This window comes from Geodermatophilus sp. SYSU D00742 (assembly GCF_054049935.1).
Map to the genome: position 1 here is coordinate 112264 of NZ_JBJGYJ010000005.1, position 56754 is coordinate 169017.

Consider the following 56754-nt stretch of genomic DNA (forward strand, 5'->3'; position numbering starts at 1 on the left):
CCGTGCGCCCGTCCGCCGTCACGTCGAGCGAGCTGACAGCCTCGCCGTCCTCGAGGGGCAGCCGCGCACGGGACTGCCCGGTCAGGCGGTCCCAGACCTGGACGTCCTCGGCTCCGGCCACCACGACGACGCTGCCGTCCTCGGAGATGGCCGCCGACGCGGAGGGACCCCGCTGCCCACGCAGCGCGAGCGAGACCGGTGACGAGGCGGCCCGGTACAGGACGTCCCGGGCGTACTCCGGGAGGTCGGCGGCCGGGTACGTCGCGGCGCCCTCGGCCGCCAGGGCCCCCGCGAGGCCCTCATCGACGCCGACGTTCCGCTGCGCGTCCAGGAGCAGCCGGGTGGCCACCTCCTGCTCCTCGGCCCGGTCCCGCTCCTGCTGCGCCCGGTTCTGCGCACTGCGCGACTGGACGAGGAACAGCACCGCCGCGATGGCCAACAGGGTGACCAGGGCGACGGCGACCCTCAGCCTCCGCGCGGAGCGCCGCAGCGCAGCGGCGGTCTCCACGTCCCTGCGTGCCTGCTCGTCCGCCCGTCGGGACGCCTCGAGGAACTCCCGCTGCCGGGGAGTGAGCGCGCCCGTCCGGACGGCCTCGTCCTGCTCCGCCGCCGCAAGGTCCGCGCCCAGCAGCAGCAGGCGGTCCGGCCTGCCCTCCTGCTCCCACAGCACGACTGCGCGCTCGAAGGAGGACAGGTGCTGGGCCCGCCAGGCCGCGTTGTCCCGCCGGACGGGCTCGATCAGCCGGTCGTGTGCCAGCTCGTACCACGTGGCCTGCCTGCGGGTCTCGGCACGGACCAGGTGGGCGTCGAGGAGCTCGTCGAGCAGGTGGTGCCCAGCCGCCGCGGTGGACTCCGGTCCGGTCAGCACCTGACTGCGCAGCCCCTGCGGGGTGATCAGGCGCTCCTCGAACCAGTCCCGGATCACCCGCTCGGGCACCCCCGTCCGCTCCGCGGCGGTACCGACGCGCTCGGCGTAGTAGTCGCCCAGCGCCTGGTCCACCCGCCCCAGGGCCTCGACGTCGGCAGGGGTGATCTCCGTGGCGCCGGGGGGCAGCATCGACCACAGCACGTGGCAGGCGACCTGCAGCTGGACCGGCTCCACGTAGGAGCCGAGCACCTCGGTGATCCCGTTCGGCCGCTGCACGCGGACGGTCCGCAGGTCGTCCACCAGCTGCTGGGCGGCCTCCTCCGTGAAGTCCACACCCATCCGCTGGGCCGGCCGGCGGATCGCCTCGAGTGCCTCCGACACGGACAGCAGGTCGAGCCTGAAGGTGGTCCGGAAGCGCGTGGGGACGTACTTGAGGTAGGGGTCCAGCGCCGCGAGGAAGTCCTCCCGCATGGAGAACAGTGCCCAGTGGCCCCGGTCCCGCAGGGTCTGGCCGAGTTCTCTGAAGAAGGCGTGCTTGACCGGCTCGTCGGTGGGATCGGCGGTCAGCACCTCCTCGAACTGATCGAAGACCAACACCTCGTTGCCCGGCCGGCCGTCCCGGTCGGCGTGGGCCTCCAGGTACTCGCGCAGCGTCAGGGTCGCCAGCTCGGCGACGGGCCGCTGCTTGCCCGGCTCCACTCCCTCCTCGAGGGAGAGCAGCACGCTCATCACATAGCGGTTGCGCGGCGTGGGTATGTCGTGATCCGGTGCGAGCGCGTGGGTGACCCGAATGGTCGGCAGCACCTCGAAGGAGGTCTCGCGCAGCGCCGGCACCAGCGCTGCCTCGATCAGCGACGTCTTCCCCGCCCCCGACGGGGAGTAGAGCAGCACGATCCGCTCGGCGATCAGGAGGTCGAGCAGGTCCTCCCGCTCCCGGTCCCGCCCGTACAGCGGGTCGCCGGGGCCGAAGGACACCGGGCCGACATAGGGATTGCCGAGCCGCGGCGGTGCTGCGGCGGTCATGACCGCCGCCGCTCCCACTCCCGTCGCAGCTCCTTGACGAAGTGCTCGGTGGTGCCCCAGTACACCGACACACGGGCGTCCCGGAAGTACTCCTCCAGGTAGCTCCGCGCGCGCCCGGCGTCGATGGTCGCGTCTTCCTCGGGATCGATCTGGACGGCGACGTGGGTGTAGCTCTTGCGCCGGTTGCCGCCCTCGGAACTCATGAGACTGCGGTACAGGACCCGGAAGTCCCACTCGTCCAGACGGAACCCCACGAACATCAGTGCCGAATCCGACAGCCGTCGGCGCACCGTCGTCGGGACGAGATCCTGGTTGCGGGTCACGCCGATGAGGAAGTCGAAGTAGTCGTCCTCGGTCAGCACGAGAGACTCCGGCTGGTCCAGCGTGCCGAGCAGGTGGTAGATCAGCGGGCGCTCGGGCGTCGGCCGGTACCCGGGCTCCCGGTCGAACACCGACTCCGACCAGTCATCGTCCCCGTACCAGCGGCAGAGCTCCACCTCCGGCTTGCGCCCGGCGTCGGCCAGGGCTCGAGCCAGGAGGCGCGAGGGCTGAGTCGTGACGTACACCGGCGCCGGCAGCAGGGCCAGGACCGAGTACGGGTCGACCGCTTCGCGTCGGTGTCGCGCCTCCCACGCGCCGGCGATGAGGTCTTCCAGTGAGGCGTGCTCCCGGAGCAGGTCCGCCGGGAGTTCGTCCCCGTATCGCTCCACGAGGGTCCGACGCAGGTAACGCTCGAGTTCCGCGCGCAGGAACGGCCGGTCCTGGTGGATCGACAGGTACTGCGCGACCTGCGGAAGGCTCTCCCTGTCGTGCGGCGCCATGGGGAAGCCGTAGCTCCTCGCCCAGTCCCCTGCGATCTCCTGCCGGGTCCCCAGCAGGGCGTCGCTGATCCCCGGACCGATGATCGGCGTGCACATGGAGCGGCTGAGCGACGTGATCAACGACGGCCACTTGTCGAACGGCTCGCCGCCGGGTGCGATCCCTGGCTGGTACCACAGCCGCCCGCTCCTCAGCCGCATGAACAGCGCCGGGACCCACCAGTCGGGCCGATCCCGCACGGCCGCCCTCGCGACCGCCGTCGCACGGTCCACGAGCCCGTCCGCATCCAGGCTCCTGAAGAAGGCCTTCGTGAAAGCGGCAGCCGTGGTCATGGAGACGTTGCCCTGCATCGCCACCACGGCGGGCACGCCCACCTCTGCCAACCGCGGCCCCAACGCGGCCAACACGCCGGCGTCCTCGCTGCGCCGGTCCGCGCCCGCCCCCGCACTCTGGCAGGACGCCAGGAAGACCAGCCGTGGCAGCCGGGACAGGTCCCTCAGCTGGCTGATCAGGTCACTGCCGAGGAGCGGGGCAGCACGATCCTCCTCGTCGACGAGCAGGAGCACCGGCTCGTCGTTCGCGACGTAGCCGTGGCAGACCAGGTAGAGCACGTCGAACCCGCGACGCACCTGATCCAGGATGTTCGCCGCCGTGGGTGCGGCCGCTCCGGGCAGCGTCGTCAGCCTCAGGGTGGCCAGCCCCTCGCGGGCGCGAGCGAGCTCCTCGTCGACGCGCACGGGTGCCAGGGGGCGCCCGGCGTCGATGGAATCGAGGCCGACGGGTCCGGCGACCACCGCGAGAGCTCTCAGTTCATCGCGCGCCCGGACCCCCACGGGGCGCCAGTCCTGGCTGCTGAGGTACCGCGAGAACAGCACGTTCTCGTTCGTCAGCAGCGTCGAGCCGTCCACGGGGTTGCGCAGCGTCTCCCACCGCAGCCCGTGCAGCGCGGCGGCGTTCCTCCCCATCACCAGGCGCACGCGAAGGGGCAGGCGCTGGCTCTGGGACGTCGCGACCGCCGTCTGGTACGCCGCCCCGACCCCGTGGTCGAACAGCCCGTGCCCCAGCGCCAGGCCGTACTCCTCATCGTCGACGAGGGCATCGAGCCGGCGTGGGTCGATGTCCGCGAGCAACGGCCCAGGAGTGTCCAACTGCACCTCACCATCGCTCCGCGGCAGGGAGAAGCGCAGTTCGACGCTCAAGGAGACCGCGTCACGGCGGTGCAGGCCGATCTCGAGGTCGGCGTACTCGTCCACCGCACCGTGCGAACCCGAAACGGCGGCCATACGCACCTGCCGGGATACGAGAACGAGCAGAGCAGCGTCCGCGGCCAGCATGCTCCCCGGCCACCGGCCGGGGAAGGGGTCGGCCGATGAGGCGTGACCATCGGTAGAACCCGGACGCCCCGGGCTCGCCACAGCCACCCGGCCACCCGGCCACCCGGCCACCCGGCCACCCGGTTCCAGCGTCAACCAGACAGTGCCTCCAGCGCCATCGCCGCGTACAGGGCCGCGCCGTCGGGCAGCACGTCCTCGTCGAACACGACGAGGTTGGAGTGGTTGCCGGCGGCCGTCGCCGGGTCCTGCCCCGGCGGGCAGGCACCGAGGAAGGCCATCGCCCCGGGCACCCGCTGCAGCACGTAGGCGAAGTCCTCCGCCCCCATCAGCGGCTCGCGCGCGGTGACGCTGCGCTGGGGGCCGAGCAGCGCCGCCGCGGTGGTCCGCACCGCCTCGGCCACCCCCGCGTCGTTGACGGTCACCGGGTAGCCCTCGCGGTGGTCGAACTCCACCTGCAGCTCGTGCGCCGCGGCCACGTGCCGAGCCACCCGCTCCACCCCGGCCACCATGTCGGCCCGCCGCTGCGCCGACAGCGTGCGGATCGTGCCCTCGAGGAACGCGGTGTCGGGGATGACGTTGTCGGTGGAGCCCGCGGTGAGGTGCGCGACGGTCAGCACGGCTGGGTCGAAGACCGGCGCCCGGCGGGTCACCATCGACTGCAGCGCCAGCACGATCTCGGCGGCGACGGGTACCGGGTCGGCCGCCGCGTGCGGCATCGAGGCGTGCCCGCCCCGGCCGTGCACGGTCACCATCCAGTGGTCGGCGGCGGCCATCATCGGCCCCGGGCGCACGCTCACCACGCCGCTGGGCTGCGTGGAGAACACGTGCAGCGCGAACGCCCCGCTCACCGGAGCCTCCGGGACGACGTCGAGCAGCCCCTCCTCCAGCATGTAGCGGGCGCCGTGGAAGCCCTCCTCCCCCGGCTGCAGCATGAGCACGACCTGCCCGGCCAGCTCGTCGCGGCGCTCGGCCAGCAGCCGGGCGGCGCCGAACAGCATCGCCACGTGCAGGTCGTGCCCGCAGGCGTGCATCGCACCGGGGACCTCGGAGGCGAAGGACAGCCCGGTGTCCTCGTGCACCGGCAGGCCGTCCATGTCCGCCCGCAGCAGGTACGTCGGGCCGGGCCGGGCGCCGCGGAGGACACCGACGACCGCGCTCGTCGACTTCCCGGTCGTCACCTCGACCGGCAGACCGGCGAGCTCCTCCAGCACGGTGGCCTGGGTGCGGGGCAGGTGCAGCCCGATCTCGGGGTGGCGGTGCAACCGGCGGCGCAGGTCCACGGTCCGGTCGGCGTCGGCTCGAGCCGCGGCGAGCAGGGAGGGGACCCCCTCGCCCCCCACCGCCCGCGAGCTCGCGGCGGGGTCCTGCGAGGGAGCCGGTTCCATGCTCACCACTCTGCCCAGGCGGGGCGGGCGGCGTCCACCTGCCAGACCAGCACGGTGCCGGGCCCGGTCACCCGCCCGCCGTCCTGGCGCTCGACCCGCACGCCGTCCGGGCCGGCCAGCACGAGCAGGCCGGCCGGCACCGCCACGTCGCCGTCCGCCGGTGCCCGGCCCACCCACAGCCGCGCGTCGGGCCGGTCCAGGTCCACCCAGCCCTGCGACGCCGGGTGGACCTCGTGCCCGGGCGCGGCGTCGGGGCGGGCGCTGCGCAGGTAGGTCTGCACCACCCGGGCCCCGGCCTCCTCCGCGACCTCGTCGTGCTCGAGTCCGGTGCCCGCGCGCAGCACGGCGACGTCGCCGGCCCTCATCAGCGCCCCGTCCCCCCAGCCGTGGCGCAGCGACCCGTCGAGGACCACCGCCACGACGTCGACGGCGCGGTGGTGGTGCCGGCCGTACCCGGCGCCCGGCTCCAGGCGGTCGGCGGCGATCCGCAGGAGCGGGCCCAGCGAGGCGTCGTCCGGCTCGAGGAGCACCTGCGACCGCAGCCCCGTCACGGTGCCCTCCTGGTCGCTGCCGTCGGCGGAGCCGGCACGGGTACGGAGCTGCTCACGTCGCCTCCCGGGGCGGCAGGGCGGCCCGTCCACCGGGCAGCGCGTCGAACACCAGGGCGACCGCGAGGGTCCACGCCACCCCCAGCGCCAGCCCGCCGACCACGTCGGAGAGGAAGTGCACGCCCAGCCACATCCGGGTCAGCCCGACCAGCAGCGCGAGGGCGGCCCCCGCAGCCAGGGCGGGACGGCGCCATCCCGGCGCCAGCCGCGGCCAGGCCAGCACCAGGGCCAGGGTCACCAGCGTGGCGATGCCCGACGAGTGCCCGCTGGGGAAGCTCAGCCCCTCGTAGCTCGCCCCGCCGTTCTCGAAGGCCGGACGCACCCGGCCGACGAACTCCTTGAGCGCGACGGTCAGGGGGCTGACGGCGACGTTCGCGGAGACCACCCAGGCCGCCGTCCGCCAGGCCCGGCGGGTGCCCAGCCAGAACAGCACCGGCAGGGACACCAGCACCCGGAACCAGACGACCCCCGGCGTGGTGAGCACCTCAAGGAGCAGGTCGAGGGCGGGTGAACGGTCGTCGCCGGCGTACAGCGCCCGGCTCACCGCCTCGTCGAGACGCACCTGGGGCGCGAAGCCGACCAGCACCCCCAGGCCCAGCAGGCCGAACACGCCGAGCCCGGCCCCGGCCGCGGCGAGGGCGCGCCGGCGCCGCGTCGCCGTCCCGTCCCGCCGGAGCACGTCCACGGCCCCACTCTCCCCGACACGGCGGCCGGGGACGACGCGGGACCCGGCGTCCCCGCATGACAGGGTGGGGCCGTGCCGGACCGGGGAAGCCACCGCCCGCCCTCCGACGCCACGCTGCGTCGGCTGGAGCGCGCGTCGGGGTCCCTGGCCACGCGCGCGGTGGCCCGCATGGACGACGTCCTGCCGTGGTTCCGCACCATGCCCGCCGACCAGCGCTCCTGGGTGATGCTCGTGGCCCAGGCCGGCATCGCCTCGTTGGTGGAGTGGTGCCGCACCCCCACCCGGCCCCCTCGGCTCACCGGTGAGGTCTTCGGTGCCGCGCCCCGTGAGCTGGCGCGGGTGGTACCGCTCAAGCACACGGTCGACCTCATCAAGGTGACCGTCGAGGTGATGGACGACTTCGTCGAGTCCGTCGCCGAGCCCGGCGACGCGGACGCGCTGCGCCTGGCGGTGCTGCAGTTCAGCCGCGAGGTCGCCTTCGCCACCGCGCACGTCTACGCCAGCTTCGCCGAGAGCCGCGGCGCCTGGGACGCCCGCCTGGAGGCCCTCGTGGTCGACGCGCTGGTGCGCGGGGAACGCACCGAGGAGCTGTCCGGCCGGGCGTCGGCGCTGGGGTGGGCGGCGATGAGCCCGGTCACGGTGCTGGTCGGCGCCGCACCGGCGGCCGGTGACGCGCACGCCGCCGCCCGCCGCGCGGCCCGTCAGCTGCGCAGCGAGGTGCTCGTCGGTGTGCACGCCGACCAGCTGGTCGTCGTGCTGGGTGGCACCGAGCGGCTGGAGGAGGTGGCCGAGCGGGTCAGCGACGAGTTCGGCCCCGGCCCGGTGGTGATGGGGCCGGTCGTCGACTCGCTGAGCCGCGCCGGCGACTCCGCGGCCGCCGCCCTCGCCGGCCTGCGGGCGGCCGCGGCGTGGCCCGGGTCGCCACGGCCGGTGCCGGCCGACGCGCTCCTGCCCGAACGGGCCCTGGACGGCGACCCGGTCGCGCGGGCCACGTTGCAGGAGCGGGTCGCGCTGCCGCTGCAGGGCGCCGGCGGCGAGGTGCTGGAGACGGTGCGCGCGGTGCTCGCCAGCGGCGGCAACCTGGAGGCCAGCGCCCGGGCCCTGTTCGTCCACCCCAACACCGTGCGGTACCGGCTCAAGCGGGCGACCGAGCTGACCGGGCTGTCGGCGACCGACGCACGTGGTGGCTGGACGTTGCAGGTGGCCCTCGCCCTGGCCGCCCTCGACCAGGACCGTTCCCTCTGGCACTGAGGCGGGCCCCCCGCCTCGCGGACCGGCCACGGGCCCCGCACACGGCCGGCGCCGGACAGTGTGGTTCCCACCACCGGCACTCGGTGGATGCGCCGGAGATGGCGCATCTTTTGTGGGGACCCTCCAAAGAGCACCGGTGTGCTTTCGTGCCGCTCCCCACCACGCGGAGCCGCGATCTCTGACACGGTGTGGAGGTGCTGGCCGTCCTCGCCCCCGGACAGGGTGCGCAGAAACCCGGGATGCTGACCGACTGGCTCGGGCTCCCCGGCGCAGAGTCCTTCTTCCGCTGGGCCGGCGCGATCGCCGACGCCGACCTCCTCGAGCTGGGCACGACCGGCGACGCCGAGGCCATCAAGGACACCGCGGTCACCCAGCCGCTGGTCGTCGCGATGAGCCTGTTCATCGCCCGCGAGCTCGGCGGGCTGCCCGGCCCGGTGGCGCACACGCCGCAGGCCGGCCGGGACGTCGTCATCACCGGGCACAGCGTCGGCGAGCTGACCGCGGCCGCCCTCGCCGGCGTGCTGAGCGTGGAGGCGGCGATCGCGCTGACCGCCGTCCGCGGCCGGGCCATGGCCGCCGCGTGCGCGCAGACCCCCACCGGGATGTCCGCGGTCCTCGGCGGGGACCCCGACGAGGTCGCCGCGAAGCTCGCCGAGCACGGCCTCGTGGCGGCCAACATGAACGGCGGCGGCCAGGTCGTGGCCGCCGGCCCGCTCGACGGGCTGGCCGCGCTCAGGGCCGACCCGCCGGCGAAGGCGCGGATCATGCCGCTGTCGGTGGCCGGCGCGTTCCACACCGAGTACATGGCCTCCGCCCGCGCCGAGCTCGAGGGCCTCGTCGGCGGGCTGCGCCCGGCCGACCCGAGCCGGCTGCTGCTCTCCAACGCCGACGGCGCCGCGGTGTCCTCCGGCGCCGAGGCACTCGCCCGGCTGGTCAGCCAGGTCACCAGCCCGGTCCGCTTCGACGCGTGCCTGGCGACCATGCGCGAGCTGGGGGTGACCGCGGCCATCGAGCTGCCGCCGGCCGGGGCGCTGGCGGGCCTGGCGAAGCGGCAGTGGAAGGGCGCCGACGTCGAGATCCTCGCGGTCAGCGGCCCGGCCGACCTCGACCGCGCCCGCGAGCTCATCGCCGCCGAGCGCGGCCGGGCGGAGGCCGAGCACCTGCCCGACTGGCGGGTGGTCGTCTCCCCGGTGCGCGGCACGGTCAGCCCGGCGGAGGTGGCCGAGGGCTCGCGCCTGCCGGCCGGCACCCCGCTGGGCGTCATCCGCAGCCGCCGCGAGGACGTGAACGTCTCAGCCGGGTACGACGGGGTACTGGCCGAGTGGCTCGTGCAGGACGGCGACCTGGTCGATGCAGGGGACCCGATCGCCCGGCTCTACCCGGAAGGTGCGGAATGACCACGCTGCAGCTGCCCGCCGGTGCGCCCGGCGCGCGCATCCTCGGTCTCGGGAGCTACCGCCCCCGCCGCCGGGTCACCAACGACGAGCTCGCCCAGGTGATGGACACCAACGACGAGTGGATCCAGGCGCGGGTCGGCATCGCCGAACGCCGCTGGGCCGAGCCGGACGAGACGCTGGCGGAGATGAGCGTCGCCGCCGGGGGCAAGGCCCTCGCGGCCAGCGGCCTGGACGCTGCCGAGGTCGACCTCGTGCTGCTGGCGACCGCCAGTCCGCCGAGCTCGATCCCGGGGCTGGCGCCGCAGATCGCGCACCGGCTGGGGATCCCCCGGCCCGGCGCGTTCGACGTGAACGCCGGGTGTGCGGGGTGGTGCTACGCGCTGAGCGCCGCGGCCGACGCCATCCGCTCCGGTTCGGCCCGCAACGCGCTCGTGGTCGGCGGCGAACGGCTCACCGACTACACCGACCTGACCGACCGGTCGACCGCGGTGATCTTCGCCGACGGCGCCGGGGCCGCGGTCCTCGGCCCCTCGGACAGCCCCGCCGTGGGGCCCGTCGTCTGGGGCAGTGACGGCGACCAGTTCACCGCCATCGCCATCCCCGAGGGCGAGAAGGTCATGAGCATGGCCGGTCAGGCCGTGTACCGCTGGGCCACCACCCGGCTCACCGACACGCTGGCCGAGGCGATGCGCCGCGCCGGCGTGGGGCCCGAGGACATCGACGTCTTCGCGCCGCACCAGGCGAACCTGCGGATCATCGAGCTCATGGCCAAGCGCCTCGGCCTGCCCGAGCGCACGGTCATCGCCCGCGACATCGTCCGCTCGGGCAACACCTCCTCCGCCTCCGTCCCGCTGGCCCTGTCGGCACTGCTGGAGACCGGTGAGGCCAAGAGCGGTGACACCGCGCTGCTGCTCGGCTACGGCGCGGGCCTGACGTTCGCCGGTCAGGTCGTCGTCCTGCCCTGACCGTGCTGACATGAGCACGCACCACGAACCCCCGGGCTCCCCGGGAACCACGGCGGGTCCCCCCGCCCCATCCGAGAGAGAGAGGACCCCGCGTGAGCGAGGACATCCAGACCGGTCTGGCCGAGATCCTGGAGGAGGTCGCCGGCGTCGCCCCTGCCGACGCCACCCCCGAGAAGTCGTTCACGGAGGACCTCGACGTCGACTCGCTGTCGATGGTCGAGATCGCCACCGCGGTCGAGGACAAGTTCGGCGTCGCCATCCCCGACGACGAGCTGGGCAACATCAAGACCGTCGGCGACGCCATCAGCTACATCCAGAAGAACCAGGGCTGAGCCACCCCCGGCTGCCCCGGCCCCCGGCCGCACGTCCCAGGAGGATTCGTCATGAGCACGTCAGTCGGCGATGTCGTCGTCACCGGACTCGGTGCCACCACGCCGCTCGGTGGCGACGTCGCCAGCACGTGGGACGCACTGCTGGCCGGGCGGTCGGGGGTCAGCCGGATCACCGACGACTGGATCAAGGAGTTCCCGGCCCAGCTCGTCGCCCGGCTGCCGGCCGACCCCGCCGAGCAGCTGGACCGCGTCCGCGCCCGCCGGCTCGACCGCAGCCAGCAGGTGGCCGTGGTCGCCGCCGAGGAGGCGTGGCGTGACTCCGGCGCCGCCGACGCCGGCGTGGCGCCCGAGCGGGTCGCCGTCGTCTTCGGCACCGGCATCGGCGGGGCGCTGACCCTGCTCGGGCAGGACGACGTCCTGGAGGAGAAGGGCCCCAAGCGGGTCTCCCCCTTCACCATCCCCATGCTCATGCCCAACGGCCCGGCCGCCGCGGTCGGGCTGGCCGTCGGCGCCAAGGGCGGCGTGCACGCACCGGTGAGCGCCTGCGCCTCCGGCGCCGAGGCGATCCGGTGGGGCCTGGACCTGCTGCGCTTCGACCGCGCGGACGTCGTCCTGGTCGGGGGCGCCGAGGCCTGCGTGCACCCCCTGCCGATGGCCGGGTTCGCCGCCATGCGCGCGATGAGCACCCGCAACGACGAGCCCGAGCGCGCCTCCCGGCCGTTCGACAAGGCCCGCGACGGCTTCGTGCTGGGCGAGGGCGCGGCCGCGCTGGTGCTCGAGCGGGGCGACGCCGCCCGGGCGCGCGGCGCTCGCATCCACGCCCGGCTCGCCGGCGCGGGCGCGACGGCGGACGGCTACGACCTGGTGGCCCCGCACCCCGAGGGTGAGGGCGCCGGGCGCGCCATCAGTGCGGCCCTGCGTGACGCGGGCCTGTCCGCGACCGACGTGGGCCACGTCAACGCGCACGCCACCTCCACGCCGGTCGGTGACACGGCCGAGGCCTCCGCGATCCGCAACTCCATCGGCGAGCACGTCCTGGTGACGGCCACCAAGAGCCAGACCGGGCACCTGCTGGGCGCCGCGGGCGCCCTGGAGTCGGTGTTCACGGTCCTCGCCCTGCGCGAGCAGGTCGTGCCGGCGACGGCCAACCTCGACGACCCGGACGACGACGCCGCCGTCCAGGCCCTCGACATCGTCCGCCGGGAACCGCGGCGCGCCCAGCTCTCCGCCGCGGTCAACGACTCCTTCGGCTTCGGCGGCCACAACATCGCGCTGGTGTTCACCACCGTCTGAGCGGCCCCTCCCCACCGACTGCGCCGGCCCGGCCCCGGGCCGGTGCAGCGATGCCGCCTGCCCTGAACCGCCCGAGCCCCGGAGGTCCCGTGACCGCCCTGTCCGCCGCTCCCCTCCCCACCGACGTCGACCCGCGCGACCCGGCGGACCGGCTCGCCCGGTTCTTCGACGCGGACTCCGTCACGCTGCTGGGGACGCGGGACACCTCCGGCGTCCTGGCCGCCCGGGGCACCGTCGCCGGCACCCCGGCGATCGCCTACTGCACCGATGCCACCGTGATGGGCGGGGCGATGGGTCTCGACGGCTGCCGACACATCGTCGACGCGATCGACGCCGCACTGCGCGAGCGGGTGCCCGTCGTCGGCATCTGGCACTCCGGCGGCGCCCGGCTCGCCGAGGGCGTGACCGCCCTGCACGCGGTCGGCGAGGTCTTCGAGGCGATGGTGCGGGCCTCCGGTCGGGTGCCGCAGATCTCCGTCGTCCTCGGGCCGGCCGCCGGCGGCGCCGCCTACGGGCCCGCGCTCACCGACCTGGTCATCATGGGGCCGGCCGGGCGGGTGTTCGTCACCGGCCCGGACGTCGTCCGGTCGGTCACCGGCGAGGACGTCGACATGGAGCGCCTCGGAGGCCCCGACACCCACGGCCGGCGCAGCGGCGTCGTGCACGTGGTCACCGAGACCGAGCAGGCCGCGCTCGACACCGCGCGGGAGGCGGTCTCCCTGCTGGCCGCGCAGGGGTCCCTCGCCCCGGCCGACGACGAGCCGGACGTGGACCTGCGGGCGCTCCTGCCGGAGAAGCCCAACCGCGCCTACGACGTGCGGCCGCTCGTGGCCGCCGTGCTCGACGGGCCCGGGCTGGAGCTGCACCCGCGCTGGGCGCCGAACATCGTCACCACGCTCGGCCGGCTGGCCGGGCGCACCGTCGGCGTGGTCGCCAACAACCCGCTCCGGCTGGGTGGCTGCCTGGACTCCGCGTCGGCGGAGAAGGCGGCCCGCTTCGTGCGCATGTGCGACGCCTTCGGCGTCCCGCTGGTGGTCCTGGTGGACGTCCCCGGCTACCTGCCCGGTGTCGGCCAGGAGTGGGACGGCGTGGTGCGGCGCGGCGCCAAGCTGCTGCACGCCTTCGCCGAGGCCGTGGTGCCGCGGGTGACGCTGGTGACCCGCAAGTCCTACGGCGGGGCCTACATCGCGATGAACGCCCGTTCCCTGGGCGCGACGGCGGTCTTCGCCTGGCCCGGTGCGGAGGTCGCCGTCATGGGCGCCAAGGCGGCCGTCGGCATCCTGCACCGCAAGAAGCTGGCCGCCGCCCCGCCCGGTGAGCGGGAGGCGCTGCACGCGCAGCTGGCCGCCGAGCACGAGCGGATCGCCGGCGGGGTGAACCGGGCACTGCAGATCGGCGTGGTGGACGAGGTCGTCGAGCCGTCGCGGACCCGCCGCCGCCTGATCGCCGCCCTCGCGGCGGCCCGGCCCGGGCGCGGGGCGCACGGCAACATCCCGCTCTGACCCGGCGCGCCACAGGGCCCGGCACCCCGCGGGGTGCCGGGCCCTGTCGTCGGGGCTCGTGGTCGCCCGGACGCCGCTTCCCCGACGACGTCCGGACGACCGGCCTCAGCCTACGACGAGCGACCGGGTGCCACCGGGCCGTCGTAGTCGGATCGTGATCTGACCCTGCCGCAGGACCCCGCCGCGAGCCCGCGAGCGGCGAGGGGCAGCGGGGTCCTCCCTCATACGACCTGGTGCAGCCAGGTCACCGGCTGGCCGTCGCCGGCGTGCCGGTAGACCTCGAGGTCGGCGTCCCAGGCGGCGCCGAGGAGCCCGTCGACACCGTGCCGGAACGCCTCGATGGAGGTCGCGGTGGCGGCGAGGTGACGCAGCTGCTGCTCGGTGACGATGAGGTCACCGTTGGCGCTCGTGGGTGCGCGGTAGACGCCGTGGCCGGGCACGTACGACATGCGCTCGCCGTCGTTGCCGTAGCTGGCTTCCTCGGTCACCTCGAAGCGGAGCATCGGCCACGCGCGCAACGCAGCGACCAGCTTCGCCCCCGTCCCGGGAGCGCCCGTCCAGGCGACCTCGGCACGGTAGGAACCGTGTGCCGCGGGCTGGTCGGCCCACGACAGGGAGACCGGCGCGCCGATGACGCGTTCGAGCGCCCACTCGACGTGCTGGCAGAGCGCCTTCGGGCACGCGTGCACGAAGACGACACCCTGGGTAGACCGTCGCTGCACGGGGTACCTCCATCGACTCGATCGGTCTCGTCTTCCCCAACGGACGATCGATTCGGTGACAGGCTGTGTTCGGCGGTTGCTGGACCAGGGGCCCTGTGAACAGTTTGCACGATGGTCACCCCATCGCGCCAGTGCGAGAGGTACGGATGGGTCACATGTGACGGATGGTCACACCCGCGACCTCTATGCGCTGGTCAGCGGGCCATACCATGAGCAGGGGGCAGCGTCCAGGCATCGGGTGCCACCCACACGTGATCCACAGGATCTCCCCCGTGCACCCACAGGCCGGTCCCCATCGGGGATCGCCCCCTCCACTCGCACTCACGCAGCGTAGCGAGCGGGGAGGATCGACGTGGGCTCCGACACGTCATCAGGCACCCAGTGTGGCCTGCAGGTCCTCCCGCGGGACCACACGTGTGGCCCGGCAGGCCGCCCCCTCGACCCCGGGCTCGGTCCAGTCGACGTCCACGACCTGACCGGCTCGCAGGGTGCCGCCGGGCGGGCCGTGGACGACCGACGCCTCCACCCAGCAGTAGCCGGGCAGGTCCGGGGCCTCCACGAGGCCGGCCCTGCGGGCGTCGTCCCAGCGGATCACCGTGCCGCGCGTCGTGCCGCTCCGAGTCATGTGCCCAGGCTGCGCGAGCCGACGCCGGTGGACAAGCCGGCGTGTCCCACCGGGGCGCGGGGGTACCGGCCCGGCCATGCTGCGATGCCAGGGGATGGCCGACGCGGGGCGGCACGAGGTGGGCGGGATGGTCCTGCCCGCGTGGGACGCCTTCCTCGCCCAGGCCGAGGAGGTGGACCTCGACCGACCCTCCCGGCTGCCCGGGTGGCGGTTCCACGAGGTCTGCGTCCACCTCGGCTGCTGGGACGACCACACGGCGCTCGCGGACCTCGTCGCGTCGGCGCGGGCGGGTGGCGCCGGGACCCCACCGGACGTCGACGCGACCAACGCGCGGGTCACCGCCGCCCACCGGGACGCGACGCGCGCGGAGGTGCTGGCCGCCGTGCGACGCAACCGGGACGCCACCGCCCGCTACCTGGCCGACGAGCCGCTGGAGCTGGACACCGCGCCGGCGGTCGCGGTCGTGGGCACCCTGCCCCTCCTCAGCGTGGTGCTGGGCCAGGCCTACGAGCTCGCGGTGCACGACCTGGACCTCGCCGACGGCGGCGCCCCGCCGGTACCCGGCCCGGTCCTGCAGGCGGGCCTCGCGGCCCTGGCGGACGTGACCGGCGCGCTCGCCGCGTCCGCCGGCATCACCGGGGGCGCCACGCTGGCGACGCCGGAGGGTGGTTGGACGTTCGCCGCGGACGCCGCCGGCTGGACGGTGCGGCGGGTGGGGCCGGGGGCACCCCGGGGCACGGCCGTCGAGGCCCCGGCGGACGTGCTGCTCGAGGCGGCGTCCGGGCGGGTCAACCCGGTGGCGGCACTGGCCCGGCGACGGTTGCGGGTGCACGAGCTGGGCGGGTTGCTGGCGCTGGCGCCGGTCGTCCAGGCCGCGCCCGGCATCCCCGGCGGGCCGATCCTGCACCTGGCCGCGCAGACGCTCGGCGGTGTGGGCGGGCTGGTCGGCCGGCTCCGCGGCCGCCGCTGACCACGGCCGGCACCGATCGCGACCGCCGCCGCAGCCGACCGCGCGACGGCCCTCCGTCCCCCGGACGTGCGACGGCCCGCGGCCACCGGGGCATCCCGGTGGCCGCGGGCCGCACGACGAGCCGCTGGAGCTCAGCAGCCGCCACCCAGGCTGATGCCGTGCTGGGCGAGCCACGGCATGGGGTTGACCCGGTTGGCGTACAGGCCGCCCTGGTGCACCTCGAAGTGCAGGTGCGGCCCGGTGGACTGGCCGCGGTTGCCGACCTCGGCGATCTGCTGGCCGGCGGCGACCACCTGGCCGGCGCTGACGAAGAACTGGTTCACGTGACCGTAGAGGGTGATCTGGCCGTCGGCGTGCTGCACGTACACGGCCAGACCGAAGCCGCTCGCGGGGCCGGCCTGCAGGACCACGCCGCCCTCGGGCACGTGGATCGGGGTGCCGATGGGGGCGGCGATGTCGACGCCCTGGTGCATGGTGCCCCAGCGCGCGCCGTAGCAGGAGGTGAGCCGGCCGGCGGTCGGCATGCCGGTGGTGCCCTGCGCACGGGCGTCGAGGCGGGCGGTGAAGGCGGCGGCCGGGTCAGCGGCTCCCTGCGAGGCCAGCAGCCGCTCACCGGCGGCGCGGTGCTGCTCGTCGAGCGCGGCCTTCTCGGCGGCGACGGCGTCGTACTCCGCCTGCGCCTGGGCGAGGTGGGTGTTGGCGGCGGCCTCGGCCTCGGTGGCGACGCGGGCCGCCTCGTCGAGCCGGGCGACCGCGGCGCGGGCGGCCCGGTCGGCCTCCTCGACCCGCTGCTCGACGGCCAGGAACTCGGTCAGCCGGGCGGCGCGCTGCTCGCCGAGGACGTCCATCGTCGCGGCCTGCTGCAGGAGCTCGGTGGGGCTCTGGGCGTCGAGGATGAGCTCGATGTCGCCGTAGCGGTTCTCGGCACCCATGTACGCCTCGCGGCCGAGCGTGGCGATGTCCTCCTCGGCGGTGGCGACGTCGGCCTGGGCGGTGGCGAGCTCGGCGGCGGTCGCGTCGGCCTCGGCCTGGGCGGTCGCCAGCTCCGCGCGGGCCACCAGGGCGGCGTCCGCCGCGGCCTCGGCCTCCACGGTCATCCGCTGCAGCTTCTCCTCCGCGGCGGTGACCAGCTGCTCGATGCGGGCGACCTCGGCGGCCAGCTGCTCCTGTTCGGAGGTCCCGGCGACGGTCGGGGCGGCGAGCGCGGCAGGGGTGCCGGCGAGCAGGCCCCCGACCACGGCGGCGACGACGACGGCCCGGCGGGGGGCACGCAGGAACCGGTGGACCGGGCCCACGCGGGCAGGCAGGGTCTTCAGGTGGTGCAGGGTCGCCAAGGCGACGGTTCTCCCATCCTCGCAACCGCCTACCGAGTTAGCTGACGGGTTCGGGCCGGACGGCGCCCTACCCGCCTGCGCCCCCTGCGCAGGCAGGACTCACCCCAGTGGAACGGTGGGTCCCCGGTCCGTCTCGGCCCCCGGAGGGGCGTCGGCGGTTCGGCGGGGCCCGGCCGGTGCCCTCGTGTGTCGAGGAGCGGAGCCCGGCGAGGCCGTCGGGAAAGCTACTACGGGTCACCCCCATCGGTCACGATCGAGTAACACACCCCGCGCGCCTTCTTGCCCGAAGGGGTGACATCCGATACGAGGCGTCACTACTCGACCCCGCAGCGCTCACCATCCGCGAACGGCGATGCAGTGCCCGCGGCTTCGCGCTGACCTGCGCGGACACCGCCCCATCCGGGCCCAGGAGGCGCGCCGATACCCATCGGTCCATCCGTGACACCACCGCGGGGTGCCACTTGTGAGATGTCGCCCACCCTGGCCCGGCACGCCGGTGCGACACGCCGGAGGCCGCCCGCCCGGAGGGCGGCACCTAGGGTCGTCCTGGACACCCGGCGGCCGGCGCCGGGCCCGGCGGGAGGCGTCTGTGACTGCCCGGAGCAAGGTGGCTGCCGGAGTCGGCGCGCTGGCGGTGGCCGGCGTGGTCGTGGTGGTCGCGAACTACGTACCGCCCAACGAGCGCGGCAGGGACGGCGCCGCGGGTGACCTGTCCGGCGCACTCGTCGGAGCCGGTGCCAGCAGCCAGCAGGCCGCGATGCAGGGGTGGACGGCGGGGTACGCGGCCGTGCAACCGGGCGTGACCGTCGACTACGACCCGGTGGGTTCCGGGGGTGGACGGGAGCAGTTCCTCGCCGGCGGCATCGACTTCGCGGGCTCGGACGCGCCGCTGGACGCCGACGAGCTGACCCAGGCCGCGCAGCGCTGCGGGGAGGCCGGCGTCTTCGAGCTGCCCAACTACATCGCCCCGATCGCCGTCGTCCACAACGTCCCGGGCGTGGACCGGCTGGACCTCTCCCCCACGACGCTGGCCGCGGTGTTCGCCGGCGTCGTCACCCGGTGGGACGACCCGGCGATCACCGCGGACAACCCGGGTGTCGCGCTGCCCTCGGCGGCCATCACGCCGGTGCACCGCAGCGACGAGTCGGGGACGACGGAGAACTTCACCGAGTACCTGGCTGCCGCCGGCGGTGGGGCCTGGCCACACGAGCCGGACGGCGAGTGGCCGCTCGGCGGCGGAGAGGCCGCGCAGGGCAACTCCGGCGTCGTGGCGGCGGTGGCCGGTGGCGAGGGCACGATCGGGTACGCCGACCTCTCGCAGGTCGGCGACCTCGGGGTGGTGCGGATCGGCGTCGGCGGGGAGTTCGTCGCGCCGACGGCGGAGGCCGCTGCAGCCGTCGTCGAGAGCTCCGCGACCCTGGAGGGCCGCGGGGAGTACGACTTCGCCCTCGAGCTGTCCCGGACGACCAGCGGAACGGGCCAGTACCCGATCGTGCTGGTCAGCTACCACGTCGGCTGCGTCGAGTACGAGGACCAGCAGACCGCCGAGCTCGTCGCCGACTTCCTGCGCTACGTGGTGAGCGAGGAGGGGCAGGCCGCAGCCGCCGAGGTCGCCGGCTCGGCCCCCGTCTCCGACGCCCTACGCGCGCAGGCCATGACGGCGATCGACGCGATCCGCAGCGCCTCCTGACAGGGAGGGCACCCCTGGGCCGCCATCTGGCAGGCTGGGGTGCACCGGGGCGGTAGCTCAGCCGGTCAGAGCATGGGACTCATAATCCCTGGGTCGTGGGTTCGAGCCCCACCCGCCCCACCGATTTCCACCACCGGTTCCTTGTTCTGGACGGTGCCGCCGGTGCACCTCGGTCGGCATCGAGCACACACATGGCACCTGTCGGTCATCGTGCCGTGGCGGGGCGAGTGCCCAGGTGATCGGCAGGCCGGCCGGTGTGCAGATCAGGTGCAGCCGCAGTCCAGAACCAGCGCGAGTGCGACGGGCAGTAGCCGTAGCCGGCGGTACCGGCCAGGTCCGAGCGCCGCGCGGTCGGGCGGGAGCGGGCGCACTCGACCGGGGTGGAGTCGACCAGCCAGACCGGATCGGTCCACAGGTCGATGTCGGAGGCCAGCAGCCGGATCACCCGCTTGAGCAGCGGCAGGGCAGCCCGCAGTCGGCTGGCCGAGTGAGAGGGCGACCGCACTGCCTCCGGCCGCACACAGGCATCGGCCGACCGCGACCGCCCTCGGCGCTCCGGCGGTCAGGCGGTCGGGCCGGCGCCGGTCTCGACCGGGACGAACTCGATCAGGAGCGAGCTCATCAGCTCCACGCCCTCGTTGGCCGCCGCATCCTCAATCCCACCGGGGATGTACCACGTGGTCCCGGCCGGGCAGACGTGACTGACCGCCTCCCCGGTCGTCTCGTGAAGCACCGCGCCGTCCGCGCCATACATGATCTTGCCGGGGTTGCCCGGGCACGTCGATTCACCGGTCTCGATGTACATCAGCGATGGGTACGGCAGGGTCGCGGGCGGGACGCTGGCGCCTGGCTCGAGGGTGAACCGGGCGATGCGCACCTCGACCGGGCCGGCCGGCATGTCGCGGACGATTCCACCGACGAGCAGGGACGCGACACCGACGCCGTCCTGGGCGGGCGGCGCGGTGGCCACGCACTCCCCCGCGCTGGGAGTCGTGTCCTGCGCCAACGCCGCGTCCACATGGTGCGCGAAGAACGCCGCAGCCGCGCCTCCGACCACCAAGCGGCCAATCGCCGTCCGGCGACTGACCTCCGGCGTCGCGTTCGAGACGACGACTCCGTTCTGCGTGGCGACCACGTCGATCCCTCCTGACGCTCGTCGCGACCCACTGCCAAGCCCGCTCAGTCCGCCGACCCGCCCAGCAGAGGTGTGCCCTGCCGTTGCCGGTCAAGTCTCCGCCTACCGCCACCCGGCCACCAGACCCCGCCCAGCGTCACCGCTGCCTCGAGGTCGACTGCGGGGCCCATCACCCTCTCGTGGGCACAAGGTGGGCACGAACCCGCGGTCCACCGGTGGCCAGCCGCGAACGAGCGCGGACCCCGACGGGCACCTGACTCGTTCGAACGGGCGCGATCGATCACGGCTGATCACCGCTGACATGCGGGCCACCCGACTCACAACTCCTGGGTCGTGGGTTCGAGCCCCACCCGCCCCACCGGTCCGGACCGGAGGTCCCGTCCTCCCGGGCGGGACCGCGGACGCCCCTCCGGCCCGCAGGTCGGCGCGCGGTCGGCACACCGGCGTCAGCGAGCGCACCTCGCACACTCACCCGAGCGCTGTCGACCGCAGGCTGTGCGCCCGGGACGCGCAGGCGATATACAGCAGTGTGCGCTCCCCCGACGGCGTCGTCGCGCCCGGCAGCACCGCCGCCGGGGTCGCGGCCACGACCGCGATGGCAGTCACGGGGGTCCGGGTCCGCTCCGGGCCCCCCACCGCGGGCGCCCCGGGGTCCCCCCGCGCCGGGCAGGCCGCGCGGCCGTTGGGGCGCGACGACGGACAGGCACGACTCGACGGCCTGGCTGTGGCGCCGGGTCGGCCGTTGCCACACAGGGGGTGAGGGCGTGCCAGAGGCGTACGTCATCGGCGTCGACATCGGTACGACCGGCACGAAAGCGGTGTTGGTGGGTGAGGACAGCCGCGTCGTCGCCCAGAGTGCAGCGGTGGAGCACCCCACGGCGTTCCCGCCGAACGTCCCCGGGGCCGTCGAGCAGGATCCCGACGACTGGTGGGCGGGGACCACGAGCTGTGTTCGTGAGGTGCTGGAGAAGGCGCAGGTGCCGCCGGACGCCGTCGAGGCGGTCGGGGTGAGCAGCCAGGCGCCGTGCGCCGTCCTCGTCGACGCAGAGGGACGGCCGACGCACCCCGCGCTGCTGTGGATGGATCGCCGCAGCGACAAGCAGTGCCGGGATCGGGCCGGCGCACACCGGCAGATCCAGGACATCGCTGCCAATGCACCAGATCCCTACTACGCGGCCCCCAAGGTGGCCTGGCTGCTGGAGAACGTCCCGGGGCTGAGGCAGCGGACCACGCACCTGCTGATGGCCAACGGTTACGTCAACATGAAGCTGACCGGCAAGAGGTCGATCGACACCGGTCACGCCGGACTGTGCCTCCTCGCCGGGATCGAGGACGTGCAGTGGTCCCCGGAGCTGGCCGAGCTGTGGGGCGTCCCGAGGGAGTGGCTGCCGCCGATCGGGCGACCCACCGAGGTACTGGGCAGGGTGAGCCCGGAGGCCGCCGCGGTCACCGGGCTGCGGCCCGGGACCCTGGTGGTGCACGGCGGTGTCGATGCCGCGACGGCCAGCCTCGAGGCCGGAGTGGCCGCCGAGGGCGACATCTGCGAGATGACCGGCCAGTCCACGGTGCTGAACGCGGCCGTGCGCTACGAGGCCCTGCGCCAGGGCGTCGGCGCACTCTCCGTGTTCGCCTATCCCGTTCCGGGTCTGTACCTGCTGTTCGGGAGCATGAGCTCGACCGGCGGGATCCTGCGGTGGTTCCGGGACCAGTTCGGCGATCCCGAGAGGGCCGAGGCGGTCGAGACGGGAACCGATGCCTTCGTCACGCTCGACCAGCTCGCGGGGACCGTGCCCGCCGGCAGTGGCGGCCTCCTGCTGCTCCCCTATTTCCTCGGCGAACGCGCGCCGGTGTGGGACTCGGACGCGCGCGGCATCCTGTTGGGGTTGTCGATGTCGACCACACGCTCCCATGTGGTGCGGTCGATCCTGGAGGGGACGGCCTACGGGCTGAACCACAACCTGGAGGAGATGCGCAAGCGAGGACTGCGTCCCCCGGTCCTGCGCGTCGTCGGCGGCGGCGCCAAGGGCAGGACCTGGAACCAGATCAAGGCGGACGTCACCGGCCTACCGGTCGAGGTCCCACTCGAGACGATGGGGGCACCGGTGGGGTCCGCATTGCTCGCTGCCGTCGGTGCACGGATCGTGGAGGACCTGGCCGAGGCGGTACGTGCCCGCTACCGCGCGCGGGAGCAACTCCGACCCGACATGGCACGCCACGGCCACTACCAGGGCTACTACGAGCTCTACAAGCAGCTCTACCCGGCGCTGAGGGACAGGAACGTCTTCGCGCAGCTCAGCAAGCTGCGGCACGCGGTGGACGCTGAGGAGCGGTGACCCACCCGGCGGTGCTCGCGACGATCGGAGACGAGAGATGACGTCGGCCCTCTCACCATCGACCCGGCGCGACGCGCTCGCCGCAGCCACCACCGGCACCCACGACCTCGTGGTGGTCGGCGGCGGGGTCACCGGGGCGGGCGTGGCCCTGGACGCGGCCGCGCGCGGCCTGTCCGTGGTGTTGCTCGAGGCCGGTGACCTCGCGGTGGGCACGTCCTCGCGTTCCGGCAAGACGATGCACGGCGGCCTGCGCTACCTGGAGCAGCTCAACTTCTCGCTGGTGTTCGGTGCGCTGCGCGAGCGGGATCTGACGATCCGGACGCTGGCCCCGCACCTGGTCTCCCACGAGCCGTTCCTCTACCCGTTGACCAAGCAGTGGGAGAAGCCCTACGTGGGCGCCGGCGTCGGCCTCTACGACGCGATGTCCACCATGAGCCGCCGCATCGGCGGCGCCCCCCACGCCCGCTACCTCGGACGGCGTGCCCTGCACCGCGAGGCGCCCGGGCTCGCGGACTCGGTGATCGGCGGCCTGCAGTACCCGGACGGGCGGATGGACGACGCTCGCCACACGCTGGCCGTGGCCCGCACCGCGGCCGCATACGGCGCCCAGGTCGTCCCCTACGCCCGGGTCGCCGGGGTGCACACCGACGCCGGCGGGCGGGCCACCGGCGTCCACGCGGAGGACGTGCTCGGCGGCGGGGAGTTCGACGTCTCGGCCCGTGTGGTCGTGAACGCGGCCGGGGTCTGGGCGGCCGAGGTCCAGCAGATGGCCGGGGCGCGCACCTTCTCCGTCGCACCGGCCAAGGGCGTGCACGTGCTCCTCCGCCCGGAGGCGTTCGAGTCGAGGACCGGCATCCTGACCCGCGCCGAGGACTCCGTGATCGTCCTGCGCAAGTGGTACGGGTACTGGCTGCTGGGCACCACGGACACCCCGTACACCGGCGACCTGCGCAACCCCACGGCCGACAAGGAGGACATCGAGTACCTGCTGCGCAACGTCAACCGCCTGCTGCGCCGCCCGATCAGGCGCGACGACCTGCTCGGCACCTTCGCCGGGCTGCGGCCGCTCCTCGCCCCCGCGGGCGACGCAGCCGGGACCACCTCCGCGCTGTCGCGCGACCACGCGGTGATGGAGGCGCCGGCCGGGATGGTGACGATCGTGGGCGGCAAGTACACCACCTACCGGATCATGGCCCGCGACGCGGTGGATGCCGCCGGGAAGTCGCTGGGCCGGTCGCTGCCCGACAGCCTGACCGAGACCCTCCCGCTCGTCGGGGCGCCCGGCTGGCGGGTGATCGCGAACCAGTTCGCCGCGCTGTCCGCCCGGTACGGAGTCCCGGAGGCGACCCTCGAGCGGATGCTGCACCGCTACGGCGACGAGCTCCCCGACGTGCTGGCTCCCGCCGCGGACGACCCCACTCTGGCCGTCCCGGTCGACGGAGCCGCCGGCTACCTGCCGGTGGAGTTCCTCCGCGCGGTCACCCACGAGGGCGCGGCCAACCTGGACGACGTCCTGACCCGGCGGACCCACGTGGCCATCGAGGAGACCGACGCGGGCACCGGCGCGGCCACACGGATCGCCGCCCTGATCGCCCCGGCACTGGGGTGGGACGCGGTGCGACAGAAGGACGAGGTGGCCTCCTACGACGCACGACCGCGACTGGCCACTGTGCTCTGACCTCGACGCCGGACGGTCGCGAGCGGTGGCACCCCGCCCCACCCACAGGTCTACTGCGAGGACAGGTGAGGAAGGAGTGCCACGATGCAGCTGTCCGACCAACGTGCCGCGCTGGTGGAGTACTGCCTGCGGATGCAGGCCGACGACCTGACCGTCGGCACGTCAGGCAACCTGAGCGTGCGGTCCGGCGACCTGATCGCCATCACCCCCAGCGGTGTGGAGTACGACGACCTCACGCCGGAGGCGATCTGCGTGATCGACCTGGACGGGAACGTCGTGGAGGCGGACCTCGAGCCCTCCTCGGAGGTGCCCATGCACATCTCGGTCTACCGTGCCACGGACGCCGGCGCGGTCGTGCACAGTCATCCGATGTACTGCACCGCACTGTCGGTCCTGATGGACGAGGTGCCGCCGGTGCACTACATGATCACGCTGCTCGGCGGGCCGGTGCGCGTTGCGCCCTACGCCCGGTTCGGCAGCCCCGAGCTGGCCCAGGGCAGCGTGGACGCGATGACCGACCGCACGGGCGTCCTGCTGCGCAACCACGGCGCCACCACCTACGGCGACACCCTCGCGAAGGCCTACACCCGCTCCGTCTACCTGGAGTGGGTGTGCAAGCTCTACCACCAGGCCAGGCTGATCGGTGAGCCGACGCTGCTCTCACAGGAGCAGCTCGACGAGGTGACGACGGGGTTCGGCAGCTACGGCCAGGCCGTCAAGAGGACATGAAGGCACGGTGCGCGACGGCAGCGCCCAGAGAGCGCGGGACCCGCGAGCACGACGACCATCCGCAGGCCCGACCCGGCCCCCGTGGCCCTAGGTCGCCACGTTCGTCCACACGGTGCCGATGTTCTCCTCACCACCACCGTGGGTCGTCGCGAGCAGGCACGCGCTCAGCGAGGTCCCCGTCGCGGTGAAGGAGAAGGCCTGGCTCACGTCGCTCTGGGCGCCGAGGTGCACCGCCAGGGTGAACGGCCTGGACGTGCCCTCCTCCAGGAGGAAGAGACCCTCACCCCGGTTCAGCCGATCCGCCGCGTCCCGTGAGGTCACGGTCGCGTTGCCCGATATCTCCTCCCCTGGCGTGAAGGTGGCGACGGTGAGCGTCTTCGGACAGGTCGTGGTGACGACAGGCACCGTTCCCGCCGCAGCCGCAGGCGCGAGTAGGACCGCGGTCGCGCATGCCGCAGCTGCCGGAATTGCCATGCGACGTTTCCTCAAGGCCATCGCCCCTCAGCGCTGTAGCGATCGTCACCCGATCGCCGGCCTCGATCCCCTCTCTCGCTCGCGGCGGCGCAGCGTGCGGGCGACAGGACGGGGGCAGTCCTAGCACCGGCGCGGCACGGCCGTCCAGCCGGCGACCGTGATCTGCGCCGGCTGTGTGCGCCCGGGTGGCAGGACACAGGGTGGCGTGACGATCCGTGAGATGAGCACCCCATCACCGACCGCGGCGGCGACCGGTGGCGGCCGAGGTCGCGGCCGACGTCAGGAACCCGTGAGGACGACGAGTTGCCGGGTCGCCCGCGTCATCGCGACGTAGCGGTCGACCGCTCCCTCGATGCCCGTGCCGAACGACTCCGGGTCGACGAGGACGACCAGGTCGAACTCCAGCCCCTTCGCCAGCTCGGGGGTCAGCGACCGGACGCGGGACGTCGCCGGGAACGCGGGATCGCCGATGACACAGGCGGTCCCCTCGGCGTGCGCGTCGAGCCAGCTGTCGAGGACCGGCCCCAGGTCCGCCACGGAGCCGTGGACGACGGGGACACCGCTGCTGCGGATGGAGGTCGGCACGTTGGCGTCCGGCAGCGCGGCCCGGATGACCGGCTCGGCCTCGGCCATGACCTCCGCCGGGGTCCGGTAGTTGATGGTCAGGGAGGCCACGGTGGTCCGGTCGAGCCCGATCCGCGCGAGTCGTTCCTGCCACGACCCGGCGAACCCGTGCCGGGCCTGCGCACGGTCCCCGACGATGGTGAGGCTCCCCGACGGGCAGCGGCGCAGCAGCATCTGCCACTCCGCGTCGGTCAGCTCCTGGGCCTCGTCCACGACGACGTGCGCGAACGGGCCGGCGAGGAGGTCGGGGTCGGCGCCGGGCAACCCATCCTCGTCGACCAGCGCCTCCTGCAGGTCCTGGTGGCGCAGGCTCGTCATCAGCAGCAGCTCGGAGTCGTCGGCCTGGATCAGCTCGTCGATGACGTCGGCCATGCGCGCGCGTTCGGCGGCGACCGTGGCGTCGTGCCGGCGCTTCCGGCGGGACGTCTCCGGGTCGCCGAGTCGCTGCCGGGCGGCGTCCAGGAGCGGCAGGTCGGACACCGTCCAGGCGTGGGCGTCAGCGCGCTGCAGCGCCCGGACGTCGTCGGGGCCGAGCCAGGGCGCGCACCGGCGCAGGTAGGCAGGCACCGACCACAGGTCCCCGACGAGGTCAGTCGCCTCCAGCAGCGGCCACGCCCGGTTGAACGCCGTGCGCAGCGCCCTGTTCTCCAGCAGTGACTTGCGGAGCAGGTCGGCCGGGACGTCGTCCTCGTCGTCGTGCCCGTCCACCAGGATCGTGACCAGTTCCTCCCAGACCTGGTCGCGCGCCTCGTTGTGCGGGGTACCGGGGTCCGGTGCCCCGAAGGCCTCGGCCCAGTCGTCGGCGCCGAGCCGGATGTCGGACCAGTCGGTCTCGACCGTCAGGCCCGTGGTCGGCGGCTCCTCGTAGAACCGGACGGCCGTCTCGATGACCGTCCCCACGTCCATGGCCGCCTTCAGGCGGGCGACCTCCGGATCGGTCTCCACGCCTGCCGCGGCTCCCTCGGGCACGAGGTCGCGCAGGGTGCAGGTCCGCACGCCCTCCTCCCCGAGGCTGGGGAGGACGTCGGCGACATAGGCGAGGTAGGGCGGGTGCGGACCGACGAAGAGCACGCCGCCCCGGTGGTGACCGAGACGGGGGTCGGAGTAGAGGAGGTAGGCGGTGCGGTGCAGGGCGACGACGGTCTTGCCCGTCCCCGGGCCGCCGTCGACGACGAGAGGGCCGTCGGAGCCGGCGCGGATGATGGCGTCCTGGTCGGCCTGGATGGTGCCCAGGACGTCGCGCATCCGGGCCGACCGGGTGCCGCCCAGGCTGGCGATGAAGGCGGACTGGTCGTCGAGGGCGGCGGCGTGCTCCTCGAGCCCGTCCGGGGTGAACACCTCGTCCCAGTAGTCGGTGATCCGGCCGCGGGTCCAGCGGTACCTGCGGCGGCTGGCGAGCCCCATCGGGTCGGCGTGGGTCGCCCCGAAGAACGGCTCGGCCGCGGGGGAACGCCAGTCCACGAGCAGCCGACGCCCCGCGCTGTCGGTCAGGCCGAGCCGCCCCACGTAGACCGGCTCGGGGTCGTCCGCGCCGACCATGTGCCCCAGGCACAGGTCCAACCCGTACCGACGCAGGGTCCGCAGGCGAGCGGTCAGCCGGTGGATCTCCAGGTCCCGGTCCAGCGCCTCCTGCCCGGTGCCGCCGGGCGCCCTTCGCTCGGCATCGAGGCGGTCGGACAGGTCGGCGATCGACCGGCGGAGGCTCTCGGCGATCGCCGCGAAGTGCTGCTCGTCGCCGGCGACCAGCGCTGGGTCGGCCTTGGCGGTGAGGTGGTCGGGCAGGTCGAAGACGTCGATGGGCGAGGCATTCACGTCATCAGCTCCGATGTGGTGCTCCTGGAACGCGGTCCCGGCGTTCACGAGCGCAGCAGGGCCCGTTTCCGGGAATGGCGGAGCAGCGCCACGAACGGGCTGCTCCCGTTCCCGCGGACCAGGCTCGGGCGGCGATTCTGCGGCACGACCGGGGTCTTGCCACAAGTCCCCCGGTGCGCTATAGGTTGAAAGTGGAAGGGGTTGACGGCCTCTTCCGTGCGTCGTCCGTCGTGGACGGACGGGGGCATCGCGGAGCGGTGGCGCGCGCCGTACGGCAGCGCCGACGGCCCAGCCGGAACCCGTCCCGGCCTCGTGCCGCGGCCGGCAGGCCACCCCGCGACCGCACCCCAGCCCTCGGACAGGACGAGTCCGCTCGACATGCACGACGGATGTCAAGCAAGCTTGTCCTGACAAGCGTCCTTGACCCGTCCGAGGTGTCCGTGCGAAACGACGTCCGTGCGCTGCGGCTGGCCTGCGGCCTCTCCCAGCGGGAGCTCGCCGAGGCGCTGGACGTCTCACGCCAGACGGTCAACTCCATCGAGACCGGCCGCTACGACCCCTCGCTCCCGCTGGCCATCGCCATCGCCCGCCACTTCCACCGCACCGTCGAGGAGGTCTTCCATGTCGACTGACCGACGCACCGGCACGCAGACGGCCCTCGCCCTCGGCGCGGTCCTGGCCCTCCTGGCCCCCGTGCTCACCCGCGCCCTGGCCGTGCTGGGGCTGCTCGCCCTGCCGCTCACCGGTGTCGCGGGCATCGCGATCGGGCTGGGCGCCGCGGTGGAGATGGTGGTCGCGCTGCTGCTGTTCGTGGAGGTCGCCGTGGGGGCGGTCGCCTTCGCCGTCGTCAGCCGCCGGAGCTGGCAGGGCCTGCGGTGTCCCCGCACGTGGCGGCGACCGGCCCGCCGGGTGCGCCGGCGCTCGCGTTTCTCCACGGCGTGCGCGCCGGCAGCTGGATGTGGTGGCGGCAGGTGCCGGCGTTCGCCGACCACCTCCGTCTGACCGTGGACCTGCCCGGTCACGGCCGCAGCTGCGACGTCCCGTGGCGCTCGCTGGCCCACACCGCGGCACAGGTGGCCGCGCTCGTCCGGGCGCGGACGGCGCCGGACCGCACACGTCGTCGGGCTTGCCCTCGGCGGGCAGGTCGCCCTGACCCTGCCCGAGCACCACCCCGACGTCGTGGACCGTGCGGTGGTCAGCGGGGTCACCACCGAGCCGCGGCCGCACCGCCGGCTGCTGGGCCCGCAGGCGTGGCCGACCACGGTGCAGCCGCGGAGCCGCCGTCCGGTCGAGGCCCAGGCCCGCTCCCTCGGCCTGCCAGCCGTCGAGACCGTCCCGTCCGTCCTGCCCGCCGCCACGGGCCGGATCGTCCCCGGGGTCGGCCACGGCGGGAACGTCGAGGCACCCGACCGGTTCACCGCGACGGTGCGCGCCTGGATCGAGGACTCCCCCTGCCGTCACCGTGACCCCGCTCGGCGACCGCCGGTCGACCTCCTCACCGGCGGGGTCCCCGGCTGATCAGTAGGTCGCCGCGTGCACCAGGAACCCGTAGTAGCGCTCGGCCACCGCCCGCAGCGGGTCCCCGTCGAAGCCGTAGGCGCGGTCGGCCGTGTTGTGGGCGGCGGCATCGTCCTGGATCCGGGCGGCGGTCGCCGACGGGTCCCCCTCGGGGCACTGACCGGAGTCGATGCACAGGGCCGCGGCGCCGGAGACCAGCGGGGCGCTGAAGCTCGTGCCGGACCCCGCGGCGTAGAGGCTGCCGGGCATGGGGCCGGTCACGCAGGTCCCCGGCGCGGCCACGGTGTGCGCGCGGTCGCGTTCGGTGGTCGCGAAGTTGCTGTAGGAGGCCGCGGCGTCGTCCCGGTCGCCCAGCTGCCCGAAGTCGGTGCCGTAGCAGAGCGGCGAGGACAGCGCGCCGGGCCGGCCGTCGAAGTCGCTCATCCCCGTCACCGTGAGCACCTCGTCGTAGCTCGCCGGCGCGATGGTGCCGAGGTCCGCGGTGGCGTTCCCGGCGGCCGCGACGTACAGCGTCCCGGCCTCCACCGACCGGCAGATCGCCGTGTGCATGACGTCCTGGTCGGTCTGACCGCACTGCTCGTCGTCGGTCCCCGGCCCGCCGATGCTCATGTTGGCCACCGCGATGTCGTTGGCGGGGTCGTCGTCGAGCCGGGTCTGCGTCACCCAGTCCGCCGCGCAGACGACCGCCGCGTTGCTCGCCGTCCCGGTGGCGTCGTCGAACACCTTGACGCTGTAGACCCGCGCGCCCGGCGCCACACCGACCACCCCGACGCCGTCGTCCCGGGCCGCGGCGACCCCGGCCACGAACGTGCCGTGCCCGATCACGTCGGTGAAGGCCGACGGCGCCTCGACCGGGGTCCCGGTGGAGCAGTCCACGCCGCCCACGACATCGAGGTCCGGGTGGCTGCGGTCGACCCCCGTGTCGATGACGGCGATGTTCGTGCCGACCGCGCCGCTGCCGTCGCCGGAGGCGGTGCTGCTGAGCTCGCCGTCGATCCGGTCGACGTCCTCGGGCAGGCACTGCAGCGCCAGGGGGCTCGGCGTCCGCTGGCAGGCGACCGCCACGGGTTCGCTGTCCAGGCGCGCGAACTCGCCGTCGGTGACGACGTAGGCGACGGCGGGATCGGCCTCCAGGGCCGCCGCCTCGGTCTCGGTCATCTCCGCCGCGTAGCCGTTGACCGCGCCGTACACCGACTCCGTCTCGCCGCCGTACTGCCGGTCGAGGTCGGTCGCGGTGCGGGTGGGGTCGGCCACGCCGTCGGCCAGCACCACCAGGTAGCGCGCCTCCCCCGGTGCCGCCGCCGCCACGCTCGGGACGGCCAGCGACACCGCCGCCGCCCCGACGACTGCTCCTACCGCGATCCTGCGCATGCTGCGCTCCCCCGATCGGTGCCGGCGCTCCGCCGACGGGCGACACGACCGTACGGTTCCGTAACCCGGCGGTGGACGCCGTCGGCGGAGCCGCGCGCGGCTCCCGCCGCGTCGGCACGCTGCGTCCACGCGTCCCCCTCGCTCCGTCATCCGGCCCAGGGTCAGCGGGCGGGGCACGGCCGGACGGAGGAGGATGCGGCGTGCCCATCGACCACACCGCCACCTTCCCCGCGGCCCCCGACGACGTCCTCGCCGTCCTCAGCGACGAGGCCTTCCTGCGCGACTACGTCGACGCGCTCGGCGCCCGGCTCGACGGCCTGGAGACCGCGGAGGCCGAGGGGGGCCCGTGCACGACGGTGCGGCTGCTGGCGCCGACCGCGGGCATCCCGCCGGTGTTCACCCGGTTCGTCGGCCGGGAGGTCGCCGTCGTCGACCGCCGCACGTGGGACGCCGACGGCGACACCGGGCACCACGGTGTCGTCCACGTCAGCGCGGAGGTCTTCGGGCGGACCGCGGTGATCCGGGGCGAGCGCCGGCTCACCGCCGTCGACGGCGGCACCCGGTCGACGGTCACCGCCGAGGCGGAGGTGGACGCGCCGATCGTCGGCCGCCAGGTCGAGGCCGCCGTCCGCAGCCTGGCGCTGGTGGTCCTCCGCCGCGAGGACGAGGTGCTGCGCCGCTGGCTGGGCGAGCCGGCCTAGTCCAGGTCGAGGACGTACCAGACCTCGCGCAGCCGGCGTCCCCGCCACTGCCGCTCCAGCACCTCGCCGGTGGGCCGCCACCCGGCGGACTCGTAGAACCGTCGCGGCCCGGTGTTGCGCTCCTCGGTACGCAGCCTCGCTCGCCGGTGACCGGCCGCCCGGAGCCGCTCGAGCACGGCCGCGAGCAGCAGCCGCCCCGTCCCCCGCCCCTGCTCGTCCGGGTCGACGTAGAGGTAGCCGACCTCGCCGGTGTCGGCGTCCGCCCGGGCGAAGCCGACGACCCGGCCGTCCCGCTCGGCGACGAGGAACCCCGGCTCGCCCAGCCGCTCCCGCCACGTCCCGACCTCCGGCTCGGAGAGGACGTCGCCGAGGAACTCCGACCACGCCGCCCGGCCCGCCCGCGCGTGCACGGTGGCGACCGGCTGCGCGTCCTCGGCCGTCGCCGGCCGTACCGCCGCAGCGGTCACCCGACCGTCTGCTGGCCGCGCGCGGCGTGCTCGCGGCGCAGGCCCAGCCGGTGCCGGTGCGCCTCCGGCGAGTGGACGACGGTCACCGGGCACGGCGCGTGCAGCGCGCACTGCATGCTCACCGAACCCAGCAGCATGCTGGAGAAGCCCCCGTGTCCCCGGCTGCCGACCACCAGCAGGTCCGCGCCCGTCGACTCCCTGATCAGCGCCTCGGCCGCGGTGCCCATCACCGCCCGCACGCGCACCTCCGGCGCCGGCTGCGGCACCTCGCGCAGCACGTCGGCGACGAACGCCTCCGCCTTCTCCAGGGCGACCGTCCGCACGCGGTCGGCCTCGTGCTCGTCGACCGCGTAGAAGTCCAGCCAGACCTCCGGCGGCCGGTACGCGGTGACCGCCTCGACGGGCACCCCGCGGCGGGCGGCGTCCTCCAGCGCGAAGCGGAGCGCCGCCCGCGCCCCGGTGGAGCCGTCCACCCCGACGACGACGCGCCGCCCCCGGTCCCGCTCCGCCGCCGCCCCAGCGCGCTCGGTCATGACGCCCTCCCCCGGCCTCCGTCCCCACCGGACCGGGTGCCCGGCGGCCGGCCGGCACGGTGCGACCATCCACCGCGTCCGACGCCCCCGACAGGGCCCTTCGTCGCCGCCACCGCGGCCGACCGGCTCACCGCGGACGGTGGCGCGCGAGGACACCACCGCGGAGCACGCCCGGACCGCACGGTGCCGCCCGCGGGCGTACCGTCCGCCCATGGCTGCGGAGCCCGCTGCTGCAGAACGTCTGATCGGGGGCCGCTACGCGCTGCGCGAGGTGCTCGGCCGCGGCGGCATGGGCGTGGTGTGGCTTGCCACCGACGAGAAGCTGCAGCGCCCGGTCGCGGTCAAGGAGATCACCTTCGCGGTGCACCTCTCCGAGCACGAGCGCCGGGTGCTGCGGGAACGCACCCTCCGCGAGGCCCGCACCGCCGCCCGGCTCGACCACCCCTGCGTGACCGCGGTCTACGACGTGGTGGAGGAGGACGGCCGGCCCTGGCTGATCATGGAGCACGTCGAGTCGGCCAGCCTGCAGCAGGTGGTCGACCGGCAGGGACCTCTGCCGTGGACCGCGGTCGCCCGGATCGGGCTGGACGTGCTCGCCGGCCTGTCGGCGGCCCACGACGCGGGGATCGTGCACCGCGACGTCAAGCCGGCCAACGTCCTCGTCGCCCCCGACGGCCGGGCCTGCCTCACCGACTTCGGCATCGCCACCGCCACCGGTGACCCGACGATCACCACCACCGGCGCCATCATCGGCTCGCCGTCCTACATGTCCCCCGAGCGGGCCAACGGTGAGCAGCCCGGCCCGGCGGCGGACCTGTGGTCGCTCGGCGCGACGCTCTTCACGGCGGTCGAGGGCCGGCTCGCCTTCTCCCGCGGCGAGCCGATGGCGACGCTCATGGCCGTGGTCTCCGAGCCCCCGGCGCCCATGGAGCTCGCCGGTCCGCTCGAGCCGGTCCTGCGCGGGCTCCTGACCAAGGACCCCGCCGCGCGCACCACGGCCGGGCAGGCGCGGCAGCAGCTCGAGGAGGCGCTGGCCGGCGCCGGCGTCCCACCACCCTGGTCCCCGCCCGCGCGCGGCACGGTGACGCCCCCGTCCGCGCCCCCCCGCGACGCCAACCGGGTCGAGCGGTTCGACGCCGCCGACCTCAAGGCCCTGGCCGCCGCGTCGGCGACCGCCCTCGGGGCCGTGGCCCGGGATGCCCGGGAGCAGGCGCGCTACCTCCGCGACCGCCGGCGGGAGCGGCGCACCTCCGCGCCACCGGCGGACCTGCACGCGCCCGACCCACCGCCGGACCTGCACGTGCCCGGTCCACCACCGGACCGCCGGGAGCGACGCGCGACCACGGCACCTCCGGCCGCGGGCAGGGACGCACCCGCAGCCCCGGCACGGGCCGGCACGCGGCGGCGCCGGTTCAAGCGGCGGTGGGTGGTCGTCCCGGCGGTCCTCGTGCTGCTGCTCGTGGTGGCCGTCGTCGGCGGTCTGGTGGCACTGGTCGCGTTCCTCGCCGGCTGGCTGTGAGGGCCCGGGCGGCGGCCGCGCCCGATGTGCGGCAGGCTCGCGTCATGAGCACGCCGGAGCGCGAGGAGCCGCAGCCCCGCGACATCGCCCTGGAGCTGGAGACACCCGAGCAGGCCGCCGACCTGGAGGCGCAGAGCGAGCCGGAGGGCGACCGTCCCGGCTCTCCGTCGTAGGCGGTCATCCGCGGGCGCGCGTCGTGCGGTGCGGCCCGCGCCGGCGCGGGTAGCAGCCGTCACATGCAGAGCCGCGACCTCCTCCGCTACGCCTACGAGCAGATCGGCGAGACCCTCCGGAGCACCGTCGAGGGGCTGAGCGCCGACGACCTGGCCCGTCGGGTCGGCCCCGACGCCAACCCCATCGGCTGGCTGACCTGGCACCTGCTGCGCGTGCAGGACGACCACGTCTCCGACGTGGCGGGCACCGACCAGGTCTGGACGTCGGACGGCTGGGCGGACCGCTTCGGGCTGCCCGTCGACGACACGGCCACCGGGTACGGGATGAGCAGCGAGGACGTCGCCGCCGTCCGGGTGCCGTCGGCCGAGCTGCTGCTCGGCTACTCCGCGGCCGTGCACCAGCGGACGGCGGACTTCCTGCAGGGGCTCTCCGACGAGGACCTCGACCGCGTGGTCGACGAGCGCTGGGACCCGCCGGTCACCCTGGGCGTCCGGCTGGTCAGCGTGCTCTCCGACGACCTGCAGCACCTCGGGCAGGCGGCGTACGTGCGCGGGTTGCTCGGGGCGTGAGCCTCAGCGGGCGGACACCAGCCGCCCGGGCTCGATGCGGCGTCCGGCGACGTAGTAGAGCGTCATCCCCTCGGTCACCGGCGCGTCCCAGCCCGGGCTGACCACCAGGCGCCCCTCCGCGCGCAGCGCGAGCACGGTGGCCCCGAAGGTGCGGCCGAACCAGGTCTGGCAGTCGCCGAACGTGCCGTGCGGGAAGCCGGCCGGGACCCGGGCGGAGTAGGTGTTGCCGTGCCCCCCGCTGGTCATCAGGTCGTTGTAGACCTGTGCGATCCCCGGGTCGTTGGCCTCCTCGGTGAGGAGGAACGGCATGTGCCACTGGACCGCCTGCACATCGGGGTGGACGTAGCGCAGCGTGCCGAGCCGGCCGAGGTCGCGCAGGGCCACGACGAGGTGGATCCGGGGGTTGGCGTGCGCGACGGCCAGCGCCACGGCCAGCGCCTCGTTGTCGTCGCGGACGTCCACGACCGCCGTCCGGGCGCGGGCGACGCCGGCGCGGGCCATCACGTCCTCCGACGTCAGGTCGCCGCGGACGAAGTGGACGTCGGGCAGCTCCGGCAGCGGGTCCTCGGAGACCTCGTCCCAGGCGCACAACACCACGTGCACGTCGCGCTCGGCCGTGAGCTCGCCGATGATCCGCGCGGAGCGCCCGGGCGCGTAGCCGAGCAGGACGACGTGGTCGGTCAGGTCCAGCGTGACCAGCCCCCTCAGTCTCCTGCCCTTCACGGACTGCAGCGCGGCCGCCAGCGACGTGAACAGCAGGGTGAGCGTGACGATGCCGCCGACGATGACATAGGCCCCGACCAGCCGGCCGCCGAGCGTCTCCGGGAAGACGTCGCCGTACCCGACCGTCGCCGAGGTGACGGTGAAGTACCACCAGTAGGTGCCGGGATCGGCGATGTCGCTGCCCGCCGGCTCCACCAGCGCCATCGCCAGCCAACTGGTGAGGAACACGAAGACGGCCACGGCCAGCGGCAACCGCCAGTCACGCAGCCCCAGGCGTAGCAGCCGCGCGACCCGCGCGATGAAGAACGGCACCCCGACCTCCCGACTGCGACGCCGGGGAACCTAACCGACCCCATCGGCTGCGGCGCCACTCCTCGCTCCGGCGCGCGGCCCGGTCGCCCCCGCCGTAGCGTCCGCCCGGTGAGTGGGACGAGCCCCGACTTCTACGCCCTGGAGGAGCTCCTCGCCCCGGAGGAGATCGAGCTGCGCGACCGGGTGCGCGCGTTCTGCGAGCGGGAGGTGACCCCGAGGATCAACGACTGGTGGGAGCGCGCGGAGTTCCCGTTCGAACTCGTCCCGCGGATCGCCGGGCTGGGCATCGCCGGGGGCACGGTGCAGGGGTACGGCTCCCCCGGCATGAGCGCCGTCGCCGCGGGGCTGGTGGCCGCCGAGTGGGCCCGCGCCGACGGGAGCATCGCGACGTTCTACGGGGTGCACAGCTTCCTGGCCATGCAGTCCATCGCGCTGCTCGGCTCGGAGGAGCAGCGCGAGCGCTGGCTGCCGGCGATGGCCCGGATGGAGCGGATCGGCGCGTTCGCGCTGACCGAGCCCCGGCACGGGTCCGACGCCGTGGCCCTGGAGACCTCCGCACGCCGCGACGGCGACACCTACGTGCTCGACGGGCAGAAGAAGTGGATCGGCAACGGGACCATCGCCGACCACGTGCTGGTCTGGGCCCGAGGGGAGGACGGCGCGGTCGGCGGCTACGTCGTCGACAAGGGGACGCCGGGCTACCGGGCAACCGTCATGACGGGGAAGACGGCGCTGCGGGCCGTGTGGCAGGCCGAGATCACCCTCGACGGCGTCCGGGTCCCGTCGGAGAACAAGCTCGCCCACTGCCACTCGTTCCGGGACGTCTCCGCGGTGCTCGACCGCACGCGGTACACCGTCGCCTGGCGGGCCCTCGGCCTGGCCACCGCCGCCTACGAGCTGGCGCTCGCGCACGCCCTGCAGCGGGAGCAGTTCGGCCAGCCGATCGCCGGATACCAGCTGGTCCAGGACAAGCTCGCGCGCATGCTCGCCGAGATCACCGCCATGCAGCTCATGTGCTGGCGGCTGTCCACGCTCGCCGATGCCGGCCGGATGACCGCGGCCATGGCGTCACTGGCCAAGATGAACCACGCGGCGAAGGCCCGGGCGATCGTCGCCGACGCCCGCGACGTCCTCGGCGGCGACGGGATCCTGCTCGACCACCACGTCGCCCGCCACCACGCCGACATGGAGGCCGTCTTCACCTTCGAGGGCACCGACTCCGTGCAGTCGCTCATCGTGGGCCGCGAGATCACCGGCCACTCGGCGATCAGCGGCCGGCGACCGGCGCGCTGACCGCCCCGGCGCCCGGGCGGGTCAGCCGACGGCGCGCAGCGGCGTGCCCACCGCGGTCAGCTGCTGGCACTGCGGGCAGGCGGTGCGGCCGGCGCCGACGCGCTCCCACTGCTGCGAGCCCCAGACCTGCACGATGGCGCCGCAGACGGCGAGCTCCACCTCGCCGTCCAGCTCGGCCGAGGGCCGGTGGGCCTCGACGGCGTGCCACGGGTGACTCTGTTCGGTCGGTCGCCCGGGCGACCAGCGGTCGGGTCGGGCGAACCCCACGGCGTAGGACTCCACGACCCCCCTGTGCCCGAGTTCACAAGATCGAAACAAACCGGTCGAGTGGATCGGACGAGGTCGGATCGGTGTGTCGCCCGTGGTTTCGGGGGAATGCAGGGGGCCCACCGGACCGGGAGGAGCACGCCGTGACACAGACCGAGAGCCAGCGGGACGTCGTCGACCTGCTGAGCGCGGACCACCGCGAGTTCGACCGCATCTTCACCCAGCTGGAAGGACTGTTCGGGCAGAGCGGGCCCGACGTCCTGCGGCGCAAGCGGGAACTGGTCGACGAGGTGACCATCGGCATCGTCAAGCACTCCGTCGCCGAGGAGACCCAGGTGTACCCCCGCGTGGAGAAGCAGGTCGACAAGGAGGAGGCCGAGCACTCCAAGCACGAGCACGCCGAGGCCGAGGAGACCATGAAGCGGCTCGAGCGCATGGACCCCGAGGACCCGCAGTTCGACACCGAGGTGCAGACGCTGATCCGGGAGATCCGGCACCACGTCGAGCACGAGGAGAGCCGGATGTTCACCGAGCTGCGGGCGACGTTCGACCGCGACGAGCTGATGCGCATGGCCCAGAGCGTGGAGCGGGTCAAGGCGATGGCCCCCACCCGGGCCCACCCCATGACGCCGAACGAGGCCGGCGTGCGCACCGTGCTGGGGCCCGTCGCCAGCCTGCTGGACCACCTGCGCGACGCGGTCAGCGGCCGGGGCAAGAAGACCGACTGACCGGCACCACCGGCGCTCCTCCCGCGTTACCGTCGGGGAGCACGACGCGGGAGGAGCGCAACGGTGGAACCTGTCAGCCTGATCGTCGGGGCGGCCCTGCTCGCGATGGGCTTCCTCGGCGGCCGGCTCAGCCGGCGCAGGCCCGCGGCACCCCCGGCCCTGCCGGCGCCCCTGTGCGGCTGCGGCCACACCCTCAGCCAGCACGACACCGAGACCAACACCTGCTACGCCGAGCTGCGGCGCGACACCTACGACAAGCGGGGACGCTGGTCCGGGCACCAGTGGGTGCCCTGCACCTGCCGGCAGTACGTCGGGCCGCGGCCGATCGACGAGGTCTTCATGCCCCGGCTGCTGCCGCCCACCACCGACTGACCCAGGCCCGCTCGAACCCGGCCGGCGCACGGGCCGGCGCGTCCACCCGGTCCGCGCCGAGCGTCGCCGCCAGCGCGTCGACCAGGCGGGTGGGGGTCGGCGGCGGCGGGACAGCGCCGCCACGAGCTCCCCACCGGGCAGGCCGGGCGGCCGGCCCGGCTCAGCCGCCGGCGCCCACCACGGCCGCCACCTCGGCGTCGGTCGGGTTGCGCAGCACCTCCCCGCGCCGCCACACCACCACCGGCAGGTCCGCCTCCGACACCCCCAGCTCGACCAGCATCTGCGCCCCGTCGTCGCTGCGGTCGAGGTCGACGAAGACCGCCGCCAGCCGGTGGGCGCGGGCGAAGTCCTGCAGCCGGCGGCTGTCCGGGGAGGCCGCCCGCCCGACGATGCGCAGGTCCGCGGCGAGCTCGAGCAGCATGGACCGGCGCAGCAGGAACGACCGCAGCACCGTCTCCTTGAGCCCGTGGTCGGCGGCGAAGACCTCGCGCATCCGGTCGTCGGGGACGCACAGCACCTCCCCGGGCTGCAGCACCAGCGCGGTGAGGGACACCGGGTGGTCGCTGAACAGGTCCAGCTCGCCGAGGAACCGCCGCGGGCCGTGGACGGCCAGCACCCGCTGCCCCGGCCGGCCGAGGTCCTCCACCATCGCCACCGCGCCGGAGAGCACGACGGCGAAGTCGTACCCCCGGTCGCCCTCGCGGAAGACGGCGTCACCGGCGTCGTACCGGCGGCGGACGCCGAACCGCTCGAGCAGGGCCAGGTGCTCGTCGGACAGCCGCGGGTCCGCGCCGTCCCGGTCCGGGGTCTCCGGCAGGTCGGCCGGCACGGGTCCGGGAGCGGCGTCGACGGGGGGCCGCGCCTCGCCGCGGCGCGGCCCGAGCGCCGGCAGCACGAGACCGGCGTGGTCGGCATCGGGGCGCGGGCCGGCCGACCCGGCGTCCGGCCCGGCCGTGGCGAGCAGCGCGGCGGCGAGGGTGTCGGCGTCGTAGGGGCCGGCGTGGCGGCGTCCGTTGACGAAGAAGGTGGGCGTGCCCTCGACGCCGCTGGCCTCCGCCGACTCGACGTCCTCCTCGACCCGGCGGGCATGGCGGCCGGCACCCAGGTCGCGGGCGAAGCGCTGCACGTCCAGGCCGATGGCCGCGGCGTGGTCGAGCAGGTCGCCGGGGGTCAGCCGGTCCTGCGCGGCGAACAGCTCGTCGTGCATCTCCCAGAACCGGCCCTGCGCGGCGGCGGCCTCCGCCGCCTCGGCGGCCAGCCGCGCGTGCGGGTGGACGTCGACCAGCGGGACGTGCCGGAAGACGTAGCGCAGCCGGTCGCCGAACCGCTCGCGCAGCTCCTCCACCGCGCCGGTGGCCCGGCCGCAGAAGGGGCACTCGAAGTCCCCGTACTCGACGAGGGTGAGCGGTGCGTCGACCCGGCCGCAGACGTGGTCGCGCGCGGGGTCGACCGGCGGGTCGAGCAGCACCGGCCGCCCCGTGGCACCCGCGGGACGGCGGCGGTCGGCCAGCCGGAACAGCCCCCAGCCCAGCAGCGCGGCCAGCAGCGACGCGGTGAGGACGCCGACCCGCGCCTGGTCGGCGAGCCGCTCGTCCTCCAGCGCCAGGTCGACGATGAACAGCGAGATGGTGAAGCCGATGCCCGACAGCGCCGCGCCCCCCGCCAGCTGCCAGCCGGTCAGTCCGGGCGCCAGCTCCCCCAGCCCGCAACGCACCGCCACGACCGTGCCGAGCAGGATGCCCAGGAGCTTGCCGAGGACGAGCCCCCCGATCACGCCGAGGGTCACCGGTGAGGTCAGCGCCGCCCGCAGCGTCTCCCCCGTCAGCGCCACCCCGGCGTTGGCGAGGGCGAACACCGGGACGATGACGAAGCTGGTCCACGGCTGCCACAGCTGCTGCAGCCGCTCACTGGCCGACACCGAGCGGTCGATGCTCAGCCGGGCGGCGCGGGCGAACTCCGGGTTGGGCGACTGCCGGTAGGCCCGCGTCAGCCGGGCGGCGTCCTCCACCTCCGCCACCCGGGCCGGGTAGGCGGGGGTGAACAGCGCGATGACGACCCCGGCGAGGGTCGGGTGCACGCCCGAGGCGTACATCGCGATCCACACCGCCACGCCCAGCACCAGGTACGCCGGCCCCCGCCAGACCCTGAGGTACCGCAGGCCCAGCATCAGGGCCAGCCCGAGCACGGCCACGGCCAGCGGGCCGAGCGCCAGGTCGTCGGTGTAGAAGAGCGCGATCACGCTCAGCGCGCCGACGTCGTCGGCGATGGCGAGGGTCAGCAGGAACAGCCGCAGCTGCGCGGGGCAGGCCGGGCCGACCAGCGCCAGCACGCCGAGCAGGAAGGCCGTGTCGGTGGAGATCACCACTCCCCACGCCGACACCGCGGGGCCCCCGAGGTTGAACAGCACGTAGACCAGCGCCGGCACGGCGAGACCGGTCACGGCGGCCAGCGCCGGCACCGCGGCCCGGCGCCGGTCGGTGAGTTCCCCCATGACCAGCTCGCGCTTGATCTCGAGGCCGACGACGAAGAAGAAGAACACCATCAGCCCGTCGTTGACCCAGTGCTGCAGGTCCAGGGCGAGCTCGGTGCCACCGATCCGGACGGCGAACTCCGTGTGCCAGAACGCGTCGTAGCTCTCGCCCATCGGGGAGTTGGCCCACAGCAGCGCCACCACGGTCGCCAGCAGGAGCAGGCCCGCGCTGCCGGCCTCGGTGCGCAGCCGGCGGCGCAGCGGCGCGACCCGGGCGAGCAGGCCGCTCCCCCCGCCCGGGGACGACTGCGTGCCGGTCGCCCCGGCGGCGCTCACCGGAGGCGGCGCTGGGGTCATCGGGCCTCCTCCGACGTGTTCCGGGCCCGGGCCGGCGACCCGGCCGGGCGTGCGCTGGCAGTCTGCCTCCCCGCGGACCCCCGGCAGAAGCGCCCGCCCGGGACGCTCAGGCGTAGCGGGCGACGAAGTTGGCCAGCATGCGCCCGGGCTCGGACACCACCGCGGTGCGCAGCCGGGCGATGAGCTCCTCGAGCTCGGCGGGTGGGAAGTAGCCGGCGTGCTGGTAGACCCGCGCCCGCGTGACCACCCCGGCGACGTCGAGCTCGGGGTGGAACTGGGTGGCGTAGACGTTGCGCCCGACCCGGAACATCTGCACCGGGCAGGCGGCGGAGGTGGCCAGCAGCACCGCCGACGGCGGCAGCACCCGGCAGGCCTCCTTGTGACCGACCAGCGCGTCGAAGACCTCCGGCAACCCGGCCAGCACGGGGTCCTCCCGGCCGGCGGGGGTGAGCACGATCGGCACGCAGGACACCGGCTCGCCGTAGGTGCGGTCGACCACCCCGCCCTGGTGCACCCCCAGGGTCCCGATGCCGTAGCAGGCGCCGAAGAAGGGCAGGTCGCGGGCGACCACCTGGTCCAGCAGCGCCCGCAGCTCGGCCTCGACGCGGTGCTGGACCGGCGTCTTCGCCTCGTACGGGTCGCTGGAGTTGAACGGCCCACCGCCGAGGAGGACCCCGGCGTAGTCGTCGAGGTCCAGCGCCGGCAGCGGCGCGGCCTCCATGCGGATGCGGTGCAGCTGCCCCTCCTCCAGGCCGGTCAGCCGGAGGAAGGCCGCGTACTCGTCGTCCGCGGCCACGTCCTCGGCCCGCGAGGCCAGCAGCAGGAACGGGCGCACGAGCGCCGATGCTATGCCGCGGCGGGCGCCCGGCAGGCGGGGTCGGTGACCCCGCTCGCCGCGGGGCCCCTCGGCCCGGGGAGGCGGACGTCCTCCCCGGGCCGGCGGGCGTCAGGGCAGCAGCTGGTCGAGGTCGGGCTCCTCGGGCAGGGTCCCGTACTCGGCGGCCTTCGCCCCGAGCAGCTCCATCGCCTCGCGGTTGAACTCGGGCCGGAAGGTCGGGATCACGATGCGCTCCAGCACCGCCGGGTCGATCTCGGTGTAGGTGCCGGTGATCCGCCGGACCTCGTCGGGGTTGTCCTGCGAGAACTCCAGCGACCGGTTCATGGCCCGCTGGAAGGCCTCGACCACCTCCGGCTGCTCCTGGATCAGCTGCTCGGAGGTGAAGACGCAGGAGATGTCGAGCTCGGGGTGGAAGTCGGAGAAGTTGTACGACAGCACCCGCCCCCCGGCATCGACGGCCTCGGTGAGGAACGGGTCGAGGATCCACGCGGCGTCGACCTGCCCCGACTGCAGCGCGGCGGGGGCGTCGGGGAAGGGGATCTCGACGAACCGCACCGCCTGGGGGTCCCCGCCGGCGTCCTCCACGACCGATCGGATGGTGGTGTCGCCGATGTTGTTCAGCGTGTTGACCGACACCGTGCGGCCGCCCAGGTCGGCCATCGACTGGATCGGCGAGTCCCCCGGGACCACCACGGCCCCGAAGTCGGGGTTCCCGGCGGTGGAGTTGGCGTTGGTGATGCACTGCAGGGGCAGCCCCTGCGACACGGCGATCATCGTGGACAGGACGTTTCCGCGGCCGAACTGGAACTCGCCGGAGACCACGCTGGGGACGACGGCCGCGCCGCCGACCGCGGACTCGATGGTGAGGTCGAGCCCCTCCTCCTCGAAGAAGCCCTGGTCGACGCCGAGGTAGAGCGGGGCCGAGTCGACGATCGGCTGGGTGCCGATGGTGACGGCGGTCAGCCCCCCGTCACCGGCGTCACCTCCGGCGTCGTCGGAACCACCGCACGCGCTCAGCGCGAGCAGGGTCACGGCGCCGGCGGCGGCGGCGCGCGTCCAGGGTCGGGTCGACATGGCTCTCCTTCGGGAGGGGGTGGGGAGGGCGGAGCAGTGTGCGGTCACGCCGGGCGGTGGGCCCGGTCGCGCCAGAACCCCCAGGCGCGGGGCAGCTGCCCGGTGTTCGTGGCCACGGTGGCGGCGGCCTCCTCGTCGGTGAGGTAGACACAGCCGCCGAGGCGTAGGGCCTCGGCCTGGGCGTGCGCGTTGACCTCGGTGTAGACGGCCCGGTACACCGCCTCCTCCAGCGACCGCCCGACCGCCGTGGACCCGTGGCCGCGCATCAGGACGACCGAGGCCGGGCCGAGGACCGCGGCCAGCGCGGCGCCGGAGTCGGCCGAGCGGATCAGCAGGTCCGACGCGGGGCCGAGGGTGTCCCGGGTGTCGAAGACCGGCACCTCCGGAGCCAGGAACCCGGCCATGTGCAGGACCGGACGCAGCGGGGTGCTGGTGACGCCGAACGGGATCACCGCCGGCGAGTGGCTGTGCACCACGGCCTGCACGTCGGGGCGGGCGCGGTAGACCTCGGCGTGGATGTACCGCTCGAGGTAGCCGGGGCGGGGGTCGTCGGTCCGCCCGTCGAGGGTGAACCGCTGGACGTCGTCCTCCCCGACCAGGCCCGGCGCGAGGTTCCGGGACAGGAGGAAGGTGTCCGGGTCCTCGGCGCACCGGACGCTCACGTGGCCGAAGGCGTCGAGGATGCCCTGGTCCACGAGGATGTGGTTGGCCTCGGCCAGCGCGCGGCGCTGGTCTCCCGGCCCCGGCACCGCGTCCGCCCGGGCTGCGTCCTCCGGCACGTGCGACCTCCTCGGTGGTGGTGTGCTGAGGGAGGATCGTGACCCACGCCGTGGAACTCCCCGGACGGTTTTCTGCACACCAGAACGCTGTGGTGTCCAGTCAGAACACGCCCGCGCTGGCAACATCCGCCAGTCACAGCCGTCCACTTCGTGACGCACGACACACCCACCGTGACACCGGACTGCCGATAGAGGCTCCATGGCACGTCGGCTCTCCCTCGCGGGGCTCTCGACCGACCCCCGGGTCGCCCCAGCGTCCGCTCCGTCACCCTGGTGGCGCAGCGCCGTGGTCTACCAGGTCTACCTGCGCTCGTTCGCCGACAGCAACGGCGACGGCATCGGCGACCTGGCCGGCCTCCGGTCCCGCCTGCCCTACCTGGCCTGGCTCGGCGTGGACGCGCTGTGGATCAACCCGCACTACCCCTCGGGCGGTGCCGACGGCGGCTACGACGTCGTGGACTACCGCGCCGTCGACCCCGACTACGGCGACGTCGCCGACCTCGAGGCCCTGGTGGACGACGCCCGCCGGGTGGGCCTGCGGGTCGTGCTGGACGTCGTCCCCAACCACACATCCGACCAGCACCGCTGGTTCCAGGCCGCCCTGGCCGACCCGGACTGCCCCGAGGCGAGCCGCTACCACTTCGCCCCGCCGTCGGAGGAGCCGCCGAACAACTGGCAGTCCCTCTTCGGTGGGCCGGCCTGGTCCCGCACTCCCGACGGGCGCTGGTACCTGCACCTGTTCGCCCCCGAGCAGCCGGACCTGAACTGGCGCGACCCCGAGGTCGCCGCCGACTTCGAGCGGACGCTGCGGTTCTGGCTCGACCGCGGGGTCAGCGGCTTCCGCGTGGACGTCGCCTACGGCCTCTACAAGGACGCCGCGCTGCGGGACAACCCCGGCTTCTACGCCCCCACCCTGTTCGGGCACGGCCCGGAGCAGGCGATGACCTGGAACCAGCCCGAGGTGCACGACGTCTGGCGCCGCTGGCGGTCGATCTGCGACGAGTACCCCGACACGATGCTGGTCGGCGAGGTCTGCCTGGCCGACCTCGACCAGGTCGCGCTCTACTCGCGGCCCGACGAGATGCACCAGTCGCTGTCGTTCCGGCTGCTGAAGTCCACGTGGGAGACGGAGTCCTTCGCCGACGCCATCTCCAGCGCCCTGCACGCGTTCGGCGCCGTCGGGGCCCCGGTGTCCTGGGTGCTGGGCAACCACGACAAGGAGCGCCAGGTCACCCGCTTCGGTGGCGGCGCACTGGGCCGCGCCCGCGCCCGGGCCGCCGCGATGCTCGTGCTGGCCCTGCCGGGCTCGGCCTACCTCTACGCCGGCGAGGAACTGGGCCTGCCGCAGGCCGTCGTCCCCGACGAGGCCAAGCGCGACCCGATCTTCCTGCGCAGCGGCGGGGCCCGCGCCGGCCGCGACGGCTGCCGCATCCCGATGCCGTGGAACGCCTCTGCCGGGGTGGGCTTCTCCCCCGACGGCGCCGCGGAGCCGTGGCTGCCGATCCCGGCCGACTGGGGCCGGTACGCGGTGTCCCGGCAGGCCGGGCGCAGCGGCTCGACACTGCAGCTCTACCGCCGGGCACTGGCGCTGCGGAAGGCGCACCCCGCCTTCAACTCCGGCACCGCGGCGGTCACCACGCACGACGACGTCCTGACCGTGCGCTGCGCGGGCGAGGAGGAGACCGTCCGCTGCATGGTCAACATGGGCACCCAGACCGCGCTGGTCAGGTGCTCCGGCACGGTGCTGCTCAGCTCGAGCACGCGGGTGCACTCCGCCGGTGGGACCGTGGCGCTGCCGCCGAACAGCGCCGTCTGGATCGTCGAGGACTGAGTCCACCTCCGTGCACACCCGCGACGGGCACGGGGCGGGTCCACGGAGATGCACGGCCGCCGGCCCGGCCCTCAGCCGGGCCGGCGGCCGTCGGGCAGCAGGCTGGTGCTGCGCCCGAGCACCAGCGAGAGGACGAGCGCGGCCAGGGTGAGACCCCCGGTCAACAGGACGACGGCCGGCCAGCCGGCGCGGTCCCAGGCGAGCCCGGCGAGGGTGCCGCCCACGGACGAGCCCACGTAGTACCAGAACGAGTACAGCGAGGCGGCCTGCCCGACCGCGCGCCCGCCCGAGGCGGCCCGCACCGCCACCCACCCGCTGGCCACGCCGTGGGCGGCGAAGAAGCCGACGGTGAGCACGCACAGCCCGGCGACGAACAGACCCAGCGGCGCGGCGAGGGTCAGCACCACCCCGCCCGCCATCACCGCCACCGCCACCGGCACCACCGGGCGCCGCCCGAACCGCCCGGCCAGCTCCCCGCCGACCGCCGAGCTGACCGACCCGAGCAGGTAGGCCAGGAACACCAGCCCCGCCACCCCGGGTGCCAGCCCGTACGGCGGGGACTCCAGCCGGAACGTCGCGGCGTTGTAGACCGCCACGAAGGCGCCCATCAGCAGCGCCGCGCAACCGTAGAGCCCGAGCAGCACGGGGTCGGTCACGCCGGCGACCAGCTGGCGCAGCACCGGCACCTCCCGCGGTACCCGCACGAACCCCCGGGACGGCGGCAGCAGCACCCGGACCGCCACCGCGCAACCCATCCCCAGCAGCGCGATGCCGCCGGTCGCGGTGCGCCAGCCGCCGAGGTCGACGAGCACGCCGCCGAGCAGGCGGCCGGTCAGCCCGCCGATGGCGTTGCCGCTCACGAACAGGCCGATGGCACGGGCGCCGACCGAGGCGTGCAGCTCCTCGCGCAGGTAGGCCGCGGCCACGGCGGGCAGACTGGCGAGCGCGAACCCCTGCAGCGCCCGCAGGACCAGGAGCACCGGCCAGGACGGCGCCACGGCGACCAGTGCGGCCAGCAGCGCCGACGCGGCGAGGCCGGCGTGCAGGAGCGCCGTCCGCCCGCGCCGGTCGGAGACGGGACCGAGCACGAGCAGCCCGGCCGCGAGGCCCGCGGTGGCCACCGAGACCGCCAGCGTCGAGGAGGCCGGGGACACCCCGAAGACGCGGGTGAGCTCGAGCAGCAGCACCTGGGGCAGGTAGAGCATCGCGAACACCGCCACCCCGGCCAGGAAGACGGCCAGCGAGGCCCGGCGGAACCCCGCCTCGCCGGCGCGGTGTCCCTCGTCGGCGGGGAGCGGGTCCATGCCACCGACTCTGCGCCTGTGACCGGTCGCACCGTCCCGCCGGGGCCGGGGCCGCCACCTCGCCGTCCGCGGCCGGGGCCGGTAGGCAGAGGGCATGGACCTGCAGCTCACCGGCAAGCGCGCGATCGTCACCGGCGCCAGCCGCGGCATCGGCCGGGAGATCGCCGAGGGACTCGCGGCCGAGGGAGCGCACGTGGCGCTGGTCGCGCGCGGGCGCGAGGCGCTCGAGGCCGCCGCCGAGCGCGTCCGGAGGCACGGCACGGCCGTGCTGACCTGCCCCGCCGACACCACCGACGACGCCGCGGTGCGGGGCGTGGTCGAGCGGGTCGTGACCGAGCTCGGCGGGGTCGACGTGCTGGTCAACGCCGCCGCCCGGCCGGCCTCGTCGGGGTCGGTGCCGCCGCTGGCGGAACTGACCGACGACGCGCTGCGCGAGGAGGTGGAGACGAAGGTGCTGGGCTACCTGCGCTTCGCCCGGGCCGTGGCACCGCACATGGCCGCCGCCGGCTGGGGCCGGATCGTCAACATCAGCGGGCTCAACGCCCGCCGCACCGGCTCGCTGGTCGGGTCGGTCCGCAACGTCGCCGTCGCCGCGATGACCGCGAACCTCGCCGACGAGCTGGGGCCGGCCGGCATCACGGTCACCGTCGTCCACCCGGGCACGACGGTGACCGAGCGGACCGCCCGGGTGCTGGCCGACCGCGCGGCCGAGCAGGGCAGCACGCCGGAGGAGGTGGCCCGGGCGATGGCCGCCGGCACCAGCATCGGCCGGCTGGTCACCGCCCGGGAGGTCGCCGACGTCGTCACCTTCCTCGCCTCACCCCGCAGCGCGGCGATCACCGGGGACGCGGTCACGGTGGGCGGCGGCTCCCGCGGCGTCATCCACTACTGACCACCGTCAGCCCAGGACGACGAGCAGGTCACCGCCCTCCACCTGCTGGACGGCGCCGATGGCCAGGCGCTGCACCGTGCCGGCGGCCGGCGCGGTGATCGCGGCCTCCATCTTCATCGCCTCGATGGTCGCCACCGGCTGGCCGGCCTCGACGGGATCGCCCTCCTTGACCGACAGGGTGACCACGCCGGCGAACGGGGCGGCCACCTGCCTGGGATCGCTGCGGTCGGCCTTCTCGGCGGCCTTGACCGCGGCCTCGACGGAGCGGTCGCGGACCGACACCGGGCGCAGCTGGCCGTTGAGGGTGCACATGACCGTGCGCATGCCCCGCTCGTCGGGGTCGGAGACCGCCTCGACGCCCATCAGCAGCGTCACGCCGGGCTCGATGTCGACGGCGTGCTCGTCACCGGGCCGCAGGCCGTAGAGGAACTCCTTGGTCGGCAGCACGGAGACGTCGCCGTAGGCGTCGGCGTGGGCCAGGTACTCCTTGGTCGGACCGGGGAACAGCAGCCGGTTGAGCGTGGCGCGCGGCTCCTGCGCGAGGCCGTCGCGGTCGGCGTCGGTCAGCTCGGCGGGGGGCTGCGCCTCGCGGCGACCCTCCAGCGCCCGGGTGCGGAACGGCTCGGGCCAGCCGCCGGGCGGGTCGCCGAGCTCGCCGCGGAGGAAGCCGATGACCGAGTCCGGCAGGTCGTACGTGCCGGGGTCGGCGGCGAAGTCCTCGACCTTCACGCCGGAGCCGACCAGCTGCAGCGCCAGGTCGCCGACGACCTTCGACGACGGCGTGACCTTGACCAGCCGGCCCAGCAGCCGGTCGGCGGCGGCGTAGGCGTCCTCGACCTCCTCGAAGCGCTGGCCCAGCCCCAGGGCGATGGCCTGCTGACGCAGGTTGGACAGCTGCCCGCCGGGGATCTCGTGGGTGTAGACCCGGCCGGTCGGGGAGGGCAACCCGGACTCGAACGGGGCGTAGATGCGGCGCACCGCCTCCCAGTAGGGCTCCAGGTCGTTGACCGCGGCGAGGTCCAGGCCGGTGGCCCGCTCGGTCGCGTCGGTGGCGGCGACGATCGCCGACAACGGGGGCTGGCTGGTGGTGCCGGCCATGGACGCGACCGCCCCGTCGACGGCGTCCACGCCGGCCTGCCACGCGGCCAGCAGGGTGGCCAGCTGGCCGCCGGCGGTGTCGTGGGTGTGCAGGTGCACCGGTAGGTCGAACCGCTCCCGCAGCGCGGTGACCAGCGTGGCGGCCGCGGGCGGGCGGAGCAGGCCGGCCATGTCCTTGATCGCCAGGACGTGCGCGCCGGCGTCGACGATCTGCTCGGCCAGCCGCAGGTAGTAGTCGAGGGTGTACAGCGTCTCGCCGGGGTCGGAGAGGTCGCCGGTGTAGCACAGCGCCACCTCCGCGACCGCCGTCCCGGTGGTCCGGACCGCGTCGATGGCCGGGCGCATCTGGCCGACGTCGTTGAGCGCGTCGAAGATCCGGAAGACGTCGATCCCGGTGCGCGCGGCCTCCTCGACGAACGTCGTCGTGACCTGCTCGGGGTAGGGGGTGTAGCCGACGGTGTTGCGGCCGCGCAGCAGCATCTGCAGGCACACGTTCGGGACGGCCTGGCGCAGCGCGGCCAGCCGGTCCCACGGGTCCTCGTGCAGGAACCGCAGCGCCACGTCGTAGGTGGCCCCGCCCCAGCACTCCAGGCTGAACAGCTGGGGGGTGGTGCGGGCGACGTGCCCCGCCACGCCGAGCAGGTCCTTGGTGCGCACGCGCGTGGCGAGCAGCGACTGGTGGGCGTCGCGGAAGGTGGTGTCGGTGACCGCCAGCGCCGTCTGCTCCCGCAACTGCCGGGCGAAGCCCTCGGGACCGGCGGCGAGCAGCCGCTGCCGCGAGCCCTCCGGGGGTGCCGCGCGCAGGTCCACCCGCGGCAGCTTCTCCAACGGGTCGACCAGGTGCGGCCGCTCGCCGTGCGGCTGGTTGACCGTCACGTCGGCCAGGTAGGTCAGCAGCCGGGTGCCGCGGTCGGCCGAGGAGCGCGCGGTGAGCAGGTGCGGTCGCTGCTCGATGAACGACGTCGTCACCCGTCCGGCGCGGAAGTCCGGGTCGTCGAGCACCGCCTGCAGGAACGGGATGTTGGTCGCCACCCCGCGGATGCGGAACTCCGCCACGGCGCGGCGGGCCCGGGCCACCGCGATGTCGAAGTCGCGGCCGCGGCAGGTCAGCTTCACCAGCAGCGAGTCGAAGTGCGCCTCGACCTCCGCGCCCAGCGACGCCCCGCCGTCCAGGCGGATGCCGGCGCCGCCCGGCGAGCGGTAGGCGGTGATCCGCCCGGTGTCGGGGCGGAAGCCGTTGGCCGGGTCCTCGGTGGTGATCCGGCACTGCAGCGCCGCGCCCCGCAGCACGATCGTGTCCTGGGACAGGCCGAGGTCGGCGAGGGTCTCCCCCGAGGCGATCCGCAGCTGGGCCTGCACCAGGTCGACGTCGGTCACCTCCTCGGTGACGGTGTGCTCCACCTGGATGCGCGGGTTCATCTCGATGAACACGTGCCGGCCCTCGCGGTCCAGCAGGAACTCCACGGTGCCGGCGTTGACGTAGCCGATGGCCCGGGCGAAGGCGACCGCGTCGGCGCAGATCCGCTCCCGCAGCGCCGGGTCCAGGTTGGGCGCCGGGGCCAGCTCCACCACCTTCTGGTGGCGGCGCTGCACCGAGCAGTCCCGCTCGAACAGGTGCACCACGTTGCCGGTGCCGTCGGCGAGGACCTGCACCTCGATGTGCCGCGGTTCGACCACCGCCTGCTCCACGAAGACCGTCGCGTCGCCGAACGCGGCCTCGGCCTCCCGCATCGCCGCGGACACCGCCCCGGCCAGCTCCGCCGGGTCCTCCACCCGCCGCATGCCGCGCCCGCCGCCGCCGGCGACGGCCTTGACGAACACCGGGAACGGCATCTCCCGCGCGGCGGCCAGCACCGCGTCGACGTCGTCACTGGGATCGGTCGAGGCCAGCACCGGCAGCCCGGCCTCCCGGGCCGCGGCGATCGCCCGCGCCTTGTTGCCGGTCAGCTCCAGCACCTCGGCCGACGGGCCGACGAAGGTGATCCCCGCCGCCGCGCACGCCGCGGACAGCTCCGGGTTCTCCGACAGGAAGCCGTAGCCGGGGTAGACCGCGTCGGCGCCGGCCCGCCGTGCGGCGCCGACGATCTCCTCCACCGAGAGGTAGGCGCGGACCGGGTGGCCCTCCTCCCCGATCTGGTAGCTCTCGTCGGCCTTCAGCCGGTGCACGGAGTTGCGGTCCTCCCACGGGAACACCGCCACCGTCCCCGCGCCCAGCTCGTAGGCGGCGCGGAACGCCCGCACCGCGATCTCCCCGCGGTTGGCGACCAGGACCTTGCTGAACATCTCGTCCCTACCTGCCTGTCATCGGTTCCGGGTGGGCGGTGCGCCGACCGCGTGGGCGTACTCGACCACGACCGGCCGACGGTGTCACCCGCACCCTTCCTCAGAACGGAACGCGGATGCACCGTCGACCGGTCCCTCCCGCCTCAGTGGATGTGTGACCCGCCGTTGACGTCGTAGGTCGCGCCGGTGACGTAACCGGTCTCCTCACGGCACAGGAAGGTGATGAGGTCGGCGACGTCGGAGACCCGGCCGTTGCGTCCCACCGGGATGCCGGCGAGCAACTGCGCCTTGCGCTCGCCCTCCAGCGCCCCGCCGGTGATGTCGGTGTCGATGAGCCCCGGGGCCACCGCGTTGACCGTCACGCCGCGGGGGCCGAGCTCGCGGGCCAGCGCCCGGGTGAAGCCGAGCTCCGCGGCCTTGGCCGCGGAGTACGCGACGCCGCCGAAGACGCCTCCGCCGCGCTCGGCCGAGACCGACGACAGGAACACGATGCGGCCGAAGCCGCGCTCGGCCATGCCGGGCGCCAGGCGCCGGGTGACGTTGTAGGCGCCGCGGACGTTGACGGCGAAGACGCGGTCCCACTCCTCGCCGGTCACCTCGAGGAACGGGACCGGCGAGGTGATCCCGGCGTTGTTGACCAGGGCGCCGACCGGGGGCAGCGCCCCGTCGAGGACGGCCAGCGCGGCGTCGACCGACGCCTCGTCGGTGACGTCGCAGCCGATGCCCACGGCGCGCACGCCCGAGCGCTCCTCCACCTCGGCGGCGGCGTCCTTGGCGCTGGCCTCGTCCAGGTCGAGGACGGCGATGTTCCAGCCGGCAGCGGCGAGGGCGTGGGCGGTGGCGCGGCCGATGCCGCGCTTGGAGCCGGCGCCGGTGACGACGGCGGTCTTGTCGGTGACGGTCATGGGGGTCCTCCAGGGGGTCTTCGGGTGGTTGGGTGCAGGCCTCAGGCCTGCAGCAGAGAGGTGATGTAGCGGCCGGCGCGGCCGGCCTCGGCCGGTCGGTCGGCGTCGTCGATGTCGTGGGTCTCGAGCTCGAGGCTGTAGTGGCCCCGGTAGCCGGCGGTGGTGAGCGCGTCGATCGCCGCCGGGAAGTCGACCTCGCCGCGGCCGATGCTGCGGTTGATGTCGCCCCGCACGGCGTCGCGCAGGTGCACGTGGCGGACACGGTCACCGAACCGGCGCACGGCGTCGACCTCGTCCCCGCCGCCGGCCACGACGTGGCTGAGATCGAGCACCGCGCCGACGGGTGCGTCGCCGAGCGCCTCGTACAGCTGCTCCGCCCGGTCGAGATCGGCGCACAGCCGCCGGGAGTGCGGGGCCTCCACGAGGAGGTCGAGGCCCGCGTCCCCGAGGAACTCGGCGGCGGTGGTGAGGGCCCGGGCGACCGCGGCGACGTCGTCGGCCAGCTCGCTGCGCGGCGTCGTCCCCACCCGGCCGCACGGCAGCACGATCGTGGAGGTGCCGACCGCCCGGGCCAGCTCGGCCAGCGGGCGCAGCCGCTGGCGCAGCACCGGCCCGTCGAGGTCGGGGGCGTCCATGTCGCCGACGTCGGCATTGACCACCCGGACCGCCACCCCGCCGGCGAGCACCTGCTCGGCCAGCTCGTCGACCAGGCCCGCGGGGAGCGGGATCGGCACGTGGTCACAGACGCCGGGGAGGGCACCGAGGTCGGTCTCCCCGAAGCCCTGTGCGGCGACCTGCGCCAGCGCCGCCGGCAGGGGGAGCCTGCGGAAGGAGATCGTGGAGCACCCGAGCCGGGGGTCGAGGGTCCCGGCCGACACGGTCGTGCCGGGGGTCGTCACGGTCATCGCCGGCTCCCTCAGGCCGTGGCCGGAGCCGGGTCGGCCGACCACGGGCCGTGCGCGGTGCCACCGAGCTCGGCCTTGACCCGGGCGATGACAGCGTCGGTGGACAAGCCGTAGCGGTCGTGCAGGGTGGGCAGCGCACCGGCGGCGAGGAACTCGTCGGGCAGGGCGATCGGCACCACGCGCGTCCCCACGCCGGCGAACGCCAGCGTCGAGGCGACCGACTCGGCCAGCCCGCCGACGACGGTGTGGTTCTCCAGGGTGACCACGAGCCGGTCGGTCGCCGCCGCCCGCAGGATCGCCTCCCGGTCCAGCGGCTTGATGGTCGGCACGTGCAGCACGGCGACGTCGACGTGGTCGGCCTCGAGCCGGGCCGCGGCCTGCAGCGCCCGCATCGTCATCAGGCCGGTGGAGATGAGGACGACGTCCCGGCCGGTGCGCAGCTCGGCGGCCCTGCCCAGCTCGAAGCGGTAGTCGTACTCGTCGAGCACCGTGGGCACCGCGCCCCGCAGCAGGCGGAGGTACGTCGGGCCGGGTGCGTCCGCCAGGGCCGGCACGGCCTGCTCGATGTCGACCGAGTCGCAGGGGTCGACGATGGTCAGGTTCGGGCAGCCGCGGAGGATGGCGAGGTCCTCGGTGGCCTGGTGGCTGGGGCCGTAGCCGGTCGTCAGGCCGGGCAGGGCGCCGACGACGTTGACGTTGAGGCCGGGCTCGGCGATGTCCAGGCAGAGGAAGTCGTAGGCCCGCCGGGTGGCGAACACCGAGTAGGTGGACGCGAACGGCACCAGCCCGACCTCCGCCAGCCCGGCCGCCGCGCCGAGCATCGCCTGCTCGGCCATGCCCATCTGGAAGAAGCGGTCCGGGTGGGCGTCGCGGAACACGTGCATGTCGGTGTACTTGGCCAGGTCGGCCGACAGCCCGACGATCTCGGGCCGCTCCTCGGCCAGCCGGTTCAGCGCGTGCCCGAACGGGGCGCTGGTGGTGCGCTGCCCGGGGTCGGCGAACGAGGCGATCATCGCCGAGGTGGTCAGCTTCTTGCGGGGCGTCGTGCTGGTCATCGGGCCAGTCCTTCCTGCAGCTGGTCGCGGGCGATCTGCCACTCGTGCTCCTCGACCCGCATGAAGTGGGCCTTCTCCCGGCTCTCGAGCAGCGGCACCCCGCAGCCGATGCGGGTGTCGCAGATCAGCACCGAGGGCGAGCCGCGGTGCTCCCGGATCTCGTCGAGGGCGTCGATGAGCGCGGCGACGTCGTTGCCGTCCACGCGCAGGGCGTGCCAGCCGAACGCCTGCCACTTCTCGGTGACCGGCTCGGTCCGCAGGACACCGACCGTGGGTCCGTCGGCCTGCAGGGCGTTGACGTCGACGATCGCGGTCACGTTGTCCAGGCCGTGGTGGGCGCAGGCCATGGCGGCTTCCCACGTCGAGCCCTCGTCCAGCTCGCCGTCGGAGAGCAGGTTGAACACCCGGGCGGGGTTGCCGAGGTGGCGCAGCCCCAGGGCCATCCCGGTGGCCACCGTCAGGCCGTGGCCCAGCGATCCCCCGGAGATCTCCATGCCGGGGGTGTAGGAGGCCATCCCCGACATCGGCAGCCGGGAGTCGTCGGAGCCGTAGGTCTCCAGCTCCTGGAGCGGGATGGTGCCGGCCTCGGCCAGCGCCGCGTAGAGCGCGATGGCGTAGTGACCGATGGAGAGCAGGAAGCGGTCGCGGTCGGCCCAGTGCGGGTCCTCGGGCCGGTACCGCAACTGGTCGGTGTAGACGGCGGCGAGGACGTCGGCGACGCCGAGCGCCTGCCCGATGTAGCCCTGCCCCTGCACCTCCCCCATGTCGAGGGCGTTGCGGCGGATCCGGTGGGCGGCCTGGCGGATGCGGTCGATCCGCTCGGCCCGGTCGGCCGTGGTGCCGGCCGTCCGCGGTGTGGTCAGCGAGGTCATGTCGTGTTCCTCCTCGGGTCGGGTCAGTCGGTGGCGGAGTCGGCCGTCGGCCGGGAGGCGGCCACCCGGTTGCGGGGCGTGGGGACCCCGCCGGGCGCCGACGTCCGGATCGAGCGCTCGAGGGCGGCGACCTCGTCGCGCTCCGTCCGCCCCCAGGTCTCGCGGGTCAGCAGCGCGGCGACCAGGCCCAGCAGGCCGTAGCCGCTGAACAGCAGCGCCGGGCCGATCCAGCCGAAGCCGGCGTAGAGCGCGGTGGTGACGAGCGGGGTGAACCCGGACACGACGGCCGACATCTGGTAGGCCAGCGACGCGCCGGTCGTACGGGTCTTGGTCGCGAACAACTCCGAGAACCAGGCGCCCTGCACCCCGGCCAGCGAGTTCTGCAGCACCGCGTAGCTGATGACGAAGGCGAAGACGATCGCCACGGCCGCGCCGGTGTTGACCACGAGGAACAGCGGGATGCCCCACAGCAGGTGCAGCGCGGTGCCCAGCAGGTACACCGGGCGCCGCCCGACGCGGTCGGTCAGCGCGCCCCAGTACGTGGTGGCGAAGATGCCGATCCCGGCCGCGATCATGGTCGCGGTGAGCGTGACCGACCGGTCGGCCAGCTCCTCGGCGGCGACGTACGACAGCATGAACGTGACCGACACCGCGTAACCGGCGGTCTCGGTGATCCGCAGGCAGAAGGCGCGCAGGATGTTCCGCCAGTCGTCGCGGAGCACCTCGAGGAGCGGGTTCTTGGAGAGCTCGCCCTCCTCCTTGAGCTCCTCGAACTCGGGCGACTCCTCGACCTTGAGCCGGATCACGATGCCCACGACGATCAGGACGGCGCTGAGCAGGAACGGCACGCGCCACGCCCACGAGCCGCCCAGCGGGACGCTGGCCAGGAAGGCGAGGTTGGCCAGCAGCAGCCCCACCGGGAAGCCGGCCTGGGTGATGCCGGTGTACAGGCCCTTCTTGCGCCAGGGCGCGTGTTCGAAGCACATGAGGATCGCGCCGCCCCACTCCGCGCCGAACGCGAGGCCCTGGACGACCCGGACGACCACCAGCAGGATGCCGGCCCAGATGCCGACCTGCTGGTAGGTGGGCAGGACCCCGATGAGCACCGTCGCGATGCCCATGAGCAGCAGGGAGCCGACGAGGACCGGCTTGCGGCCGATCCGGTCGCCGAGGTAGCCGCCGATGATCCCGCCGAGCGGGCGCACCGCGAAACCGATGCCCAGCGTGGCGAAGGACAGCAGCGTGCCCGACAGCGGGTCGTCCGCGGGGAAGAAGGCGGTGTTGAAGTACAGCGCGGCCGCGATGCCGAAGCCGATGAAGTCGTAGGTCTCGATCGTCGCGCCGACGGAGCACCCGATGGCGACCTTCTTCTTGGTCGGGGTGCCCTCGATCGGGTGCCAGGCGGCGACCTCTTCGAGATGGGGGTCGCGGACGGGAGGGTGCCGTTCGGTCATGGTGTCTCCGGGTGGGCGATGGGCGTGGTCCCCGTTGTGCGTTAACTGTTAACAGTCAACTCCCGACCGAGTGTGGGTGGCGCGCGTCACGGTGTCAAGGGTCACTCCGGGATCGGCCGCATCCCGGGCGCGGGCCGGCGCGGCAGGTGCGGGCCGGCGTCACCCCCGGGCAGGACGGACCGGACAGGCTCCGGCCGCGCTGCCGCCGTGGGGGCGGAGCGGGGTAGGCGGCGTTTGCCGCCGGGGATGCGGCAGTCCCGCCGGGCATGCGCTGCCGTCGGGCCTGCGGCGCCGCCGCCACAGAGGGGGTCGGTGCTGCTGCCGCACGGAGCGGTCAGGCGGGCTGGGCGGACTCCGCGAAGTGCTCGGCAGCGGCGGTCATGTGGTCCTCGAGCACACGCTGGGCCCCGGCCACGTCCCCCTGCTCGATGGCGTCGACGATCGGGGCGTGCCGGTCCCGTGCCGTCATCGGTGCCTGCCACGCCGCGGCGTTGAGGATGGC

Annotated in this window: 52 protein-coding genes, 1 tRNA gene, 1 pseudogene and 1 riboswitch (2 of these 55 cut by a window edge); of the genes and pseudogenes, 24 read left to right on the top strand and 30 right to left on the bottom strand. The window is 74.5% G+C overall.

Annotated features, from left to right (window positions below; genetic code table 11):
* The 5 genes from ACI78V_RS05340 to ACI78V_RS05360 form a co-directional block, all read right to left on the bottom strand.
* Positions 1-1891, bottom strand: partial view of an nSTAND1 domain-containing NTPase gene (locus ACI78V_RS05340; RefSeq protein WP_456849637.1) — the 5' portion only. It extends 1688 nt beyond the left edge of the window; only the first 1891 of its 3579 coding nucleotides appear in the window; the start codon lies at positions 1889-1891; its stop codon lies off the left edge, out of view.
* Positions 1888-3993 carry a CHAT domain-containing protein gene (locus tag ACI78V_RS05345; protein ID WP_456849639.1) on the bottom strand — a complete coding sequence of 702 codons (2106 nt, stop codon included), beginning with the start codon at positions 3991-3993 and terminating at the stop codon, positions 1888-1890. The genes ACI78V_RS05340 and ACI78V_RS05345 overlap by 4 nt, the downstream gene beginning before the upstream one ends.
* A gap of 182 nt (positions 3994-4175) precedes the next feature.
* Entirely contained in the window at positions 4176-5429 is a 1254-nt protein-coding gene (locus tag ACI78V_RS05350) for a M20 metallopeptidase family protein (RefSeq protein ID WP_456849641.1), read from the bottom strand.
* Positions 5430-5431: 2 nt separating this feature from the next.
* Positions 5432-5980 (bottom strand): pirin family protein, encoded by a 549-nt coding sequence (locus tag ACI78V_RS05355; RefSeq protein WP_456849643.1) that lies wholly within the window; start codon positions 5978-5980, stop codon positions 5432-5434.
* 52 nt (positions 5981-6032) lie between these two features.
* Positions 6033-6722, bottom strand: coding sequence for a phosphatase PAP2 family protein (locus tag ACI78V_RS05360; protein ID WP_456849644.1), 690 nt, complete (start codon positions 6720-6722; stop codon positions 6033-6035).
* A gap of 72 nt (positions 6723-6794) precedes the next feature.
* Here ACI78V_RS05360 and ACI78V_RS05365 point away from each other — a divergent pair, with 72 nt between their 5' ends.
* From ACI78V_RS05365 to ACI78V_RS05390, 6 genes are all read left to right on the top strand, one after another.
* Positions 6795-7973 (top strand): PucR family transcriptional regulator, encoded by a 1179-nt coding sequence (locus ACI78V_RS05365; protein WP_456849646.1) that lies wholly within the window; start codon positions 6795-6797, stop codon positions 7971-7973.
* Between the two features lie 194 nt (positions 7974-8167).
* Positions 8168-9370, top strand: coding sequence for an acyltransferase domain-containing protein (locus ACI78V_RS05370; protein ID WP_456849648.1), 1203 nt, complete (start codon positions 8168-8170; stop codon positions 9368-9370).
* Positions 9367-10335, top strand: coding sequence for a beta-ketoacyl-ACP synthase III (locus ACI78V_RS05375; protein WP_456849650.1), 969 nt, complete (start codon positions 9367-9369; stop codon positions 10333-10335). The genes ACI78V_RS05370 and ACI78V_RS05375 overlap by 4 nt, the downstream gene beginning before the upstream one ends.
* 92 nt (positions 10336-10427) lie before the next feature.
* Positions 10428-10667, top strand: coding sequence for an acyl carrier protein (locus ACI78V_RS05380; protein ID WP_456849652.1), 240 nt, complete (start codon positions 10428-10430; stop codon positions 10665-10667).
* Between the two features lie 51 nt (positions 10668-10718).
* Entirely contained in the window at positions 10719-11960 is a 1242-nt protein-coding gene (locus ACI78V_RS05385; RefSeq protein ID WP_456849654.1) for a beta-ketoacyl-[acyl-carrier-protein] synthase family protein, read from the top strand.
* A gap of 89 nt (positions 11961-12049) precedes the next feature.
* Positions 12050-13462 carry an acyl-CoA carboxylase subunit beta gene (locus tag ACI78V_RS05390; RefSeq protein WP_456849656.1) on the top strand — a complete coding sequence of 471 codons (1413 nt, stop codon included), beginning with the start codon at positions 12050-12052 and terminating at the stop codon, positions 13460-13462.
* Positions 13463-13683: 221 nt separating this feature from the next.
* On the opposite strand, the gene ACI78V_RS05395 is transcribed toward ACI78V_RS05390, so the two are convergent.
* Both ACI78V_RS05395 and ACI78V_RS05400 read right to left on the bottom strand, forming a co-directional pair.
* Entirely contained in the window at positions 13684-14184 is a 501-nt protein-coding gene (locus ACI78V_RS05395) for a DUF3145 domain-containing protein (protein WP_456849658.1), read from the bottom strand.
* Positions 14185-14554: 370 nt separating this feature from the next.
* Positions 14555-14809 carry a hypothetical protein gene (locus ACI78V_RS05400; RefSeq protein ID WP_456849660.1) on the bottom strand — a complete coding sequence of 85 codons (255 nt, stop codon included), beginning with the start codon at positions 14807-14809 and terminating at the stop codon, positions 14555-14557.
* Between the two features lie 76 nt (positions 14810-14885).
* On the opposite strand from ACI78V_RS05400, the gene ACI78V_RS05405 reads away from it, so the two are divergent.
* On the top strand, positions 14886-15779 hold the full coding sequence (locus ACI78V_RS05405; RefSeq protein ID WP_456849662.1) for a maleylpyruvate isomerase N-terminal domain-containing protein: 894 nt from the start codon (positions 14886-14888) through the stop codon (positions 15777-15779).
* 131 nt (positions 15780-15910) lie between these two features.
* Here the strand turns inward: ACI78V_RS05405 and ACI78V_RS05410 are convergent, their stop codons facing one another.
* Complete coding sequence (locus ACI78V_RS05410) at positions 15911-17113, bottom strand: M23 family metallopeptidase (protein WP_456849663.1); 1203 nt, start codon at positions 17111-17113, stop codon at positions 15911-15913.
* Positions 17114-17124: 11 nt separating this feature from the next.
* Positions 17125-17274: riboswitch (cyclic di-AMP (ydaO/yuaA leader) on the bottom strand.
* A gap of 428 nt (positions 17275-17702) precedes the next feature.
* On the opposite strand from ACI78V_RS05410, the gene pstS reads away from it, so the two are divergent.
* A complete protein-coding gene (gene pstS / locus ACI78V_RS05415) occupies positions 17703-18803 on the top strand; it encodes a phosphate ABC transporter substrate-binding protein PstS (protein WP_456849665.1) in 1101 nt (366 codons plus the stop codon).
* Between the two features lie 46 nt (positions 18804-18849).
* A tRNA-Ile gene (locus tag ACI78V_RS05420) sits at positions 18850-18923 on the top strand.
* A 52-nt stretch (positions 18924-18975) separates the two neighbouring features.
* Here the strand turns inward: ACI78V_RS05420 and ACI78V_RS05425 are convergent.
* The 3 genes and pseudogenes from ACI78V_RS05425 to ACI78V_RS05435 all read right to left on the bottom strand — a co-directional run.
* A pseudogene (locus tag ACI78V_RS05425) lies at positions 18976-19281 on the bottom strand (IS982 family transposase); the annotation flags it as partial.
* An 84-nt stretch (positions 19282-19365) separates the two neighbouring features.
* Complete coding sequence (locus tag ACI78V_RS05430; protein WP_456849667.1) at positions 19366-19938, bottom strand: hypothetical protein; 573 nt, start codon at positions 19936-19938, stop codon at positions 19366-19368.
* A gap of 468 nt (positions 19939-20406) precedes the next feature.
* Positions 20407-20544, bottom strand: coding sequence for a hypothetical protein (locus ACI78V_RS05435; RefSeq protein WP_456849669.1), 138 nt, complete (start codon positions 20542-20544; stop codon positions 20407-20409).
* Positions 20545-20702: 158 nt separating this feature from the next.
* Between ACI78V_RS05435 and ACI78V_RS05440 the strand changes: the two genes are divergently transcribed.
* From ACI78V_RS05440 to ACI78V_RS05450, 3 genes are all read left to right on the top strand, one after another.
* A complete protein-coding gene (locus ACI78V_RS05440; protein WP_456849671.1) occupies positions 20703-22271 on the top strand; it encodes a xylulokinase in 1569 nt (522 codons plus the stop codon).
* Positions 22272-22308: 37 nt separating this feature from the next.
* Positions 22309-23949, top strand: coding sequence for a glycerol-3-phosphate dehydrogenase/oxidase (locus ACI78V_RS05445; protein ID WP_456849673.1), 1641 nt, complete (start codon positions 22309-22311; stop codon positions 23947-23949).
* An 84-nt stretch (positions 23950-24033) separates the two neighbouring features.
* The gene (locus ACI78V_RS05450; RefSeq protein WP_456849674.1) at positions 24034-24678 is read left to right on the top strand and encodes a class II aldolase/adducin family protein; all 645 of its coding nucleotides are present in this window, start codon (positions 24034-24036) and stop codon (positions 24676-24678) included.
* Positions 24679-24765: 87 nt separating this feature from the next.
* On the opposite strand, the gene ACI78V_RS05455 is transcribed toward ACI78V_RS05450, so the two are convergent.
* Entirely contained in the window at positions 24766-25152 is a 387-nt protein-coding gene (locus ACI78V_RS05455) for a hypothetical protein (protein WP_456849675.1), read from the bottom strand.
* A 279-nt stretch (positions 25153-25431) separates the two neighbouring features.
* A complete protein-coding gene (helR, locus tag ACI78V_RS05460) occupies positions 25432-27636 on the bottom strand; it encodes an RNA polymerase recycling motor ATPase HelR (protein ID WP_456849677.1) in 2205 nt (734 codons plus the stop codon).
* 392 nt (positions 27637-28028) lie between these two features.
* Between helR and ACI78V_RS05465 the strand changes: the two genes are divergently transcribed.
* From ACI78V_RS05465 to ACI78V_RS05475, 3 genes are all read left to right on the top strand, one after another.
* Positions 28029-28220: a helix-turn-helix transcriptional regulator gene (locus ACI78V_RS05465; protein ID WP_456849679.1), complete on the top strand. Its 192-nt coding sequence runs from the start codon at positions 28029-28031 to the stop codon at positions 28218-28220.
* Entirely contained in the window at positions 28210-28590 is a 381-nt protein-coding gene (locus ACI78V_RS05470; RefSeq protein ID WP_456849680.1) for a hypothetical protein, read from the top strand. The genes ACI78V_RS05465 and ACI78V_RS05470 overlap by 11 nt, the downstream gene beginning before the upstream one ends.
* Before the next feature lie 177 nt (positions 28591-28767).
* The gene (locus tag ACI78V_RS05475) at positions 28768-29106 is read left to right on the top strand and encodes an alpha/beta fold hydrolase (RefSeq protein WP_456849682.1); all 339 of its coding nucleotides are present in this window, start codon (positions 28768-28770) and stop codon (positions 29104-29106) included.
* Here ACI78V_RS05475 and ACI78V_RS05480 read toward each other — a convergent pair whose 3' ends face one another.
* Positions 29107-30477 carry a S8 family peptidase gene (locus ACI78V_RS05480; RefSeq protein ID WP_456849684.1) on the bottom strand — a complete coding sequence of 457 codons (1371 nt, stop codon included), beginning with the start codon at positions 30475-30477 and terminating at the stop codon, positions 29107-29109.
* Between the two features lie 200 nt (positions 30478-30677).
* Between ACI78V_RS05480 and ACI78V_RS05485 the strand changes: the two genes are divergently transcribed.
* A complete protein-coding gene (locus ACI78V_RS05485) occupies positions 30678-31178 on the top strand; it encodes a DUF2505 domain-containing protein (RefSeq protein WP_456849686.1) in 501 nt (166 codons plus the stop codon).
* On the opposite strand, the gene ACI78V_RS05490 is transcribed toward ACI78V_RS05485, so the two are convergent.
* A complete protein-coding gene (locus ACI78V_RS05490; RefSeq protein ID WP_456849687.1) occupies positions 31175-31645 on the bottom strand; it encodes an N-acetyltransferase family protein in 471 nt (156 codons plus the stop codon). The genes ACI78V_RS05485 and ACI78V_RS05490 overlap by 4 nt on opposite strands.
* Complete coding sequence (locus tag ACI78V_RS05495; protein ID WP_456849689.1) at positions 31642-32178, bottom strand: universal stress protein; 537 nt, start codon at positions 32176-32178, stop codon at positions 31642-31644. Before ACI78V_RS05495 ends, ACI78V_RS05490 begins: the two co-directional genes overlap by 4 nt.
* Positions 32179-32389: 211 nt before the next feature.
* Here ACI78V_RS05495 and ACI78V_RS05500 point away from each other — a divergent pair, with 211 nt between their 5' ends.
* From ACI78V_RS05500 to ACI78V_RS05510, 3 genes are all read left to right on the top strand, one after another.
* Positions 32390-33697 carry a protein kinase domain-containing protein gene (locus tag ACI78V_RS05500; RefSeq protein ID WP_456849691.1) on the top strand — a complete coding sequence of 436 codons (1308 nt, stop codon included), beginning with the start codon at positions 32390-32392 and terminating at the stop codon, positions 33695-33697.
* A gap of 44 nt (positions 33698-33741) precedes the next feature.
* On the top strand, positions 33742-33870 hold the full coding sequence (locus ACI78V_RS05505; RefSeq protein ID WP_456849693.1) for a hypothetical protein: 129 nt from the start codon (positions 33742-33744) through the stop codon (positions 33868-33870).
* A 63-nt stretch (positions 33871-33933) separates the two neighbouring features.
* Positions 33934-34440, top strand: coding sequence for a mycothiol transferase (locus tag ACI78V_RS05510; protein ID WP_456849694.1), 507 nt, complete (start codon positions 33934-33936; stop codon positions 34438-34440).
* A gap of 3 nt (positions 34441-34443) precedes the next feature.
* Here the strand turns inward: ACI78V_RS05510 and ACI78V_RS05515 are convergent, their stop codons facing one another.
* Positions 34444-35475 (bottom strand): ion channel, encoded by a 1032-nt coding sequence (locus tag ACI78V_RS05515; protein ID WP_456849696.1) that lies wholly within the window; start codon positions 35473-35475, stop codon positions 34444-34446.
* Positions 35476-35583: 108 nt separating this feature from the next.
* On the opposite strand from ACI78V_RS05515, the gene ACI78V_RS05520 reads away from it, so the two are divergent.
* Positions 35584-36768 (top strand): acyl-CoA dehydrogenase family protein, encoded by a 1185-nt coding sequence (locus ACI78V_RS05520; RefSeq protein ID WP_456849698.1) that lies wholly within the window; start codon positions 35584-35586, stop codon positions 36766-36768.
* A 21-nt stretch (positions 36769-36789) separates the two neighbouring features.
* Here ACI78V_RS05520 and ACI78V_RS05525 read toward each other — a convergent pair whose 3' ends face one another.
* Positions 36790-37050, bottom strand: coding sequence for a hypothetical protein (locus ACI78V_RS05525; protein ID WP_456849700.1), 261 nt, complete (start codon positions 37048-37050; stop codon positions 36790-36792).
* A gap of 128 nt (positions 37051-37178) precedes the next feature.
* Between ACI78V_RS05525 and ACI78V_RS05530 the strand changes: the two genes are divergently transcribed.
* Both ACI78V_RS05530 and ACI78V_RS05535 read left to right on the top strand, forming a co-directional pair.
* Positions 37179-37763: a hemerythrin domain-containing protein gene (locus tag ACI78V_RS05530; RefSeq protein ID WP_456849701.1), complete on the top strand. Its 585-nt coding sequence runs from the start codon at positions 37179-37181 to the stop codon at positions 37761-37763.
* A gap of 63 nt (positions 37764-37826) precedes the next feature.
* On the top strand, positions 37827-38135 hold the full coding sequence (locus tag ACI78V_RS05535; protein ID WP_456849703.1) for a hypothetical protein: 309 nt from the start codon (positions 37827-37829) through the stop codon (positions 38133-38135).
* 160 nt (positions 38136-38295) lie between these two features.
* On the opposite strand, the gene nhaA is transcribed toward ACI78V_RS05535, so the two are convergent.
* The 4 genes from nhaA to ACI78V_RS05555 form a co-directional block, all read right to left on the bottom strand.
* Positions 38296-40962, bottom strand: coding sequence for a Na+/H+ antiporter NhaA (gene nhaA / locus ACI78V_RS05540; RefSeq protein WP_456849705.1), 2667 nt, complete (start codon positions 40960-40962; stop codon positions 38296-38298).
* Positions 40963-41068: 106 nt separating this feature from the next.
* A complete protein-coding gene (locus tag ACI78V_RS05545) occupies positions 41069-41797 on the bottom strand; it encodes a glutamine amidotransferase (RefSeq protein WP_456849706.1) in 729 nt (242 codons plus the stop codon).
* Between the two features lie 111 nt (positions 41798-41908).
* Positions 41909-42874 (bottom strand): ABC transporter substrate-binding protein, encoded by a 966-nt coding sequence (locus tag ACI78V_RS05550; protein ID WP_456849708.1) that lies wholly within the window; start codon positions 42872-42874, stop codon positions 41909-41911.
* A 44-nt stretch (positions 42875-42918) separates the two neighbouring features.
* Positions 42919-43653, bottom strand: a complete 735-nt coding sequence (locus ACI78V_RS05555; protein ID WP_456849710.1) for a class II aldolase/adducin family protein — start codon at positions 43651-43653, stop codon at positions 42919-42921.
* Between the two features lie 286 nt (positions 43654-43939).
* Between ACI78V_RS05555 and ACI78V_RS05560 the strand changes: the two genes are divergently transcribed.
* On the top strand, positions 43940-45484 hold the full coding sequence (locus ACI78V_RS05560) for a glycoside hydrolase family 13 protein (RefSeq protein WP_456849712.1): 1545 nt from the start codon (positions 43940-43942) through the stop codon (positions 45482-45484).
* Positions 45485-45555: 71 nt separating this feature from the next.
* On the opposite strand, the gene ACI78V_RS05565 is transcribed toward ACI78V_RS05560, so the two are convergent.
* A complete protein-coding gene (locus ACI78V_RS05565) occupies positions 45556-46788 on the bottom strand; it encodes an MFS transporter (protein ID WP_456849714.1) in 1233 nt (410 codons plus the stop codon).
* 94 nt (positions 46789-46882) lie between these two features.
* Here ACI78V_RS05565 and ACI78V_RS05570 point away from each other — a divergent pair, with 94 nt between their 5' ends.
* On the top strand, positions 46883-47680 hold the full coding sequence (locus ACI78V_RS05570; RefSeq protein ID WP_456849716.1) for an SDR family NAD(P)-dependent oxidoreductase: 798 nt from the start codon (positions 46883-46885) through the stop codon (positions 47678-47680).
* A 6-nt stretch (positions 47681-47686) separates the two neighbouring features.
* Here the strand turns inward: ACI78V_RS05570 and ACI78V_RS05575 are convergent, their stop codons facing one another.
* The 7 genes from ACI78V_RS05575 to ACI78V_RS05605 all read right to left on the bottom strand — a co-directional run.
* Positions 47687-51061, bottom strand: coding sequence for a pyruvate carboxylase (locus ACI78V_RS05575; protein WP_456849718.1), 3375 nt, complete (start codon positions 51059-51061; stop codon positions 47687-47689).
* 143 nt (positions 51062-51204) lie between these two features.
* On the bottom strand, positions 51205-51966 hold the full coding sequence (locus ACI78V_RS05580) for an SDR family NAD(P)-dependent oxidoreductase (protein WP_456849719.1): 762 nt from the start codon (positions 51964-51966) through the stop codon (positions 51205-51207).
* A 41-nt stretch (positions 51967-52007) separates the two neighbouring features.
* Positions 52008-52871, bottom strand: a complete 864-nt coding sequence (locus ACI78V_RS05585; RefSeq protein ID WP_456849721.1) for a sugar phosphate isomerase/epimerase family protein — start codon at positions 52869-52871, stop codon at positions 52008-52010.
* Positions 52872-52882: 11 nt separating this feature from the next.
* Complete coding sequence (locus ACI78V_RS05590; protein ID WP_456849723.1) at positions 52883-53926, bottom strand: transketolase family protein; 1044 nt, start codon at positions 53924-53926, stop codon at positions 52883-52885.
* Positions 53923-54798, bottom strand: coding sequence for a transketolase (locus ACI78V_RS05595; protein WP_456849725.1), 876 nt, complete (start codon positions 54796-54798; stop codon positions 53923-53925). Before ACI78V_RS05595 ends, ACI78V_RS05590 begins: the two co-directional genes overlap by 4 nt.
* Positions 54799-54821: 23 nt before the next feature.
* Positions 54822-56252: an MFS transporter gene (locus tag ACI78V_RS05600; protein WP_456849727.1), complete on the bottom strand. Its 1431-nt coding sequence runs from the start codon at positions 56250-56252 to the stop codon at positions 54822-54824.
* A 334-nt stretch (positions 56253-56586) separates the two neighbouring features.
* Positions 56587-56754, bottom strand: the 3' end of a protein-coding gene (locus ACI78V_RS05605; protein ID WP_456849729.1) for a GntR family transcriptional regulator. 489 nt of this gene lie beyond the right edge of the window; only the last 168 of its 657 coding nucleotides appear in the window; its start codon lies off the right edge, out of view; the stop codon is at positions 56587-56589.

What these genes read in the sequence shown, in the direction of transcription:
- ACI78V_RS05345 (WP_456849639.1), bottom strand. Translation starts at nt 3,993, where the DNA reads ATGGCCGCCGTTTCGGGTTCGCACGGTGCGGTGGACGAGTACGCCGAC.
- ACI78V_RS05350 (WP_456849641.1), bottom strand. Translation starts at nt 5,429, where the DNA reads ATGGAACCGGCTCCCTCGCAGGACCCCGCCGCGAGCTCGCGGGCGGTG.
- ACI78V_RS05375 (WP_456849650.1), top strand. Translation starts at nt 9,367, where the DNA reads ATGACCACGCTGCAGCTGCCCGCCGGTGCGCCCGGCGCGCGCATCCTC.
- ACI78V_RS05385 (WP_456849654.1), top strand. Translation starts at nt 10,719, where the DNA reads ATGAGCACGTCAGTCGGCGATGTCGTCGTCACCGGACTCGGTGCCACC.
- ACI78V_RS05400 (WP_456849660.1), bottom strand. Translation starts at nt 14,809, where the DNA reads ATGACTCGGAGCGGCACGACGCGCGGCACGGTGATCCGCTGGGACGAC.
- ACI78V_RS05405 (WP_456849662.1), top strand. Translation starts at nt 14,886, where the DNA reads ATGCTGCGATGCCAGGGGATGGCCGACGCGGGGCGGCACGAGGTGGGC.
- ACI78V_RS05445 (WP_456849673.1), top strand. Translation starts at nt 22,309, where the DNA reads ATGACGTCGGCCCTCTCACCATCGACCCGGCGCGACGCGCTCGCCGCA.
- ACI78V_RS05450 (WP_456849674.1), top strand. Translation starts at nt 24,034, where the DNA reads ATGCAGCTGTCCGACCAACGTGCCGCGCTGGTGGAGTACTGCCTGCGG.
- ACI78V_RS05455 (WP_456849675.1), bottom strand. Translation starts at nt 25,152, where the DNA reads ATGGCAATTCCGGCAGCTGCGGCATGCGCGACCGCGGTCCTACTCGCG.
- ACI78V_RS05470 (WP_456849680.1), top strand. Translation starts at nt 28,210, where the DNA reads ATGTCGACTGACCGACGCACCGGCACGCAGACGGCCCTCGCCCTCGGC.
- ACI78V_RS05480 (WP_456849684.1), bottom strand. Translation starts at nt 30,477, where the DNA reads ATGCGCAGGATCGCGGTAGGAGCAGTCGTCGGGGCGGCGGCGGTGTCG.
- ACI78V_RS05495 (WP_456849689.1), bottom strand. Translation starts at nt 32,178, where the DNA reads ATGACCGAGCGCGCTGGGGCGGCGGCGGAGCGGGACCGGGGGCGGCGC.
- ACI78V_RS05500 (WP_456849691.1), top strand. Translation starts at nt 32,390, where the DNA reads ATGGCTGCGGAGCCCGCTGCTGCAGAACGTCTGATCGGGGGCCGCTAC.
- ACI78V_RS05505 (WP_456849693.1), top strand. Translation starts at nt 33,742, where the DNA reads ATGAGCACGCCGGAGCGCGAGGAGCCGCAGCCCCGCGACATCGCCCTG.
- ACI78V_RS05510 (WP_456849694.1), top strand. Translation starts at nt 33,934, where the DNA reads ATGCAGAGCCGCGACCTCCTCCGCTACGCCTACGAGCAGATCGGCGAG.
- nhaA (WP_456849705.1), bottom strand. Translation starts at nt 40,962, where the DNA reads ATGACCCCAGCGCCGCCTCCGGTGAGCGCCGCCGGGGCGACCGGCACG.
- ACI78V_RS05550 (WP_456849708.1), bottom strand. Translation starts at nt 42,874, where the DNA reads ATGTCGACCCGACCCTGGACGCGCGCCGCCGCCGCCGGCGCCGTGACC.
- ACI78V_RS05565 (WP_456849714.1), bottom strand. Translation starts at nt 46,788, where the DNA reads ATGGACCCGCTCCCCGCCGACGAGGGACACCGCGCCGGCGAGGCGGGG.
- ACI78V_RS05570 (WP_456849716.1), top strand. Translation starts at nt 46,883, where the DNA reads ATGGACCTGCAGCTCACCGGCAAGCGCGCGATCGTCACCGGCGCCAGC.
- ACI78V_RS05575 (WP_456849718.1), bottom strand. Translation starts at nt 51,061, where the DNA reads ATGTTCAGCAAGGTCCTGGTCGCCAACCGCGGGGAGATCGCGGTGCGG.
- ACI78V_RS05580 (WP_456849719.1), bottom strand. Translation starts at nt 51,966, where the DNA reads ATGACCGTCACCGACAAGACCGCCGTCGTCACCGGCGCCGGCTCCAAG.
- ACI78V_RS05585 (WP_456849721.1), bottom strand. Translation starts at nt 52,871, where the DNA reads ATGACCGTGACGACCCCCGGCACGACCGTGTCGGCCGGGACCCTCGAC.
- ACI78V_RS05590 (WP_456849723.1), bottom strand. Translation starts at nt 53,926, where the DNA reads ATGACCAGCACGACGCCCCGCAAGAAGCTGACCACCTCGGCGATGATC.
- ACI78V_RS05595 (WP_456849725.1), bottom strand. Translation starts at nt 54,798, where the DNA reads ATGACCTCGCTGACCACACCGCGGACGGCCGGCACCACGGCCGACCGG.
- ACI78V_RS05600 (WP_456849727.1), bottom strand. Translation starts at nt 56,252, where the DNA reads ATGACCGAACGGCACCCTCCCGTCCGCGACCCCCATCTCGAAGAGGTC.